At 71.2% G+C, this 57,450-nt stretch carries 52 protein-coding genes (2 of these 52 only partly in view); 28 read left to right on the forward strand and 24 right to left on the reverse strand.

Features of this window, described 5'->3' with window-relative positions:
* Together ACQXVK_RS05985 and ACQXVK_RS05990 are read left to right on the forward strand one after the other, a co-directional pair.
* Positions 1–573, forward strand: the 3' portion of a protein-coding gene (locus ACQXVK_RS05985) for a lysine N(6)-hydroxylase/L-ornithine N(5)-oxygenase family protein (RefSeq protein ID WP_430853013.1). 822 nt of this gene lie to the left of the window's left edge; only the last 573 of its 1,395 coding nucleotides appear in the window; its start codon lies off the left edge, out of view; it ends in the stop codon at positions 571–573.
* Positions 570–2,927 (forward strand): GNAT family N-acetyltransferase, encoded by a 2,358-nt coding sequence (locus ACQXVK_RS05990; protein ID WP_430853014.1) that lies wholly within the window; start codon positions 570–572, stop codon positions 2,925–2,927. The genes ACQXVK_RS05985 and ACQXVK_RS05990 overlap by 4 nt, the downstream gene beginning before the upstream one ends.
* A gap of 155 nt (positions 2,928–3,082) precedes the next feature.
* Here ACQXVK_RS05990 and ACQXVK_RS05995 read toward each other — a convergent pair whose 3' ends face one another.
* From ACQXVK_RS05995 to ACQXVK_RS06015, 5 genes are read right to left on the reverse strand one after another with little or no spacing between them, the layout of a single operon-like run.
* Entirely contained in the window at positions 3,083–3,718 is a 636-nt protein-coding gene (locus ACQXVK_RS05995) for a pyridoxine/pyridoxamine 5'-phosphate oxidase (RefSeq protein ID WP_430853015.1), read from the reverse strand.
* A gap of 18 nt (positions 3,719–3,736) precedes the next feature.
* Complete coding sequence (locus tag ACQXVK_RS06000) at positions 3,737–4,387, reverse strand: hypothetical protein (RefSeq protein WP_430853016.1); 651 nt, start codon at positions 4,385–4,387, stop codon at positions 3,737–3,739.
* Entirely contained in the window at positions 4,384–5,964 is a 1,581-nt protein-coding gene (locus tag ACQXVK_RS06005) for a nicotinate phosphoribosyltransferase (protein WP_430853017.1), read from the reverse strand. The genes ACQXVK_RS06000 and ACQXVK_RS06005 overlap by 4 nt, the downstream gene beginning before the upstream one ends.
* Positions 5,961–6,791, reverse strand: coding sequence for a ribose-phosphate pyrophosphokinase (locus tag ACQXVK_RS06010; protein ID WP_430853018.1), 831 nt, complete (start codon positions 6,789–6,791; stop codon positions 5,961–5,963). The genes ACQXVK_RS06005 and ACQXVK_RS06010 overlap by 4 nt, the downstream gene beginning before the upstream one ends.
* Positions 6,792–6,841: 50 nt before the next feature.
* On the reverse strand, positions 6,842–11,212 hold the full coding sequence (locus ACQXVK_RS06015; protein ID WP_430853019.1) for an FtsK/SpoIIIE domain-containing protein: 4,371 nt from the start codon (positions 11,210–11,212) through the stop codon (positions 6,842–6,844).
* Between the two features lie 234 nt (positions 11,213–11,446).
* On the opposite strand from ACQXVK_RS06015, the gene ACQXVK_RS06020 reads away from it, so the two are divergent.
* Positions 11,447–12,070: a hypothetical protein gene (locus ACQXVK_RS06020; RefSeq protein ID WP_430853020.1), complete on the forward strand. Its 624-nt coding sequence runs from the start codon at positions 11,447–11,449 to the stop codon at positions 12,068–12,070.
* Positions 12,071–12,112: 42 nt separating this feature from the next.
* On the opposite strand, the gene ACQXVK_RS06025 is transcribed toward ACQXVK_RS06020, so the two are convergent.
* From ACQXVK_RS06025 to ACQXVK_RS06065, 9 genes are all read right to left on the reverse strand, one after another.
* Positions 12,113–12,358 (reverse strand): hypothetical protein, encoded by a 246-nt coding sequence (locus tag ACQXVK_RS06025; RefSeq protein WP_022908348.1) that lies wholly within the window; start codon positions 12,356–12,358, stop codon positions 12,113–12,115.
* A 33-nt stretch (positions 12,359–12,391) separates the two neighbouring features.
* Entirely contained in the window at positions 12,392–13,042 is a 651-nt protein-coding gene (locus ACQXVK_RS06030) for a hypothetical protein (RefSeq protein ID WP_430853021.1), read from the reverse strand.
* Positions 13,033–13,608, reverse strand: coding sequence for a hypothetical protein (locus ACQXVK_RS06035; RefSeq protein WP_022908346.1), 576 nt, complete (start codon positions 13,606–13,608; stop codon positions 13,033–13,035). Before ACQXVK_RS06035 ends, ACQXVK_RS06030 begins: the two co-directional genes overlap by 10 nt.
* A 579-nt stretch (positions 13,609–14,187) precedes the next feature.
* Positions 14,188–14,730: a hypothetical protein gene (locus tag ACQXVK_RS06040; protein WP_430853022.1), complete on the reverse strand. Its 543-nt coding sequence runs from the start codon at positions 14,728–14,730 to the stop codon at positions 14,188–14,190.
* Positions 14,731–14,739: 9 nt separating this feature from the next.
* Entirely contained in the window at positions 14,740–15,333 is a 594-nt protein-coding gene (locus ACQXVK_RS06045) for a hypothetical protein (RefSeq protein ID WP_430853024.1), read from the reverse strand.
* Positions 15,327–15,977, reverse strand: a complete 651-nt coding sequence (locus tag ACQXVK_RS06050) for a hypothetical protein (protein ID WP_148287051.1) — start codon at positions 15,975–15,977, stop codon at positions 15,327–15,329. Before ACQXVK_RS06050 ends, ACQXVK_RS06045 begins: the two co-directional genes overlap by 7 nt.
* Positions 15,974–17,182: a putative T7SS-secreted protein gene (locus ACQXVK_RS06055; RefSeq protein WP_022908341.1), complete on the reverse strand. Its 1,209-nt coding sequence runs from the start codon at positions 17,180–17,182 to the stop codon at positions 15,974–15,976. Before ACQXVK_RS06055 ends, ACQXVK_RS06050 begins: the two co-directional genes overlap by 4 nt.
* Positions 17,179–17,472: a hypothetical protein gene (locus tag ACQXVK_RS06060; RefSeq protein ID WP_148287050.1), complete on the reverse strand. Its 294-nt coding sequence runs from the start codon at positions 17,470–17,472 to the stop codon at positions 17,179–17,181. The genes ACQXVK_RS06055 and ACQXVK_RS06060 overlap by 4 nt, the downstream gene beginning before the upstream one ends.
* A gap of 109 nt (positions 17,473–17,581) precedes the next feature.
* Positions 17,582–17,875: a WXG100 family type VII secretion target gene (locus tag ACQXVK_RS06065; RefSeq protein ID WP_022908339.1), complete on the reverse strand. Its 294-nt coding sequence runs from the start codon at positions 17,873–17,875 to the stop codon at positions 17,582–17,584.
* Between the two features lie 70 nt (positions 17,876–17,945).
* On the opposite strand from ACQXVK_RS06065, the gene ACQXVK_RS06070 reads away from it, so the two are divergent.
* Entirely contained in the window at positions 17,946–18,503 is a 558-nt protein-coding gene (locus tag ACQXVK_RS06070) for an FHA domain-containing protein (RefSeq protein ID WP_187290551.1), read from the forward strand.
* Here ACQXVK_RS06070 and ACQXVK_RS06075 read toward each other — a convergent pair.
* The 5 genes from ACQXVK_RS06075 to ACQXVK_RS06095 all read right to left on the reverse strand — a co-directional run bounded on the left by ACQXVK_RS06075 (position 18,476) and on the right by ACQXVK_RS06095 (position 22,376).
* Positions 18,476–19,267 (reverse strand): oxygenase MpaB family protein, encoded by a 792-nt coding sequence (locus ACQXVK_RS06075; RefSeq protein WP_402266886.1) that lies wholly within the window; start codon positions 19,265–19,267, stop codon positions 18,476–18,478. The two genes, ACQXVK_RS06070 and ACQXVK_RS06075, sit on opposite strands and share 28 nt — an antisense overlap.
* Positions 19,268–19,323: 56 nt before the next feature.
* The gene (locus ACQXVK_RS06080; protein WP_022908336.1) at positions 19,324–19,731 is read right to left on the reverse strand and encodes a hypothetical protein; all 408 of its coding nucleotides are present in this window, start codon (positions 19,729–19,731) and stop codon (positions 19,324–19,326) included.
* Between the two features lie 40 nt (positions 19,732–19,771).
* Positions 19,772–20,065: a hypothetical protein gene (locus ACQXVK_RS06085; protein WP_022908335.1), complete on the reverse strand. Its 294-nt coding sequence runs from the start codon at positions 20,063–20,065 to the stop codon at positions 19,772–19,774.
* A 30-nt stretch (positions 20,066–20,095) separates the two neighbouring features.
* Entirely contained in the window at positions 20,096–20,518 is a 423-nt protein-coding gene (locus tag ACQXVK_RS06090) for an ester cyclase (protein WP_022908334.1), read from the reverse strand.
* A 229-nt stretch (positions 20,519–20,747) separates the two neighbouring features.
* Positions 20,748–22,376 (reverse strand): RecQ family ATP-dependent DNA helicase, encoded by a 1,629-nt coding sequence (locus ACQXVK_RS06095; protein ID WP_430853025.1) that lies wholly within the window; start codon positions 22,374–22,376, stop codon positions 20,748–20,750.
* Positions 22,377–22,557: 181 nt separating this feature from the next.
* Between ACQXVK_RS06095 and sucC the strand changes: the two genes are divergently transcribed.
* The 10 genes from sucC to ACQXVK_RS06145 all read left to right on the forward strand — a co-directional run bounded on the left by sucC (position 22,558) and on the right by ACQXVK_RS06145 (position 35,449).
* Positions 22,558–23,727: an ADP-forming succinate--CoA ligase subunit beta gene (gene sucC / locus ACQXVK_RS06100; RefSeq protein WP_430853026.1), complete on the forward strand. Its 1,170-nt coding sequence runs from the start codon at positions 22,558–22,560 to the stop codon at positions 23,725–23,727.
* Positions 23,728–23,738: 11 nt separating this feature from the next.
* Positions 23,739–24,626 (forward strand): succinate--CoA ligase subunit alpha, encoded by an 888-nt coding sequence (gene sucD, locus ACQXVK_RS06105; RefSeq protein ID WP_416394415.1) that lies wholly within the window; start codon positions 23,739–23,741, stop codon positions 24,624–24,626.
* A 139-nt stretch (positions 24,627–24,765) separates the two neighbouring features.
* Positions 24,766–26,877, forward strand: a complete 2,112-nt coding sequence (locus ACQXVK_RS06110; RefSeq protein WP_430853027.1) for a cell division protein PerM — start codon at positions 24,766–24,768, stop codon at positions 26,875–26,877.
* Between the two features lie 23 nt (positions 26,878–26,900).
* A complete protein-coding gene (gene purN, locus ACQXVK_RS06115; RefSeq protein WP_022908329.1) occupies positions 26,901–27,494 on the forward strand; it encodes a phosphoribosylglycinamide formyltransferase in 594 nt (197 codons plus the stop codon).
* Positions 27,491–29,125 carry a bifunctional phosphoribosylaminoimidazolecarboxamide formyltransferase/IMP cyclohydrolase gene (gene purH / locus ACQXVK_RS06120; protein ID WP_430853028.1) on the forward strand — a complete coding sequence of 545 codons (1,635 nt, stop codon included), beginning with the start codon at positions 27,491–27,493 and terminating at the stop codon, positions 29,123–29,125. The genes purN and purH overlap by 4 nt, the downstream gene beginning before the upstream one ends.
* 142 nt (positions 29,126–29,267) lie before the next feature.
* Entirely contained in the window at positions 29,268–29,474 is a 207-nt protein-coding gene (locus ACQXVK_RS06125) for a hypothetical protein (RefSeq protein ID WP_148287049.1), read from the forward strand.
* A 357-nt stretch (positions 29,475–29,831) separates the two neighbouring features.
* Positions 29,832–31,655, forward strand: a complete 1,824-nt coding sequence (locus ACQXVK_RS06130; RefSeq protein WP_430853029.1) for an ABC transporter ATP-binding protein — start codon at positions 29,832–29,834, stop codon at positions 31,653–31,655.
* Positions 31,656–31,747: 92 nt separating this feature from the next.
* Positions 31,748–33,556: an ABC transporter ATP-binding protein gene (locus tag ACQXVK_RS06135; RefSeq protein ID WP_430853113.1), complete on the forward strand. Its 1,809-nt coding sequence runs from the start codon at positions 31,748–31,750 to the stop codon at positions 33,554–33,556.
* Between the two features lie 107 nt (positions 33,557–33,663).
* Positions 33,664–34,089, forward strand: a complete 426-nt coding sequence (locus ACQXVK_RS06140) for a DUF805 domain-containing protein (RefSeq protein ID WP_070417755.1) — start codon at positions 33,664–33,666, stop codon at positions 34,087–34,089.
* A 355-nt stretch (positions 34,090–34,444) separates the two neighbouring features.
* Positions 34,445–35,449, forward strand: coding sequence for a DUF3800 domain-containing protein (locus tag ACQXVK_RS06145; protein WP_430853030.1), 1,005 nt, complete (start codon positions 34,445–34,447; stop codon positions 35,447–35,449).
* Between the two features lie 32 nt (positions 35,450–35,481).
* Here ACQXVK_RS06145 and ACQXVK_RS06150 read toward each other — a convergent pair whose 3' ends face one another.
* Together ACQXVK_RS06150 and ACQXVK_RS06155 are read right to left on the reverse strand one after the other, a co-directional pair.
* A complete protein-coding gene (locus ACQXVK_RS06150) occupies positions 35,482–35,817 on the reverse strand; it encodes an MGMT family protein (RefSeq protein WP_430853031.1) in 336 nt (111 codons plus the stop codon).
* Positions 35,814–36,272, reverse strand: a complete 459-nt coding sequence (locus ACQXVK_RS06155; protein WP_070417757.1) for a GNAT family N-acetyltransferase — start codon at positions 36,270–36,272, stop codon at positions 35,814–35,816. Before ACQXVK_RS06155 ends, ACQXVK_RS06150 begins: the two co-directional genes overlap by 4 nt.
* A 108-nt stretch (positions 36,273–36,380) precedes the next feature.
* Between ACQXVK_RS06155 and ACQXVK_RS06160 the strand changes: the two genes are divergently transcribed.
* The 9 genes from ACQXVK_RS06160 to ACQXVK_RS06200 all read left to right on the forward strand — a co-directional run bounded on the left by ACQXVK_RS06160 (position 36,381) and on the right by ACQXVK_RS06200 (position 50,107).
* Complete coding sequence (locus tag ACQXVK_RS06160) at positions 36,381–37,625, forward strand: ROK family protein (protein WP_430853032.1); 1,245 nt, start codon at positions 36,381–36,383, stop codon at positions 37,623–37,625.
* Between the two features lie 189 nt (positions 37,626–37,814).
* Positions 37,815–40,352 carry a lamin tail domain-containing protein gene (locus ACQXVK_RS06165; protein ID WP_430853033.1) on the forward strand — a complete coding sequence of 846 codons (2,538 nt, stop codon included), beginning with the start codon at positions 37,815–37,817 and terminating at the stop codon, positions 40,350–40,352.
* 243 nt (positions 40,353–40,595) lie between these two features.
* On the forward strand, positions 40,596–41,117 hold the full coding sequence (locus ACQXVK_RS06170; RefSeq protein WP_430853034.1) for a DUF805 domain-containing protein: 522 nt from the start codon (positions 40,596–40,598) through the stop codon (positions 41,115–41,117).
* Between the two features lie 220 nt (positions 41,118–41,337).
* Complete coding sequence (locus ACQXVK_RS06175; protein ID WP_430853035.1) at positions 41,338–42,180, forward strand: PhzF family phenazine biosynthesis protein; 843 nt, start codon at positions 41,338–41,340, stop codon at positions 42,178–42,180.
* A 121-nt stretch (positions 42,181–42,301) separates the two neighbouring features.
* Positions 42,302–43,663 (forward strand): extracellular solute-binding protein, encoded by a 1,362-nt coding sequence (locus tag ACQXVK_RS06180; RefSeq protein WP_022908317.1) that lies wholly within the window; start codon positions 42,302–42,304, stop codon positions 43,661–43,663.
* A 110-nt stretch (positions 43,664–43,773) separates the two neighbouring features.
* Positions 43,774–44,724: a carbohydrate ABC transporter permease gene (locus ACQXVK_RS06185; protein WP_430853036.1), complete on the forward strand. Its 951-nt coding sequence runs from the start codon at positions 43,774–43,776 to the stop codon at positions 44,722–44,724.
* A 2-nt stretch (positions 44,725–44,726) separates the two neighbouring features.
* Positions 44,727–45,626, forward strand: a complete 900-nt coding sequence (locus tag ACQXVK_RS06190) for a carbohydrate ABC transporter permease (protein ID WP_022908315.1) — start codon at positions 44,727–44,729, stop codon at positions 45,624–45,626.
* A gap of 78 nt (positions 45,627–45,704) precedes the next feature.
* Positions 45,705–48,815 (forward strand): alpha-mannosidase, encoded by a 3,111-nt coding sequence (locus ACQXVK_RS06195; RefSeq protein WP_430853037.1) that lies wholly within the window; start codon positions 45,705–45,707, stop codon positions 48,813–48,815.
* Positions 48,816–49,135: 320 nt separating this feature from the next.
* Positions 49,136–50,107 carry a hypothetical protein gene (locus ACQXVK_RS06200; RefSeq protein ID WP_430853038.1) on the forward strand — a complete coding sequence of 324 codons (972 nt, stop codon included), beginning with the start codon at positions 49,136–49,138 and terminating at the stop codon, positions 50,105–50,107.
* 184 nt (positions 50,108–50,291) lie between these two features.
* On the opposite strand, the gene ACQXVK_RS06205 is transcribed toward ACQXVK_RS06200, so the two are convergent.
* The gene (locus tag ACQXVK_RS06205) at positions 50,292–50,729 is read right to left on the reverse strand and encodes a DUF1905 domain-containing protein (RefSeq protein ID WP_430853039.1); all 438 of its coding nucleotides are present in this window, start codon (positions 50,727–50,729) and stop codon (positions 50,292–50,294) included.
* Between the two features lie 180 nt (positions 50,730–50,909).
* Here ACQXVK_RS06205 and ACQXVK_RS06210 point away from each other — a divergent pair, with 180 nt between their 5' ends.
* The 4 genes from ACQXVK_RS06210 to ACQXVK_RS06225 are packed head-to-tail and all read left to right on the forward strand — an operon-like array spanning position 50,910 to position 55,007.
* Positions 50,910–52,052 carry an ABC transporter substrate-binding protein gene (locus ACQXVK_RS06210; protein ID WP_402266941.1) on the forward strand — a complete coding sequence of 381 codons (1,143 nt, stop codon included), beginning with the start codon at positions 50,910–50,912 and terminating at the stop codon, positions 52,050–52,052.
* Positions 52,053–52,057: 5 nt separating this feature from the next.
* Entirely contained in the window at positions 52,058–53,074 is a 1,017-nt protein-coding gene (locus tag ACQXVK_RS06215) for an ABC transporter permease (RefSeq protein WP_416394344.1), read from the forward strand.
* On the forward strand, positions 53,071–53,940 hold the full coding sequence (locus ACQXVK_RS06220) for an ABC transporter permease (RefSeq protein ID WP_022908310.1): 870 nt from the start codon (positions 53,071–53,073) through the stop codon (positions 53,938–53,940). Before ACQXVK_RS06215 ends, ACQXVK_RS06220 begins: the two co-directional genes overlap by 4 nt.
* Entirely contained in the window at positions 53,937–55,007 is a 1,071-nt protein-coding gene (locus ACQXVK_RS06225; protein ID WP_402266950.1) for an ABC transporter ATP-binding protein, read from the forward strand. Before ACQXVK_RS06220 ends, ACQXVK_RS06225 begins: the two co-directional genes overlap by 4 nt.
* Positions 55,008–55,188: 181 nt before the next feature.
* Here ACQXVK_RS06225 and ACQXVK_RS06230 read toward each other — a convergent pair whose 3' ends face one another.
* Positions 55,189–55,668: an NUDIX hydrolase gene (locus tag ACQXVK_RS06230; protein WP_430853040.1), complete on the reverse strand. Its 480-nt coding sequence runs from the start codon at positions 55,666–55,668 to the stop codon at positions 55,189–55,191.
* A gap of 61 nt (positions 55,669–55,729) precedes the next feature.
* On the opposite strand from ACQXVK_RS06230, the gene nagB reads away from it, so the two are divergent.
* Positions 55,730–56,515 (forward strand): glucosamine-6-phosphate deaminase, encoded by a 786-nt coding sequence (nagB, locus tag ACQXVK_RS06235; protein ID WP_416394348.1) that lies wholly within the window; start codon positions 55,730–55,732, stop codon positions 56,513–56,515.
* A gap of 9 nt (positions 56,516–56,524) precedes the next feature.
* Here nagB and ACQXVK_RS06240 read toward each other — a convergent pair whose 3' ends face one another.
* Positions 56,525–57,450 carry the 3' portion of a MalY/PatB family protein gene (locus tag ACQXVK_RS06240; protein WP_430853041.1) on the reverse strand. It continues 262 nt past the right edge of the window, so the window shows 926 of its 1,188 coding nt (coding positions 263–1,188); the start codon falls outside the window, past its right edge; the stop codon is at positions 56,525–56,527.

Consider the following 57,450-nt stretch of genomic DNA (forward strand, 5'->3'; position numbering starts at 1 on the left):
TACAAGGGCATCAGCGCGGACCTCGTCGACGCGCTGTACGACCAGCTGTACCGACTCAGCGCGCGGGGCCCGGTCCCGACGTCGCTCCGCACCGAGACGAGCGTCGTCGACGCCGAGTGGCTCGCCGACCGGGGCACGTACCGGCTGACGCTCCGCCACGAGCAGCTCGGCGAGACGTACACGCACGAGGTCGACCGCCTGGTCCTCGCGACCGGGTACCGCCCCCGGGCCACGGACTTCCTCGACCCGGTGGAGCACCTCGTCGCGCGGGACGCGCGGGGTCGCCTGGCGGTCGCACGCGACCACCACGTCGACACCCTGGGCGGCCGCATCTGGGTGCAGAACGCCGAGGAGCACACGCACGGGCTCACCGCGCCCGACCTCGGCATGGGCGCGTGGCGGAACGCGTCGATCCTCCGGTCCGTCACCGGACGCACCGTCTACGGCCTGGAGGCGCGGATCGCCTTCCAGGAGTTCGGCCTGCCCGCCTCGGCCCGCTGCACGGCACCGGGCCGTGCCCCGGACGGCGCGCCGCCCCGGCGCGTGCGCGAGCACGCGGAGGCGTCCGCATGACCGTCGACGCGACCACGCTGCCCGACGTGACGCCCGATGCCGGGGCCGAGCCGCGCCTCCTGGCCGTCGAACCCGTGGACCCGGACCGTGACGCCGCGCTCGTCCGGTCGTGGCTCGCCCACCCCGCGTCCACGTGGTGGGGCATGGGGGACCTCGACGTCGACGCGGTGCGCACGTACCTCGCGGGGGTCCAGGCCGACCCCGCGCAGGCGGCGTGGCTCGGCCGCCGAGACGGCGTCCCGGTCTTCCTCGCCGAGACGTACGACCCGGCGCGGGTCCTGCTGACCGACGTGTTCGCCGCCCGACCGGGCGACGTGGGCATGCACCTGCTCCTCGCCCCACCGCCGACCGAGGGCCGCGTGCACGGCCTGACGAGCGCCGTCATGCGGACGGTCGTGGAACACTGCCGCGACGTCCTCGGAGCGCGCCGCGTCGTCGTCGAGCCCGACGTCCGGAACACCGCGGTGCACGCGAAGAACGCCGAGGTCGGGTTCCGGGTGCTCCGCGAGGTCGACGTCGACGGCAAGCGCGCCCTGCTGTCCGTGCTCGACACCGACCGGATCGGGGTGCCGGACGACGACGGCCCCGCGGCGCACCTCCGACCGGAGCACCTCGCGCCCGCCGAACGGCACCTCGTGGCGAAGGCGATCGCCGAGTTCACGCACGAGCGCCTGGTCGCCCCGCAGGCCGACGGCGCCGGGTGGCGGCTCGACGCGGGGGAGTCGACCTACCGGTTCCGGGCACGGCGGCACCTGCTCGAGCACTGGTCGATCGACGAGGCGTCGCTGACCCGCACCCGCTCCGGTGCCGCGGCACCGCTCAGCGCGCAGGACCTCGTGCTCGAACTCCGGGACGTCCTCGGGATCCCCGATGCGCTGTTCGGCACCTACCAGGACGAGATCGCCTCGACCCTCGCCAGCGCTGCCGCGAAGCGCCGGCGTGGCGGTCCGTCCGCCGCCCAGCTCGCCCGCGGCCGCACGACCGGTCCGGACGCCGTCGTCGCGTCGTTCCAGGACGTCGAGTCGGCGATGACCGAGGGGCACCCCGCGTTCGTGGCGGCGAACGGGCGGATCGGGTTCGGGCTCGACGAGTACCGCGCCTACGCGCCCGAGGCCGGCGGTCGGTTCCGCTACCGCTGGCTCGCGGCACGCCGGGCCTGCACGCACCTCGCGCTCGCCGCGGACCGCACCGAGCGCGACCACTGGGCGGCCGAGCTCGACCCGGCGACCACCGCGGGGTTCCGGGCCGTCCTGGTGTCCCGGGGACTCGATCCGGACGACTACGTCTGGATCCCCGTGCACCCCTGGCAGTGGCAGCACCGGATCGCGGTGACGTTCGCGCCGGACCTCGGGCGGCAGGACCTGGTCGACCTCGGCGAGGGGCCGGACGAGTACCAGCCGCAGCAGTCGATCCGGACGGCGTTCGACCGCTCCCACCCGGGGCGCTCGTACGTCAAGACGGCGCTCGCGGTGCAGAACATGGGGTTCCTGCGGGGGATGTCGCCCGCGTACATGCGGAACACCCCGGCGGTGAACGACTGGGTCGCGACGCTCGTGTCCGCGGACGAGACACTGGCCGGCGCCGGGTTCTCGGTCCTCCGGGAACACGCGGCGATCGGCTACACCGGGGACGCCCACCACCGGGTCGACGTGCCCGCACCGCAGCGGAAGATGCTCGCGGCGCTGTGGCGGGAGAGCCCGCTGCCGCGGGTGGCCGAGGGCGAGCGGCTGATGACCATGGCCGCGCTGCTGCACCGGGACGCCTCGGGTGACGCCGTCGTGTCGGCGCTGATCGAGGCGTCGGGCCTGCCGGCCGACGAGTGGGTGCGGCGCTGGCTCGACGCGTACCTGCTGCCCGTCGTGCACTGCCTGACCGTGCACGACCTGGTGTTCATGCCGCACGGCGAGAACCTCGTGCTCGTCGTCCGCGACGGGGTCGTCGTGCGCGCGCTGATGAAGGACATCGGCGAGGAGGTCGCGGTGCTCGGGCGGCACGACGACCGCCCGGTGCCCGCCGACATCGAGCGCATCGTGCACCCGGTCGACGACGACGAGGCGGCGCTCGCGGTGTTCACCGACGTGTTCGACGGGGTGCTGCGCTTCGTCGCGGCGATCCTCGACGACGACGGGGTGCTGCCGGAGTCTCGGTTCTGGCAGGTGGTGGCGGAGTGCGTCGATGCGCACGCCGCCGCACACCCGGAGCGCCGTCGGCCGCTGGACCTGCGGGTGCCGGCCTTCGAGCACTCGTGCCTGAACCGGTTGCAGCTGCGGAACACGCTGTCCATGGTCGACCTGGCGGACCAGTCGTCGTCACTCATCCGGGCGGGGGCGATGCCGAACCCGATCGCCCGGTAGGCGCGGGCGCGGCCGGGCTCGGGCTCGGCGCGGCTCGGCGCGGCGCGGCTCGGCGCGGCGCGGCGAACCAGGAATCCGACATCGAACCAGCGCGAGCGGCTGGTTCGATGTCGGTTCCGTGGTTCGACGTCGGGCGTAGCGGGCCGCTACGCGCGCTACGGCTGCAGCCGCGTCGCCGACCAGGCGCCGTCGGCGAGCACGTACTGCAGCCGTCGGTGCATCCGGTCGCGGCTGCCGTGCCAGAACTCCACGATGTCCGGCTCGAGCCGCCACGCCACCCAGCCCTCGGGCCGCGGGACGTCGTCGTCGGTCTCGTCGAGCAGGACGTTCGCGTCGTCGATCAGGTCCGCGAGCGTCCGCGGCTCGAGGACGGCGGACTGGTCGGCGATCGCGGTGGCGGCACGGGACTTCGGCGACCGGTCGGCGAACAGCGCGTCCGACTCGGCGTCGGACAGCTGCACGGCACGCCCCTCGAAGCGGAGCTGCTGCATGGTCTCGCGCCAGTACACCTGGAGCGCCGCGTGCGGGTTCTCGGCGAGCTGGCGACCCTTGGGGCTGAGCGTCGAGGTCCCGAAGACGAGCCCGCGGTCGTCGAGCCGCTTCACGTCGACCGTGCGGGCGGACACGCGGCCGTCCGCCCCGGCAGTGGCGAGAGTCATCGACTTCGGCTCGGAGACGTCGCGGTCGTCGGCGGCGTCCAGCCACTGCCGGGCGAGGTCGAGCGGCGAGGCCGGGGGTGCGTCGAACTCGGGCAGGTGCAGGGAGTCGTCACCGGACAGGGAGGAGGACATGCCTCCACCCAACCGCGCTCAGTCCAGCCACGCCCAGGCTGCCGGGGGACGTCCGCCGCGGGGCCCGGCGCTCGCAGGGGCGTCGACCCGTGTGAGCGCGGGGTTCGACCGGAGCATCCGGTTGAGGTTGCCGGGGTCCGGGGCCGTGCCGGTGACCGCTGCCCGGAGCCGACTCGCGTCCGCGGTGGTGAAGCGCTCGCCGAGCAGCGCGCGGGTGAGCGGCAGGTCCGACCAGAGCCGGAGCCGGAGGTGCTCGAGCGCGGAGCCGACGATCCGGTCGTGGTCGAAGGGCAGGCCGAGCGGGAGCGCGTCCACGCCGTGCCAGGTCGCATCCGGACCCGCGAGCGCGTCGACGACGGCGAGGAACGCGATGCTGATCGCGGCGCTCCGCGGATCGCGGTCGGGTCCGTCGAACGCACCGACCTGCGCGATGTGGCGCACCGCCGTCGGGCCGGTCCCGGCCTTGGTGCGCAGGGCGCGCAGTGCACCGTCGGCGAGGATCTCGGGACCGTCCAGGAGCACGCCGGGCAGCGCCTCCTGGCCCGCATACGGCGCGTACTGCCGACGCGCGGTGGCGACCCGCAACCCGTCGCCCGTCGTGAACGACACCGGGACGACGTCGATCGCGATGAGCGGCTGGTCGCGGGCCGCCGAGGGGGCGTCGGTCACGCCGACGCCCGACGGGTCGCGCGCTCGGCGCGTGCGCGGCTGAGGGTCGCTCGCACGTCGGCGAAGGACTGGAGGCGCGTGAAGCGTCCGTCGACCCACACCGGCTGGAGCAGGCTGGTCGCCTCGTCGTCGGCGGTGGCCTGGTCGGTCTGCCGGATCTCGCCCGTCTCGTCGCGGTGCAGGGCGATCCGCCCCTTCGCACTCTTCTTGCCGCTGCCGGTCTTCGGGTCCTTCTGGATGTCGACGGGCTCGCCGTCCACCAGTGCCCATGTCGCCTTCACGGCGCTGCCGAGGTTGTCGCGGGTCATGTACTGGTACGTGTACGACCCGATGCCGAGCACGATGTTGTCGCTCGCGTACCCCTTGGCGGCGAGGCGCTCGTAGATGCGGCGGGCACGGTCGAGGGTGATGCTGTCGCCGTAGATCACGCCGATGTGCTGGTCGAGGATCTTGAAGCCCTGGTCGTTCACGGTGTGGCCGAAGATCTCGTCGAGGAGCTCGACGACGCCCTTCTCCTCGTGGCTGCGGGCCGGGTCGCTCAGCGCAGCGGTGTCGACCCCGTGCACGGTGCCCGTGACGATGTCGACCGGGTCGCCGGAGTCCGGCCGGATGACGAGCTTGCCGTCGCGGCCGGTGATGCGGTCCTTGAGCGCCGGGAGCGTCTCGGTGACCACCTTGAAGAGGTCGAAGCCGTCGCTGACCGCCGACACGATGCCCGTCGGGTAGACGTCGAGGATCTGCTCGAACGTCGCCAGCTCGCCGTCGGCGCCGCGCACGCACATCACGCTGTGCTCGGTGGCCGGGACGCTCGCGGCCACCCAGCCGTTGTCGCCCGGGTAGTAGCGGGCGATGAAGTCGAGCGACGGCATCGAGTCGGTGCCGAGGAACGAGAGCAGGTGCCCGGCACCACCGGCCGCAGCCGACTCGATGCTCGACTGGCCCCGGAAGGAGAAGTCGTGCGCGGCGAAGTCGATGCTGGCCGGGTCGGCACCGGTGCGGGCGGCCCAGTCCTCCATGAGGTCGCGGTACTCGAGCGCCGTCGTGGCGACGGTCGACGGGTGCCAGATCGAGGCCGAGAGCGCGGTCTCGATGTAGTTCGGCAGCCAGAAGAACTCGTCGACGGTGTTCTCGACGGTCAGGGTGGCGACACCGATCGGCGCGAGCGTGCCCTCGGGCAGCGCCCGGATCTCGAGCGGCAGGTACCCGAGGCGGTGCAGCGCCCGGACGTGGTCGGTGCCGATGTGGTTCGGCCCGAAGTACCCCTGGAGCGCCTGCTCGAACAGGTCGGCGACCTCGTCCTCGTCGGCCGCGAAGAACGGTGCCCACGCCTCGACGAGCGAGCGCTGGATGAACGCCTGCAGGCCGAACACGACCGCGTGGGTCGACTCGGGCATGTGCGCGTTCGAGCGGTTCGTCCAGTTGATGAGGATCCGCGTGGTGCCGGCGGGGTAGACCTGCCGGTGCGAGTGCTTGTAGCCGTCGACCGCCAGCAGTGGTGCGATCGGACTCGCCGTCGTGATGCGCGGTTCGAGGCCGGTCGTCGTCGTGTCGGTGGTGGTCGGTTCGGTCGCGGTCATCGGATCTGCTCCGTCAGGGTGGGGGTGAGTTCGATCGTGCGCAGGCCCTCGATGGCGTTCTGCGCGGGGTAGGAGTCCGTCGTGACGATCTCCCCGAAGTGCTCGGCGAGCTGCGGGGCCCGACCGGAGAAGACGCCGTGCGAGACCCAGAGGCCGAGGCGCTCCTTCGGCAGGCCGGTGGCGCCGGCAAGGCCCATGAACGTCCCGCCGCCGTCGCAGATGTCGTCGACCACGAGCAGTCGTCCGGTCTCGGGAAGCGGCTCGCAGGTGAACCCGTCGAGCTTGCCGGTGTCCGGGTTGCGGTGCTTCTCGGCACGGAACACCGGCAACCCGCAGGCCTCGGCGACGGCGGTCGCGCGTGCGACGGCGCCCTTGTCGGGGGCGATGATCCCGCTGTAGTCCGACCCGGCGACGACGTGGTCGCGGACGACCGTCTCGCTCGTGACCACGGTGAGCCGCTCCAGCAGGTCCACGATCACCGGCGAGTGCGGGTCGAACGCGATGACCTGGTCGATCCCGAAGCCGTTGACCACGTCGGCGTAGACCTTCGCCCCGAACGGGAGCCCGCGGTCCTGCCGGGCGCCGGGCAGGTAGGGGATGAGTGCGACGGACCGGGATCCGCGCTGCCGGACGGCGTCCGCCCACATGCCGAGCATGAGGAGGTCGTCACCGTTCGTGCCGCGCAGGGTCGCGATCTCGATGAGGTCCCCCGCGTCGGCGTCGTGTGCGACCTTGACGTGTGCTTCACCGGCGGGGAACCGCATGGTGGAGAACGTCGGTGTCGCCTGGGTGCCCCGGGTGGTCCGGGTGCTGAGTTCGACTGCCATGACCCGACCGTACCACGGTATTTGTCAGTGTGACAAGAACTGCCGCGAGATCAGGGAACCGGCACCTGGACCGACACCAGCTCGCCGTCGCCGAGGTGCACGAGGGCAGAACCGACCTGCACGCGTTCGACGATGCTGCTGCGCGGCAGGCGCATGCCGAGCAGGTCGCCCTCGGTGATCGTCTGCGGGCTGAGGAGTGCCCCGGACCGACGCCGCTTCATGTCGACCTGCCAGCCCGTGAAGCCCACGCCGAACTCGGCCGTCAGCCCCGCCGCGACGATGGCCTGCCCGTTGTCCGCCGCGCTCTTCACGAAGCCCTGCAGCCAGCTCTTCGCGGGTGCGTCCTTGACGAGCTCGGCGTCGTCGATGACGAGGACCCGGCGGCCGGGTTGTCCGTCGAACAGCGGCGCGAGGTCGTCCTCGGTGACGTCGGCACCCTCGTGCGCGCCGAGGACGCCGGGCTCGGACGCGAGGGCGCGCAGGGGTGACTGCCGCGGGGTGACGAGCACGATCTCGCCCCCCTCGCGCAGCACCGACCGTGCGATCGAGAGCAGGACGGAGCTCCGACCGGACTTCGCGGGACCGCCCACGACGAACGAGCCCGCGGCCGCGAGGTCCGGCCCGATGGCGGTGAGGTCGTCGCCGCCGATGCCGACGAGGCCGAACAGCTCCGCGTCGTCGTCGCGCATCTCCCACGCCCGGTCGAACGGCACCGGTCCGGACAGCTGGTCGACGCGGAACGGCCGACGCGCACGCTCGACCGCGCGGTCGCGCTCGGTCGCGAAGGTCGCGAGGGCGGTGATCGCCGCAGCCTGCGACTGGCCCGTGCCGGCGGCGGCGAGCAGGGCGATCTGCGTCTCGGTGGCGGACTCCGACGCGAACGCCCGTCCGTCCGGGACCTGCTCCGGCAGCTTGCGCGGGTTGAGCGACGCGAGGCCGTAGTCGCCGCGGTCGGAGAGCCGGAGGACGAGCTTGTCCTCGACCAGGGTCGCCATCCGGCTCGACAGGAGCTGACGGTCCCCGGTGACCACCAGGTGGATGCCGACGCTCGCCCCTTCGCGCAGGAGGGTCATCACCTGGTCGGTCGGTGCACCGTGGTCGAGTTCGCCCAGCGAGCCGACGAACCCTTCCCACCGGTCGAGCATGAACACGATGTGGGGCAGCCGGTCGGAAGGGACGACCGCGGCGGCACGCTGCTCGACGATGCTCGCGAACCCGCCGTCGGCGAGGACCTGCTGCCGGCGGGCGAGCTCCTGGGTGAGCTTCGTGAGGAGCCGCTGCGCGCGCTCGGTCTGCACGCGCTGCACCACGGCGCCGGCGTGCGGGAGGGCCTGGATCGGCAGCAGCGCACCGTTGCCGCAGTCGAGCGCGTACACGTGGACGTCGGCAGCCGAGGTGTTCCGGGCGACCGCGGCGGCGATCGTGCGGAGTACCTGCGACCGACCGCTCCGCGGAGCACCGACCACGTAGAGGTGCCCGTCCGAGTCGAGGTCGAGGCTCCGGACCCGCTGCGCCTGCTCGGCCGGGAAGTCCTGCAGCGCGAAGGGCAGTGGGCCGACCCGGGCGTCGGTCGTGCTGCTGTCGTCGAGCTCCCACGCCCGGTCGTTCAGGTCGGTGAAGAGCAGCGTCTCCGGCAGGGCGTCGAGCCACGGACGGTAGGGAGCCGGTCCACCGAGCTCGGTCGCCGCCTCGGCCACCGCACCGACCAGCTCCTGCAGGTCGGTGCGTTCCTCGGCCTGCAGTTCCTTCGACTTCGGTGGTGCCGGCGGAGTGGTGCCGAGCGACGACCACGTCACGGTTCCGGCCCAGACCTGCTTGCGTCCGGTCGACAGCCCCGGACGCCGTCCGCCGACCCGACCGGCCTGGAACGGCAGCAGCGCACCGGCGCCGAGCCGGATGTACCCGCGGCCGGGTGTGCTCTTCTGGATCTGCGCCGCGTCGCCGGCGTCGATGACGTCGGTGCTCTCGCTCGAGTCCGTGACCCGGAGCGCGATGCGGAGGTTGGTGTTCGCGCGGATGTCGTTCGACACCACACCCGTCGGACGCTGCGTGGCGAGGATCAGGTGGATGCCGAGTGACCGGCCCCGCTGCGCGATGTTCACCAGGCCGGTGACGAAGTCCGGGAGCTCGCGCACGAGGCTCGCGAACTCGTCGATCACGATGAGCAGGCGCGGCATCGGTGGCAGGGGCTCACCGCGGACGAGCCGGTCGACGTAGTCCTCGATGTCCTTCGCGGCGGCGTCGGCCAGCAGGTGCTCGCGGCGGCGGAGTTCGGCGCCGAGCGACTCGAGGGCGCGCTCGACCAGGTGCGTGTCGAGGTCCGTGACCATGCCGACCGTGTGCGGCAGCGGCGCGAAGTCGCGGAACGCCGCACCGCCCTTGTAGTCGATGAGGACGAAGTTCATGCCCTCCGGGGTGTTCGTCGCCGCCAGGGACGCGACGATCGTCTGCAGGAGCTCGGACTTGCCCGACCCGGTCGTGCCGGCGACCAGGCCGTGCGGGCCGTCCTTGCGGAGGTCGAACGCGAACGGGCCGTCGAGGCTCTCGCCCACGACCACCTCGGTGGTGCGCGCACGCACGTTCCACCCACCGGTGATCGCCCGCGCAGTCGGCGGCTCGAGCAGCATCACGTCGAGCAGTCGCGACGAGGACGGGAGCCCACCGGCATCGCTCTCGTCGTCGGCGTCGACCATCGGCGCCACCGCCCGGGCGACGGTCTCGAACCAGCCGTCCGGGATGCGGTCCGGTCGGACGTCGGTCACCGTCGCCTGACGCTGGGCGGCGACGCGGATGCGCTCCGGACCCACCGTGACGACGACCGAGCACTCCTCGGGCAGCAGACGGGCCTCTTCCTCGATGCAGATCGCCCGGACACCGACCGCGGGGCCCTCCTTGAGGATGCGGATCAGGCCCGGCAGTGCGCGCAGCCGTCGAGCGCCGTCGAGCACCACGACCACGTCGGGACCGGGGATCCCCCGGACGTTCGACTCGCGCATCGCCCGCTGCCGTGCGTCGATGAGCTGCCCGATCTCGGCCACCCGAGCGCCGAGCGTCTCGGCGTCGTTGCCGATCGCGATGACGGCGTCCTGCCCGAACCCCGGTCGGGCCTGCGGCACCCAGCGCAGCCAGGCCCACTCGTCGGCGGACTGCGCGTCGGTGAGCACCACGAACTGGGTGTCCCGCGGGCTCTGCAGCACCGCGAGCTGCGCCACGAGCCACGACGTGAGGTGCCTCGTGTGCTCGTCGCGGCCGGCGACACCGACCACGCCGTGCTCGCCGAGGTCGACCACGACCGGCACGTCCTCGGCCAGCTTGTCCACCGCACGCCGGTGCTCCAGCGCTGCCGGGTCCTCGAGCACGACGCCCGACGGTACGTCCGCCGTGCCGACGCGCAGCGTCAGGTAGTCCGGGTCGGTCCGCCGACGCTCCCACAGCCGGGCGCGACGGCGCAGGGCGATGTCGAGCACCGTCGCAGGATCGGGCGCGCTGGTGCGTGACTCGCGCTGGTACCGGACCACCGCCTCCAGGGCGTCCGCCTCGACCGCCTTCTTCGTTTCCTCGTACTCGGCGACACGCTGCCGGTGCGTCTTCTTGCCGTTGCGGCGGTCCCACCAGGCGTTGCCGAACATGATGATCGGGGACATCAGGCCGAAGGCAAGGTAGGCGACGTTGTGGAAGATCGAGATCATCACCGCCGCCATGCCGAGCGGTGCGAGCGCCGCGATGATCGGGATGGAGCGGCGCGACTGCTGCCCCGGCGTCGCCGGCAGCTTGAAGACCGTCGGGGTCTCCTCCGGCAGCAGGCGCGGCGGCCGGGTGTAGTCGAGCGTCCCGCCACCTGGCGTCAGCGTGATCGCCGCCCGGTCGGCGTCCGGGACCGCGACCGACAGCAGCGTGTCGCCGATCGTGACGACGCTGCCGGGCTCGACGGGCGTCTCCTCGTCGAGCTCTGTGCCGTCGAGGAGGACGCGAGAATCGCGCGTCGGGATGATCGAGAACCGCCGGTTGAGGTCGAGGCGCAGGATCGCCGCGTACTCGGGCGCGGTCCGGTCCGGCAGGTGCACCGTGGCGTCGGGAGCGGAACCGACGTGTGCGATGCCGGCGTCCAGCACCACGACCGTGCCGGCACCGGGTCCACCCACGATGCGGACGCTCGGCAGGTCGGACGGCAGCGGCAGGACCGGTGCGGGGGCACCGAAGGTCAGGCGGGACCCCTCGAGCAGGACACCGTCACCGAGCCGGGCGTGCGGGGTCGTCGGGACGGCGTCGACCGCGACCTCGACGATGGACTCGGCGCTCAGGCCGAAGCGGCGGGCGACGATCTCGACGACCTCGCCGAGGACGGTGTCCTCGTCGCACTCGACCACGAAGTCCGCGGTGGCGTCGGTCGGCAGGTGGGTCGCGGTGAACGTCAGGCGCACGCGGCACCTGCCACGTCGTGGGTCCTGGTCGTCGCGGAGCACCCCGTCGAGGCCCCCCGCAGCGTCGTGCTGCCGCTCATGGGTCGATTCTCGCAGGTTCCTGCGACGTGCAGGCCGGGTTGCGCCCGGCTTGTGGATGAGCGGTCGGGCTGGAGGCGCGGTGCGGGGGAGCGGGGCAGCTCACCCATGCGCGCGGTTGCAGGCTCAGCGCGGCGGGTCGCTATCCTTCGTGCTGTGCACGACGCCCCACCGGAGATCCTGGAGTTCAGTCCGGTGCAGCTCTCCAAGTGGCGGATCATCTTCGGCGGTCTGGGGCCGACAGCGCTCTGTGCACTGATCGGCGGCATCGTCGTGCTCTTCCCTGCTGGCAGGAGCGCCGCGATCGGCCTGGCGTTCTACGGTGCGCTCTACGCGGTCATGGTGTGGCCGGCGATCGGCCTCGCCGTGTGGCACCGCAGGGTCGCGACGATCCGGATCACCGACGATGCGGTCGAGTTCCGAGGGATCGTCCGGCGCCGACTCCTCCCGCGGGACGCGGACCTTCGCTGCCTTCGGTCGGCGTTCGACAACTGGCCCGTCAACGAGATCCTCTTCATCGTCCACGGCGGTCGCCGCAGGCGTCGGATCAGGATCGACTCCTGGAACTGGACCACGCCGAGGATCCGCGAGATCAGCGGGGTGCTGCGTGCTCGGACGCGTTTGCCGAGCAAGGCGAAGAAGATCGAGCAGTTGGTACCGGGTGCCACCCGCTACTGGGAGCGGTCGCTCGTGAAGCTCTTCGCGTTCATCTTTGCGGGGTGCTTGTTGGCGATCATCGCGGTCGTCATCGTGTTCGGGGTCATCTTCCCGATGGGGTGACACCGACCTGCGCAGCGTCTGGACATCGGTCCGGACGGGTCGTCATCGTCCGCCACGCGCTCGACGGGATGACCGCAGGTGGCGGCTCCCGATGCTGACGCCGACGACCAGCGCGAACGCCCACACGATGTACCGGATGAGCCACGCGGTCGGTCCGTCCCAGGGGCCCGTGTCGTACTTGCCTCCTGGGAGGAGTGAGACGCCGACACCGATCGCGAGCACGATCACCGTGTCGCGGGTGAATGCGGCCCAGCGGCGTCCGGGCGTGAGGGGGCGTCGTCGTGTCATGGCTTCCTTGGTGGTGCGGTTGTCGTCATTGCGTCACTGGGAGTCCGGGTTGAGCACCAGCCCGAGCGCGAACTGGTCGACCAGTGGAGCAGCGAACGACTCGTCGGCACGTTTCGGGATGAAGGTTGTCAGCACCGCGGTCAGCGGGTCGGGCAGCTGCGGGATCGGCTGCACCCAGCGGATCGTCGTGGCCGGGACCGCACGGCGCAGGAGTGAGCGTCCTGGTGTCTTCGCCCGGTCGAGGATGCGCGTGGCCGGGCCGAGCGCCGTCACGCAGGTCGACACATCGGGATCGCCGGTTCGTCCGGCGAGCGGGAGCAGTGCGTCGTCGACCGCCTGGGCAGCAGGATCCAACCCAGGGAAGTACTGGATGACCGTGTACGCGAGTACCTCGACCGTCGGAGCGTCCGTCGTCAGGACGAAGAAGTCGTGGGCATCGACCTCGTCCCGCAATTGCGCCAGTTTGGTCATGGTCGATTCGAGCGACGATTCCAGGCGCTTCGGGACCGGCCACTGGAGGTGACTGATCACGTTCGCTGTCGCGGCGCGCCCGGTGGTGGTCGGGTCGCCCTCGATGAACTTCGTCCAGGCGTTGACGTAGTCGAATTCGAGTCCCATCAGATGCTCTCCGTTCTCGGTTGCCCGGTCACTTCGGCAGTCGTCAGCGACGACGCTCACGCCCAATCGACACGCACATCGCGCAGAAGCTCGTCGAGCATGGGCCGAGCGAGGGCGCTGTCGTTCTCGTCCGGGACGAAGAAGGACACGACCACCGTGAGCGCGTTCAGGCCGTCGACGATCGGGATGATCGCACGAACGACCTGCATCACCGGCCGCCCCCGGCCGCCGGTGCTGCGTTCCCGCATCTCCACGAGCGTTGCTCTGCCGAGGGGCAGATCCAGTGTGCCGACACTGGCGTCGCCGATGCCGGACGCCCGCGGTGCACGAGCGTCGTCGATGAAGGTGTCCGCGCGGTCGACGCCGGCGACGGTGTGCACGACCGCGTACGCGATCGCTCGGACCGTCGGCGCCGTGGTCGAGAGCACGAAGCAGGTCTCCGCCTTCGCCGCGGTCTGGAAAGCGGCGATGTCGCGCACGACCGTTCGGAGCACCGTGCGTTCTCGACGCTTCGGCCGCTGCTTCGCCTGCGCGAGAGCGTGCTCCACCGCTGCGTCGGTGACGTCGTCGATCTGACCCTCGTCATCGAGCAGCGTCCAGGCTCGGTTGTAGTTCCAGAGCAGGCGGATCATCCCTGTCCCTCCACTGCACCGCGTCCGACCTCTCGGTGGTTCCCGGTCAGCGTCGTTGCCCGAGCAATGCCGCTGCGAGCAGTCTGACTCATCGCACGGAGATGTCCTGCGCGAGCCGGAATGACGACTGCACGACCGCCAAGTCGTGGCCATCGTGATCGATCCGGATCATCTCTCGCGCAACCGACTGCGAAGTGGATCTGCGGCCTTATCTGACCATCGACGTGGTCGAGTCCCGTCACGTGCGCTCCGTTCTCGGTTGCCCGGTCGATTCCGCAATCGTCGAGGAAGACATGAGTCGGTCGAGGGAAGAACGGATCCGCCGTTCGATCGCGTTGAACTTGCCCCTCCCTCAGCGCATCCGCCGACCGGGCTGCCGAGACCGCCGTCTGAGATGACGGCTGCCGACGAGGATCGCGATGCACAACGTCACCGCCCACTCGACGTACCGGACTGTCCAAGCGGTTGCGCCGGCCCACGGGCCGAGATCGTACTTGCCGGGGAGCAACGAGACACCGACCCCGATCACCGCGATGATCAACGCGTCTCGGAAGAACGCCTTCCATTGCCCTGCTCGGGTCATGCTGCGCGAAGCGCCTGGGCCAGGTTCTCGATGTCGGGCTGCAAGTCTTCGAGGTACTCGGGCGGGACGTCGACTCGGAGCTGCACCGCGAGGTCTCCCACGGGGAAGGACGCGACCCACCCTGCCGAGCTGCCGCGCCGTTCGAGTGGCGCTCGGAGACCTTCGACCCCAGGTGCGATGGTCGATGGCTCCGGGGCCCCGACCGTCACATCCTGGCTGTCTCCTGGGCCGACGAACTCCTCGAGTCGTTCGTCGAGGCTTGAACCTGCCTCGGCCCATCGCACTCGGACCATGAGGACTTCATCCGGGAGCTCGGCGAGATGCACGAAGTACTGCTCGACGGGCGACGAGATCTGAGCGACAGATCCGAGCAGCGTCTGCAAGAACATCTGCTTCGGGTGTGGGCTGAAGAGGCGTCCTGGAAGGAGGTCACGAACCGTCGGCTGCGCCCACTTCATGATCTTCTTCGTCGACAGACCGCCCAGATCATTGGGGATCGGCAGCCATGCTTCCGCCGTTCCCGGGACTGAAATGCGCATCAGGCTCCTTCATTTCGGTACGACGGCCGCTGGACCACCGTATTGCAGCCTGAGGGCGGACACGAAACGGTCGACCGGATCGGCGAGTTCGGTGAGTCGGGTCAGATCGGTGTCCGCGTACGACACTCGGACCACGATCCCGGCGACGTCGAAGGCGTACGTCACGACCCCGGTGAGTGTCCGGTCGTCCGCTGCGACGAGGAACCGGACCGAACGGACGCCTGGACCGAACGCCGCGGTCTCGAAACCCTCGAGGACTGGTGGTTCGACGGCGGCCGGGTCGGTTGCGCCCACGACTTCGGCAAGATCAACGGGGGCGCTGTCCCGTTCGACAGCCAGGACCCGGACGATGGCGAGATCGGCTGTCAGGGATGGGAGGTACAGGGCGCGAAGCTCCGAGTCCGGTGTCGACGCTGCGATGGCTGCGAGGGACATGGCCAGCCACTCCGCTGCCTGTGGTCGCTCCGCGGTACGCTCTCGCGCTGTCGAGGCAGCCCACTCGTGCAGCTCGTGGGCGGTGCCGAACGATTCTTTACCAGGAGGAATGATCCATTCGCTGCCGACGTCCCCGATCACCACGCCGCTGGCGACCTGGCTCACCATGCTTCGTGTGCCTCCGCGGGAGGGACAACGGCTCCGGTGTGATCGACCCATCGGAACGTGCCGAGCATCGCGTCGAACAGATCCGACAAAGCGTGGACGACGTTGCGCTCGGACTCGGCTCCCGGACGATCGCCACCGGTGTCGGTCACGACGTTGAAGACGAGGGCGAGCACGAATGCATCCTGCCCCGGCACCTGCAGAAGTGCTGTCTCCCGCGCTAGCACCTCGGCGCTGTCCTCGACAGTTCGTTCCGAGTCCCCGAGCGTCGTGCTCACGACGCCGACAGAGCCGCCGATCGACCGAACTCGGGCTCCGTCCATCGTGAGTCGCGCGAGGAGCAGTTCCTCCACGCCGTGGTCATCGGACGGCACGACCTCGACGCGGGCGACCGTGATGCTGGCAGCGATCGCAGTCCCCGGCAACGGGCCCTGTGTCATGTACGTGTCAAGTAAGCGGCCGTTCGGATCACTCGCGAGGGCGGTGTCGAAGAGGGAGCCGACCGACGCTCTCCAGGAGTTGTCGGCACTGTCCTCGACGACCGAACCGATGACGTCGAGCATGCTTGCCCGGTCGCCGATCGGGATGTGGACCCACCCCGCAGGTACTGCCATCGCGTACGACGAGATGTCCTGTGCGGCGGTCACCACGAGGCGCCGATCGGCAAGGTCGTCCTCCGCACCAGCGAGTTCCACGCCGGCACGTAGTCCTTGAGCCAGCCGGCGCCGTCGAGACCCATGCCGGTCCATCCGAGACCCGTGCCCGTGCGGATCCAGAACTGCAACCGCTCGACTGCTTCGGCACTCTGTCCCGCTGCACCGACGCGGGAGCGGGCGATCCACTGCGCCATCTGGGCGATGTCCTCGTCTCCCGCCGCTGCGAAGCGGTACCAGGGGCGGATCCCCTCGGTTGCGATCCGGTTGAAACTGCGGTTCACCCGGACAACTGCGTTCGCGACGTCATCACCGCCGCGGACCAGACCACCCACGCGCGACATGCCGACCTCCGCCGTCGCAGCTCGTGCAGTTGACACGGCGAGCTTCCCGGCACCGAACGTTGCGAGTCCGATGAAGTCCAGACCGACGTCCGCCCAGGAACCGGTCCCGGCAGCAGCCTTCGCGGAGTCACCGACGGTCGCTGCCGCCATGAGGATGAGTGCAGCTGCGCCGAGCCACGATGTGAGCGGGAAGAGGAGCGCGGCGATCGCAAGGACCGTCCCGGCGAACTGGACGACCTTGAGGACCACCGAGATCCACTCGTCGTTGTCCTTCATCCACTGCTTGAAGTTGTCCCATGCGCCGTCGTCGAGACCGTCGTCCACACTGTCGTCGATCTTGGCAATCGCGCGTTGCGCCGCGGTCTCGAGTCCCTCGAGCGCGGACTGCATCATGCCCGCTGCGCGCGCCGCCTCCGCGTGAGCACTCTCGGCCCTGCTTCGCTGCGTGTCCGAAAGAGTCTGGAACTCCTGCTGCTGGTCTGGGTCGGTCGAGGAGTTGGCGAGGTCTTGGTACTGGTCCTGCGACCGGGTAGAGGACTGAGCCTCTGTCTGGCTCTGGTCGTGCAGGCGGCTGGCAGACGATGCTTCGTCGATCGCGGTCGACAGTGCTCCGGCGTACTCGTTCAGCGCGTCGCCCGTGCCCGAGTAACGACCTTCGGCACGGCCGAGCTTGTCGGCGAGATCCCCGGCCTTCTTGAGGAAGGCCGTGACCGCCTTGCTCTCCGAGTCGGATCCATCGAGTCGTCGCAACGTGCTCGCGGCACCGCTGATAGCTGAGGCCACCTGGTGGTACTGGCGCGCCATTGCCTGGACCGCGCTCGGGTCACCGGACGGACCCGCCACGAGCGCACTCACTGCTCACCCGCGATGGACTTCACGAGCTCGGTCTCCGAGTCGTCGAACGCGTTGTCGATGTTGAGCGCCATCTTCGCGAGCTTCTCGATCGATTCGCTGAGTTCGCGGCGGTGGCTGTCCCACCCCGAGGAGAAGGACCGGATCCGCCTGGCGAGCTCGGGATGGCCGACAGCATCGGCTGCGTCTCCAGAGTGCTGATCTGCGTTGTCGAACTCGTGCTTCACCGCACTGAGGTCGCTCCAGAGCGACTCCATCTTCGCGCCTTGGTAGCGCAGGGTCCCGCCTGACACTGTCTTCCTCTTCCCCCGGGTTCATGCCTCGCTGTGAGAGCTCGCCGCCCCTGCGGCGAGAGCGGTGGCCGGCACCCCCGGGCGCCGGCCACCGTCGTGCTGGTCCTGACTAGCCGATGCTCGAAGCGAGCTGCTCGTCCGTCGACTCGAGCGTGTTCGCCGCGCTCTCGAGGAACCCGGCCATGCCGTCGATCGCCTGGATCGTCTGCGTCGCGCCGGAGTTGAACTCCGAGTACGTCGCGTCGAAGGCCTTCGACGACTTGTCGGTGACGTAGCCCGACGACACGAGGTTGTCGATCTGGCTCTTGAGCTGGGTCAGCTGGTCCTCGATGGACTTCTGGCCGTTGCGCAGCTGCGAAGCCTGGTTGCGGAGATCGTCGTAGGTGACGTTGACGTTTGCCATGTGCATACCCTCCCGATGCGGTATTTGATGTACCGGGAGCCCCCCGGCGGTTCGACGATACTTGATTCCGTTGCATCTCGCACCAGGTGGGGACAAGAACCAGAACGAGGGGTACACCGTGGCACGACGTCGCAGGGACGAGGGGGCGCCGGAGCGTCCGGTCGTGACGAGCGCCGAGGTCGAGCGCGATCGACAGGCCGGGCACCTGTCGCGAGCGTGGGTGCTGCCGAGCGCTCCGGTGTCCGACCGTGAGCCCGATGCCGTTGTGCACACCGACCAGCCGCTGCCGACGATCGGCGTGGTCCCCCGCCTCGTCCTCGAGGTCGCACCGGGCAACGTGGTGCCGCTCGACCAGCCGGTGGTCCTCGGGCGCAGGGTCGCGACGGCGCCGGGGCGGCGAGCGGTGCTGCTCGACGACCCGGGTCGTTCGGTGTCGCGCGAGCACGCGGCGATCCGGCCGACGGGCGACGGCGGGCTCGTGGTCGAGGACCTCGGCTCCGCGAACGGCACGGTCGTGGTCCGGGCGTCCGGCGCGCAGGAACCGAGCGTGGGCGGCGCGCAGGTCGTCGCCCGCCCCGGGGACGTGGTGATGGTCGGCGACTACGCGATCCGGGTCCTGGCCGGCTGAGCCCCGGCCGCGTGGCGCCGCATCGCCCGCAGGAGCAGCGGCCCCGGCAGCCGCAGCAGCCACCCCGGGACGACCGCCCGGACGACCCGGACCAGACGAACGGTCCGCCGGAAGCGCCGCTGTTCGCGCGGCCCCCACGCGAACCCGTACTGCGACCGGAGGGCATCCGGGAGCATCCCGACCGTCACGACCCGCACGAGCGGCATGGCGGCCCGCACCCACAGCGGCGCGAACCGCGGGTGCAGCAGGTCGCGCACGACACCACGGGCGTCGTCGGTGACGCGGAGCCCGGCGAGCGTGCGCGTCCAGTACCGCTCGAAGTCCGCCACCGTCGCGGGCCACCGGTCCGCTGGTACCCGCAGTGCCGTGCCGATCGGGGCGTAGGCGGCGAGCACGCGCTCGGCGACCTCCGGTCCGGCGGGTGTGCCGAACAGCTCGTGGGCGTGCATCGCGGAGTCGTACAGGGTCGCGGCCACCCACAGCTGCCGGTCCACGTCGTCGGCGCCGGCGACCGGTCGGTGCGCGCGCGTCACGAACGAGGCGGCGACGGCTGCGTCGGCCTCGGTGCCGACGACCACCGCGTACACGAACATGAGGGTGTGGGCGAGCCGCTGCTGCGGTCGTCGCGCGAAGTCCGAGTGCCGCCGCACCCCCGCTGCGACCACGGGGTCCGCGATCTGGAGCAGGATGGCGCGGCCGCCGGCGGCCACCGGCGTGCTGTCGGCGAGGAACCGACGCAGGTCGCGTTCCGGGACCCCGCCCACGGGCGGACTGGAGGGACGGTGCGGGCCCGGCCCCGCGCCTCCCGTCCGGTGCCCGCTCACGGTCGTGGTCCGCGCCGTCCGGCGCGGAGGCGGGGGAGTGCGTCGACCACGATCGCCGCGGCGAGCGCGAGTGTCCCGCCCACCAGGGCGGCGACGAGGAACGCGGGGCTCCCGACCTGCCCCGTCGCGGCGGCGATCAGGGCGGCGACCAGCCAGATCGACGGGAGCGGCCAGAGATGACTCGGCGACCCGGCGACCACCGCGAGCAGCACCCCGGCCACCACCAGCGGGACCCAGAGCACGTTCGTGCCGCACGGTGGTCCGTACGTGCCGGGGCCGCAGTCGGTCACACCGGACCGGACACCGGTGTGCGCTGCGGCCGCGACGAGCAGGAGCGAGGCGAGGGCCAGCAGCCGAGCCACGGCGGGCATGCGGCGGACACTGGCCTGGACGCGTCGGAGCACGGCCCGATCGTACTGGGCCGTGCTCCGCGGGTGGCGCTGGTCAGAGCGGCTTCGTGCCGAGGTCGTTCCCGAGGTCGGGACGGTCCTCGTCACCGTCGTGCTCCCACAGGTCCGGAGCACCCTCGCGCGGGGAACCGCCGGTCGGTCCGTCGTCGGTGCCGTCACCGGGCTGCGGCTCGACGGTCTCGCCGGCGACCGCGTCGTTCGTGACGGTCTCGAGGGACTCTTCGGACTCGTCCACCTCGTACGGGCCGACGTGCTCGCGGTCGACGTCGTCGTCGCGACGCTGCTGGGCGTCGAAGTCGTCGACGGGGCTGATGCCGGGGTCGCTCATGGTGGTTCCTCTCGTCGTTTCCGGTCCTGTCTACTCGCCCTGCTGGCCGCCGAGGCCCAGCTGCTGGGCGAGGCCCTGCTCGTCCGTCGCACCCCAGCGCTCGACGATCTTGCCGTCGCGGAAGCGGGACACCTGGATGCCGCGCACCTCGAACGACCGGCCGGTGGGCTCGTGCCCCTGGAACGGACCGGTGTGCGTGCCACGGATCGTGAACACCGCGGTGACGTGGTCGTCGGTGACGATCACCGGGTCCGGGACGAGCTCGAGGTCGGGGAACGCGGTGGTGAACGCACGCCAGAAGTCGACGATGCCGGTCAGGCCGGGTGCCTGGTCGGGAGCCGGGTCGTGGTCGACCACGTCCTCGGCCCAGACCTCGCCGAACCGGTCGAAGGCCCGGTCGGAGATGATGCCGCCGAGGCGTTCCTGCGCGGCCTGGTTGACGTCCTTGCTCATGGTGTCCTCTCGTCGCCGGGCCGGTCTCCCCGGCCCGGCGTCCTGCGTACCCGGTGCCCGGTCCGAGGCGGCGCACAGGCCGGGGTACGGCTGTCCGACAGACGCACACGGGGTTCGTCGTTCACCTGCTGGTCACCCGGGAGCCACCCCGGCCGTGCACACTCACCGTGCTCGGGGGAGTGGAGCGCGGTCGCCGACGGGTGGTCGAGCGACCGCGCCTTCCCCCGCATCAGACGCGTTCGAGCAGCCCGCGCTCCGCGACGTCCACGAGGGCGAGCGTCCGGTACCCCACGGAGTCGAAGAACACGGTGAGCCGGTCGTCCTCGGTGCTCATCACGGTGCCGCGACCCCACTCGGGGTGCTCGACCTCGGCGTCCGGCGGCCACTCGGCGTCGTGCGAGCCGTCCGCGGCGTGTGCTCGGCGGGCGGACCCCGACGAACAGGTGTCGCAGTTCCCGCACGGTTCCGGGAGCTCGTCGCCGAAGTAGCCGAGCAGGAACTGCCGACGGCACTCGTCGGTCTCGGCGAACCGGCGCACCATCTGGATCCGGGACTCCTCGATCCGCTCCCGCTCGTGGGCGTGCTCCTTCGCACGGTCGGCCGCTGCCGCGGCGGTCCTCGGGCCACCGTCGACCCGGTGGAGCCCGTCTCCGCCGTCGGCGAGGACCCCGGCCTCGACCAGGGTGTTGGCGGCTCGGCCCGCGGTCCGGGCCGCGAGACCCGATCGCTCGGTGAGCTCCGACCGCGCGACGGCCCCGCCGTCCGCCGGCACGGCGTCGTACACCGCGCGGAGCGAGGCCGGCCGCGGGCTCCCGGAGGCGAAGAACCGCCGGATTCCGAGGTCCTCGGCGCGGTAGTGCATCGTCGCGAGTGCCGGCTCGCGGTCGCGCCCGGCCCGTCCGACCTCCTGGTAGTACGCGTCGACGGACTCCGGCACGTCGGCGTGCACCACGAACCGGACGTCGGGCTTGTCGATCCCCATGCCGAACGCGCTCGTGGCGACCACCACGTCGACCTCGCCGTCGAGGAAGGCGTGGTGCACCGCCTCGCGGTCCCGTGCCCGGAGTCCCGCGTGGTACGGCTTCGCGCGACGGCCGCTCTCGACCAGTTCGTCGGCGAGCACCAGGGTCTCGGCGCGGGTGGCGACGTACACGATGCCGGCGCCCTCGAGCCCGACGACCTGCCGCACGAGTGCGGTGCGCTTGCCCTCGTCGTCCTCGTGGCGGACCACCTCGAGCCGCAGCTCGGGCCGGTCGAACCCGGTGGCGACGACGAGCGGGTCGCGCATGCCGAGCCGCTCGACGACCTCGGTCCGGACCGGCATGGACCCGGTGGCCGTCATCGCGAGCACCGGTGGACGGCCGAGCCGCTCGACCACCTCGCCGAGCACGAGGTAGTCGGGCCGGAAGTCGTGCCCCCACGAGGACACGCAGTGCGCCTCGTCGACCGTGACGAGCGACACCCCGACGTGGCGCAGTCGCTCGACGACCTCGTCCTTCGCGAGCTGCTCCGGGGCGAGGAACACGTACCGCACCGATCCGTCGCCGACGGCGGCCCAGGCGGCGTCGAGGTCTCGGCGGGAGTGCGTGGCGTTGACGGTCACGGCGCGCGGGGCCTCCGGGTGGTCCTCGAGTCCGACGACCTGGTCCTCCTGCAGCGCCACGAGCGGGGACACCACGACGACGAGCCCGTCGAGTGCGAGTCCGGCGACCTGGTAGATCGCCGACTTCCCGGAGCCGGTCGGCATCACGGCGAGTGCGTCGCGGCCGTCGAGGACGGCGTCGACGAGGCGTTCCTGCTCGGGGCGGAGGGTCCAGCCGAAGACGTCGGCGGCACGGGTACGGAGTGCGGTGTCCATCGAGTCCACCGTGCCGAGCGCTCCCTGGGGGACCGGACGACGAGTGCGCGCACCGGACGTCCACGCAGCGGCGCTAGGCTGACCGTCGGCCGTTGTCTCGACATCGAGCGACCCTCGATGTCGAGTGTGGCGACCGGGTAACCGATGCCGATCGCACGAACCGTGCGGGAAGAAGAACAGCGTGGATCTTTTCGAGTACCAGGCCAGGGACCTCTTCGAGTCCTACGGCGTCCCCGTGTTGCAGGGGATCATCGCCGACACCCCGGACGAGGCGAGGGCGGCGGCCGAGGAGATCGGTGGCGTCGTGGTCGTCAAGGCCCAGGTGAAGGTCGGCGGTCGCGGCAAGGCCGGTGGCGTCAAGGTCGCCAAGACCCCGGACGAGGCCCACGAGCACGCCCAGGCGATCCTCGGCCTCGACATCAAGGGCCACACGGTCGAGCGGGTCATGATCGCCCAGGGTGCGGACATCGCCGAGGAGTTCTACTTCTCCGTGCTGCTGGACCGGGCGAACCGCTCCTACCTCTCGCTCACGAGCGTCGAGGGCGGCATGGAGATCGAGCAGCTCGCAGTCGAGAAGCCCGAGGCCCTCGCCCGCGTCGAGGTGGACCCGCTCACCGGGATCGACAAGGCCGCCGCGCTCGAGATCGCCGCGCAGGCGAACTTCCCCGAGGCGCTCCGCGACCAGGTCGCCGACGTCTTCGTGAAGCTCTACGACGTGTACAAGGGCGAGGACGCCACCCTCGTCGAGGTGAACCCCCTCGTCCGCACGGGCGACGGCCAGATCCTCGCGCTCGACGGCAAGGTCTCGCTCGACGAGAACGCCGACTTCCGGCACGAGGGCCACAAGGCGCTCGAGGACACCGCGAGCGAGGACCCGCTCGAGGCCAAGGCGAAGGCGCACGGCCTCAACTACGTCAAGCTCGACGGCCAGGTCGGCGTGATCGGCAACGGTGCGGGGCTCGTCATGTCGACGCTCGACGTCGTCGCCTACGCCGGTGAGCGCCACGGCGGCGTGAAGCCCGCGAACTTCCTCGACATCGGCGGCGGCGCCTCGGCCGAGGTCATGGCCAACGGCCTCGACGTCATCCTCGGGGACCCGCAGGTGAAGAGCGTCTTCGTGAACGTCTTCGGCGGCATCACCGCCTGCGACGCCGTCGCGAACGGCATCGTCGCCGCGCTCGGCATCCTCGGCGACGCGGCCACCAAGCCGCTCGTCGTGCGCCTCGACGGCAACAACGTGGAAGAGGGTCGCCGGATCCTGGCGGAGGCAGCGCACCCGCTGGTCACCGTCGCCGCGACCATGGACGACGCGGCCGAGCAGGCCGCCGAACTCGCCGCCGCAGCGGCCTGAAGGGACTGACCATGTCGATCTTCCTCAACAAGGACTCCAAGGTCATCGTCCAGGGCATCACCGGCGGCGAGGGCACCAAGCACACCGCGCTCATGCTCAAGGCCGGCACGCAGGTCGTCGGCGGCGTGAACGCCCGCAAGGCCGGCACCACCGTCACGCACGGCGACGTCGAGCTCCCCGTCTTCGGCACCGTCCGCGAAGCCATCGACACCACCGGCGCCGACGTCTCGATCGTCTTCGTGCCGCCGGCGTTCGCGAAGGACGCCGTGCTCGAGGCCATCGACGCCGAGATCCCCCTCGTCGTCGTCATCACCGAGGGCATCCCGGTGCAGGACTCCGCCGAGTTCTGGGCGCACGCGAAGGCCAAGGGCGGCACCACCCGCATCATCGGCCCGAACTGCCCCGGCATCATCACGCCCGGTGAGTCGCTCGTCGGCATCACCCCGGCGACGATCACCGGCAAGGGCCCGATCGGCCTCGTCTCGAAGTCGGGCACGCTGACCTACCAGATGATGTACGAGCTCCGTGACCTGGGCTTCTCGACCGCCATCGGCATCGGCGGCGACCCCGTCATCGGGACGACGCACATCGACGCGCTCGCCGCGTTCGAGGCCGACCCCGAGACCGAGGCGATCGTGATGATCGGTGAGATCGGCGGCGACGCCGAGGAGCGCGCGGCCGACTACATCAAGGCGCACGTCACGAAGCCCGTCGTCGGGTACGTCGCGGGCTTCACCGCTCCCGAGGGCAAGACGATGGGCCACGCCGGCGCGATCGTGTCCGGCTCCGCCGGTACCGCCGAGGCGAAGAAGCAGGCGCTCGAGGCCGCCGGCGTCAAGGTCGGCAAGACGCCGTCCGAGACGGCGGCGCTGCTCCGCGAGGTCGTCGCGAGCAAGTAGCGGTCACGACCCGTCACGGGTCGGACGGGAGGCGCGGTGCCGGCTGGCACCGCGCCTCCCGTCGTGACGCGGGGGGACGTTCGCCCCGCCGCCGCGCGGCTCCCCGGCGAAGCGGACATCGGCACGTATCCTCGCTGCGATGAACCGCCTGGGAACCGCACTGCTCGCCGCGATCGAGGCGGTCGTGACGGTCGGCGTCGGCCTCGGGATCGCGCTCGTCCCGCTGACCCTCCTGTGGGGCTTCGAGTACGGGCTGCAGGTCGACTGGGACGTGTTCTGGAAGGCCACGGGGAGCGTCTGGCTCGTCGGGCACGGCGTCGACGTGTCGTTCCTCCTCGGTTCGGCCCTCGCGAAGTCGTCCGGGGTGACCGGCGCCGCCGACCCGATCCACGTGACCCTGACCGCGCTCGGCTTCGCCCTCGTCACCGCGTGGCTCGCCGGACGAGCGGGGCGCCGGTTCGCCGAGACCGACCACCGCACGACGGGCCTGCTCGTCGGCACCGGTGTCGTCGCCGTCCTCGGGCTCCTCGTCGCCCTGTCGTCACGCTCGGGCGCGACCGTGCCGACGCTGTGGCAGGCGATCGTCCTGCCCGCCCTCTGGTTCGGGATCCCCGCGCTCGTGACGAGCGAGGTGTGCCGACGGCGACGGGGCCTGCCGGCCGATCCGCTCACGCAGCGCGTGCTCGACGGGCTCGAACGCGTGCCGGCCACCTGGCGTGCCGTCGGGGCGTTCGGCCTGCGCGCGGGCACCGCTGCGACCGCCGTGGTCGTCGCGGTCGCCGGGGTGGTCGTCGCCGTCCTGCTCTTCGCGTCCTTCGCCGAGGTCATCTCGCTCTACGAGCGGTCCCACGCCGGCATCGTCGGCGGCGTCGCCCTGACGGTCGGACAGCTCGCCTTCCTGCCGGACTTCGTGGGCTGGGCGACCGCGTGGCTCGTCGGGCCGGGGTTCGCGATCGGGACCGGTTCCAGCGTGTCGCCGATCGGCACGACGCTCGGCCCGATCCCCGGCCTGCCGGTGTTCGGGGCGCTGCCGGCGTCCGGGCACACCTTCGGGCTCGTCTGGGTGCTCGTGCCCGTCGTCGCCGGGTTCGCCGCCGGCGGGCTCCTGCGCCCGCGGCTCGTCCGGACGCTCGGCAGCGCCGACTCGGCGCTCCACCGTGCACTCGGCGGAGTGGCGGCCGGCGTCGTCGCCGGGGTGCTGACCGGGTTCGTCGCCTGGCTGTCGTCGGGGTCGTTCGGCCCCGGTCGCCTGGCCGACGTCGGTCCGCACGCGCTCGTCGTCGGGGCCTTCGCCGCCCTCGAGGTCGGCGTCCCGGCGGTGGTCGCGCTCGCAGCGGGCAGCGACCTCGTCCGGGTGCCGGAACGGATCCGGGCACGCGAGCAGTGGCACGAGGTCGAGGACGATCGTGCCGACGCGGACGCCGACACCGCCGAGGGCTCGCTCCTCGCCGCACTCGACCGTGCCGGAGCCGGTCGGACCACCGACGTGCACCGCTTCGTCGTCGAGGAGGCGCACGGCGACGCCGCGACCGGCGCCGACCAGACCCGTGCTCCGGCCCGCCGGGACCCGGGCGAGCGGGCGCGTGCCGCCGCCACGCGGACCGACCCCGACGAACGGGTCCCGGTCCGCGCTGCCGCCGCCGACGCTGCCCCCGACGAGCGGGACCGGACGACGGACCCGACCCCCGCTCGGACGACGGGCGCCGCGACGATCGCCCCCGGGACGACCCCCGGGACGACCGCTGGCGACGTGGCGGCGTCGAGCCGCGCCTCCCGGACCGCACCCGACCCCGCGCCGGACCGCGACCCGGACGCCGACGTCGAGCTGCCGGAGTGGGCCCGCACCGACGTGGTCGCCGCCGACCGGGTGCCCGCCGACCGCGCTGCCGACCGCTCCCGGGGCACCGGCCGCGGTGGCGTCGGCGCGATCCGCGACCGCCTGCGCGGAGCGGCCGACGGCGTCCGGGAACGCGTCGGCGACCTGCGCGACCGGGCGACCGGCGCCGACCGCGAGCCGGAGCAGCCCGCAGCACCCGTGCCGCACGCGCCCGGGACCGAGCCGCAGCCCGCGTTCCCGTGGAGCACCGAGGAGTTCGTCGCCGGCCGCGACGACGCCGACGACGACCACGGCGGCGTCACGACGAGTGCAGCACCGTCCGCGCCGGCGGCCCCGCAGCAGCGGTGGGACGCCACGGACCAGATCCCCGAGGACGAGCTGCCGTGGTGGCGCCGCCCCAAGGACGACCGGTGACCGCGGCCCGGTAGGGTTGTCCCGTGCTCGAACTGGTCGTCCTGATCTCCGGTGCCGGCTCGAACCTGCGGGCCCTGCTCGAGGCGACCCTCGACGCGGAGTACCCCGCGCGGGTCGTCGCCATCGGTGCCGACCGCGACGCCGAGGGACTCGGCCTCGGCGAAGAGTTCCAGATCCCCACCTTCACGGTGCCGTTCTCGCGCTACGAGACGCGCGCCGCGTGGGGGGAAGCCCTCGCCGAGCAGATCCGCCCGTGGACGCCCGACCTGCTCGTGCTGTCCGGGCTCATGCGGCTGCTCCCGCCCGCGGTGGTGTCCGAGTTCGCGCCCGCCGTCATCAACACGCACCCGGCCTACCTGCCCGAGTTCCCCGGAGCCCACGGCGTGCGGGACGCCCTCGCCGCCGGTGTGGAGCAGACCGGTGCGAGCGTGATCCAGGTCGACGACGGCGTCGACAGCGGCCCGATCCTCGCCCAGGAGCGCGTCCCCGTGCTCCCCGGCGACTCCGAGTCGACGCTGCACGACCGCATCAAGCCGGTCGAGCGACGCCTGCTCATCCAGACCATCCTCGACATCGCCAACGGCACCACCGACCTGAAGGGCACCCCGAGCGCATGAGCGTGCACGCAGCCGACCCCAGCCTGTACCGCGACCGGGACCTCGTCCCCGTGCGGCGGGCGCTCATCTCGGTGAGCGACAAGTCCGGCCTGCTCGAGCTCGCCGGGGCCCTCGCCGACGCCGGCGTCGAGATCGTCTCGACCGGTTCCACGGCCGGAGCGATCCGCGACGCCGGGTACGCCGTCACGGACGTCTCGAGCGTCACGGGCTTCCCGGAGTCGCTCGACGGCCGCGTCAAGACCCTGCACCCGTCGGTGCACGCGGGCCTCCTCGCCGACCTCCGCCTCGAGTCGCACGAGCAGCAGCTCGCCGAGCTCGGCATCGAGCCGTTCCAGCTCGTGGTCGTCAACCTGTACCCGTTCGTCGAGACGGTGGCCTCCGGCGCCGACACCGCGACCGTCGTCGAGAACGTCGACATCGGTGGCCCGGCGATGGTCCGGGCCTCGGCGAAGAACCACCCGAACGTCGCGATCGTCGTGTCGCCGTCGTGCTACGCCGAGGTGGTCGAGGCCGTCCGTGCGGGCGGGACCACGCTCGAGCTCCGGAAGCGCCTCGCCGCCCAGGCCTTCGCGCACACCGCCGCCTACGACACCGCCGTCGCCGGGTACTTCGCGAGCGACGTCGTGGCAGCGGCCGCGGCACCGACCACCAGCGGGGACACCGAGACGCCCGGCAGCTTCGACGAGCACCTCACGGTGGACGCCGACCTCGCCGCGACGCTCCGGTACGGCGAGAACGCGCACCAGGCCGCGGCGCTGTACACGAGCGCCGGTGGGACCGGGATCGCCCAGGCGGCGCAGCTGCACGGCAAGGAGATGTCGTACAACAACTACGTCGACGCCGATGCCGCCGTCCGCGCGGCCTACGACTTCGCCGAGCCCGCCGTCGCGATCATCAAGCACGCCAACCCGTGCGGCATCGCGATCGCACCGGCTGACGCCGCCGACCCGATCGCCGCCGCGCACGCCGCCGCCCACGCCTGCGACCCGCTCTCGGCGTTCGGTGGGGTCATCGCCGCGAACCGTCCGGTGACGAAGCAGATGGCCGAGACGGTCGCGGACATCTTCACCGAGGTCGTCGTGGCCCCGGCCTTCGACCCCGAGGCGATCGAGATCCTCTCGCGGAAGAAGAACATCCGGCTCCTCACGCTCCCGACCGACTTCGCCCTCGCCCCGCGCGAGGTCAAGCAGATCTCCGGCGGGTTCCTCGTGCAGGACGCCGACCGCTTCACCACGTTCGACCAGTCCACGTGGACCCTCGTCGCCGGCGCACCGGCGGACGAGCAGACGCTCACCGACCTCGCGTTCGCGTGGAAGGCGAGCCGTGCCGTGAAGTCGAACGGGATCCTCCTGGCGAACCAGGGGGCGAGCGTCGGCGTCGGCATGGGCCAGGTGAACCGGGTCGACTCGTGCCACCTCGCGGTGAGCCGTGCGGGGGAGCGGGCCGCGGGCGGCGTCGCGGCATCGGACGCCTTCTTCCCGTTCGCGGACGGCCTGCAGGTCCTCCTCGACGCGGGTGTCCGCGCGGTGGCGCAGCCCGGCGGCAGCGTCCGCGACGACGAGGTCATCGCCGCGGCGACGGCGGCGGGCGTGACGATGTACTTCACGGGCGAGCGCCACTTCTTCCACTGAGTCGAACAACCGGCAACTCCGGAAAACGCTTGCGCACCACGTTCGACTGTGAATAGTCTGTAAGGCTCCGCGACAGGCACGCCGACGGCCCCAGTGTCCACCACAGACACCGGCCGGCGGCACCGCGGACACAACGGTGACGATGACGACGACTGGAGTGACGATGAACACGACGACCGGAACCGTGGCGACGGCTGCCCGTGCGGGTCTCGTGCTCCTCGTGGGGACCGCTCCCGACGCACGACCGTTCGGCGGGACCCGTGGCATGCGCCCGCGTCCCGCGTCCGCGGCCGTCGCGCCGTACCCCCACCGGGGTGCGCCCGCCGCCACGGCACCGCTGTCCGCGTAGGGCTGCCTCCCACAGCCAGCGACGAGTCGACGGGACCGCCCGACGACGACGAGCACGCGACGAGCCGCCGCGACACCAGCGACGACGACGAGCACGGGCCCGCGCGAGCCCACGCCTGAACCCGGGGGACGACACGCTCCCGGTGCACTCCGACCGAACCGACGCCGCGTCCGACGCGGCGGCGGGCGACCGCGACGCGGACCGAGCACGCCTCACCAGGGCGTGCACGGCCCGAGGACGCGACCGACCCGCTCGGCCGACGACCACCACGCAACGGACACCGAGCCTCCAGACCGGCGGCTGCGACAGCAGCGACCGATCCAGAGGGTCTCGGCACGACGCACGAGGACGCAATCCATGTCCAAGACGCCAGACCAGGCGCGCCCGTCCACCGACCGCCCCTCGACCTTCCGCGCCATCGCGCGGATCTACCCCTACGTGAAGCCGCACCAGCGGCGCCTCATCGGCGGCATGTTCGCCGCCATGGGCGCCTCCCTGGTCGCGCTCGCGATCCCCTACGTCCTGCAGTGGCTCGTCGACGGGCCGCTGTCCTCCAAGGACTCCGCACAGATCTGGCCGGCCGGCCTCGGCGTGCTCGCGCTCGGCGTGCTCGAGGCGTTCTTCATCGCCTCGCGCCGCCGACTCGTGATGCGCCCGTCGACGCGCATCGAGACGAGCATGCGGAACGCGCTCTACGCGAAGCTGCAGGACCTGCCGGTCGCGTTCCACGACCGCTGGGAGTCCGGACAGCTGCTGTCCCGCTCCGTCTCCGACCTGTCGTTGATCCGACGGTGGCTGGCGTTCGGCGTCGTGCTGCTCGTGGTCAACATCGTGACCATCGTGGTGGGCTTCGTCGTGCTGTTCACCTTCGGGTGGCTGCTCGGCCTGGTGTTCCTCGTCGCGTCCATCCCGCTGTGGATCAACGGGCTGCTGTTCGAACGTCGGTACTCCGTCGTCGCACGCCGCAGCCAGGACCAGGTCGGCGACCTCGCCACGAGCGTCGAGCAGTCGGTGCACGGCATCCGCGTGCTCAAGGCGTTCGGTCGCGGGCGCTACAAGCTCGACGAGTTCAGCGAGCAGGCCGAGGCCCTGCGCGGGACCGAGATCGAGAAGGCGAAGGCGATCGCGAGCATCTGGCTGTGGCTGCTGCTCGTGCCGGACGTCGCGTTCGCGCTCTGCCTGCTCGCCGGCATCTGGCTCGCCTCGCAGGGGGAGCTCTCCGTCGGGCAGCTGTTCGCGTTCTTCGCGACCGCGACGGTGCTGCGGTTCCCGATCGAGTCGATCGGCTTCCTGCTCTCGATGACGTTCGACACCCGCACCGCGGTCGACCGCTTCTTCGAGGTCATGGACTCCGAGAACACGATCACCGACCCCGAGTCGCCGAAGACCATCGTCGAGCCGCACGGAGCGCTGTCCTTCAACGGGGTGCACTTCCGCTACCAGGACTCCGCCCCGCAGTACCCGGACCTCATCAACGGCGTCGAGCTGCAGCTGCAGCCGGGCGAGACCATGGCGCTCGTGGGGCTGACCGGCTGCGGCAAGACCACGCTGCTGTCGCTCGTGCCGCGGCTCTACGACGTCACCGGAGGCTCGGTGACGATCGACGGGGTCGACATCCGCGACCTCACCCGCGAGGAGCTGCGGCGGCACGTCGGCGTCGCGTTCGAGGACGCCACGCTGTTCTCGACGACCGTGCGCGAGAACGTGCTGCTCGGTCGCCCCGACCTGTCCGGCGCCGAGGCCGAGGCGGTCATGCGCGAGGCCCTCGACATCGCGCAGGCGTCCTTCGTGGACGATCTGCCGGACGGGGTCGACACCCGTGTCGGCGAGGAGGGCCTGTCCCTCTCCGGCGGGCAGCGGCAGCGCCTGGCGCTCGCCCGTGCGATCGCGGCGCGGCCGTCGGTGCTCGTCCTGGACGACCCGCTGTCCGCGCTCGACGTCGACACCGAGGCTCGGGTCGAGGCCGGCCTCCGCCGCGTCCTCGCCGAGACCACGTCGCTCATCGTGGCGCACCGCCCGTCGACCGTGACGCTCGCCGACCGGGTGGCGCTCATGGAGAACGGCATCGTCACCGCCGTCGGCACCCACTCGGAGCTGATGGCCACCAACGACCACTACCGCTACGTCATCTCGTCGCTCGACGAGGACGACGCCACCGCACGAGAGGGGGCGATGGCATGAGCCAGCAGGAACAGCAACTGCCAGCCCAGACGTCGGCGCAGTCGACCGACGCACCGGACGTCGACGACGCGCAGCAGCCCGTCACCGCGTCGATCACCACGCTCGGTGTGCGTGGCGAGGAACGTGACGACTTCACCAAGGCGGAGAGCAAGCGCCTGCGGCGTCGCTCCCTCGCCCTGCTCGGGTCCCTCGCCGCGCCCCTCAAGGCCCGGCTCGTCCTGCTCGGCGTCGTGGTCGTGGTCTCCACTGCGGGCACCGTCGCGGGTCCGGCGCTCATCGCGTGGGGCATCGACAACGCCCTGCCGGCCGTCCTCGACCGGAACGACTGGGTGCCGGCGTTCGGCGTCGTCGCGACGTACATCGTCGTGGCCGTCCTCGGCGCCGTCCTGACCGCGTGGTACACGGTGCTCGCGGCCCGGATCAGCCAGGCGATCCTGTTCGACCTGCGGAAGCGGGTGTTCCTGCACACGCAGCGGCTCTCGCTCGAGTTCCACGAGACCTACACGTCCGGCCGGATCATCTCGCGCCAGACGAGTGACCTCGACTCGATCCGCGAGCTGCTCGACTCCGGGCTGAACCAGCTCATCCAGGGCGTGCTCTACATGGTGTTCACGGCGATCGCCCTCGTGGCGCTCGACCCGACGTCCGGGCTGGTGCTCGCGGTGTCGCTCGTGCCGCTGTGGTTCCTGATCCGCTGGTTCCAGTCGAACTCGCAGACGCTGTTCCGCGCCACCCGTGTCGCCTCGGCACGTGTGATCGTGCACTTCGTCGAGACCATGACGGGCATCCGCGCGGTGCAGGCCTTCCGCAAGGAGTCCCGCAACCGCGACGAGTACGGCGGCTTCGTCGAGGACTACCGGGTGGCGAACACGAAGGTGTTCAACCTGTTCGGGACCTTCGACCCCGTGCTCGTGCTCATCGGGAACGCCACGCTCGCAGCGGTCGTGATCGTGGGCGGCTTCCGGATCGTCGGCGGCTCGCTCGAGGTCGGCGCGCTGCTCGCGGTCGCGCTGTACGCCAAGCGCTTCTTCGACCCGGCCCAGGAACTCGCGATGTTCTACAACGGGTACCAGTCGGCCTCGGCCGCGATGGAGAAGATCTCCGGCGTGCTCGAGGAACGGCCGAGCGTGCCGGACCCCGCGAAGCCGACGCGGCTGGCGGACGCCACCGGCAAGATGGACTTCGACGACGTCGTGTTCGCCTACAACAAGGGCAAGGTCGTCCTGCCGGAGTTCGACCTGCACATCCCGGCGGGCCAGACGATCGCGCTCGTCGGGTCGACCGGTGCCGGCAAGTCGACGCTCGCCAAGCTCATGGCGCGCTTCTACGACCCGTCCGAGGGCTCGGTGCGGCTCGACGGCGTCGACCTGCGGGACCTCGACACGAAGGACATGCGTCGCGCGATCGTCATGGTCACGCAGGAGGCGTACCTGTTCTCCGGCACGGTCGCGGACAACATCGCGCTCGGCAAGCCGGGGGCGTCACGGGACGAGATCGAGTCGGCGGCGAAGGCGGTCGGCGCGCACGAGTTCATCATGGCGCTGCCCGACGGGTACGACACCGACGTGAACAAGCGCGGCGGCCGGGTGTCGGCCGGGCAGCGGCAGCTCCTGTCGTTCGCCCGGGCGTTCATCGCGGACCCGAAGGTGCTCATCCTCGACGAGGCCACGGCGTCGCTCGACATCCCGTCGGAGCGGCTCGTGCAGGAGGGGCTCGAGACGCTGCTCGCCGACCGGACCGCGGTCATCATCGCGCACCGTCTGTCGACCGTCGCGATCGCGCACCGCGTGCTCGTGATGGAGTACGGCCGGATCGTCGAGGACGGCACCCCGGCCGACCTCATCGCCGGGACCGGACGGTTCGCCCAGCTGCACGCGGCCTGGCGGGACTCGCTCGTGTAGCGGCACCGTCGATCGGCCCTGTCGGACGAACCACGGATCCGACGTGGAACCACGCACTCGCGCTGGTTCCACGTCGGATCCGTGGTTCCACGTGGTTGGGTGGACCCATGAGCGACGACAGCGTGCAGCCCGGCGGCGTGGCCCTGCGCGACCCCTTCTACGGGGCACCCTTCACCGAGGCCGTCCGGCGGTTCTGGCGGAAGTACACCGTGTTCACCGGGCGGGCCTCCCGTTCCGAGTTCTGGTGGTGGTGGATCACGTCGCTCGCGATCGGACTGGTGCTGCAGCTCGTGCCGCAGGTCTTCACGCCGGACACCCCGGTGCTCGAGAACCCGGTCGGCTCCTACCTGTTCGTGCTCTGGGGGTTGGCGACGCTGATCGGGTCCCTCGCCCTCGGCGCCCGACGGCTGCACGACGCGAACCTCTCCGGCTTCTGGCAGTTCCTGCACGTGGTGGTCGGCATCGGCTCGCTCGTGCTCTTCGTCATGTGCCTGCTGCCGTCGAACCCGAAGGGCGCACGCTTCGACGCGTGAGGCGACGCCAGATGCACGGATGCAGCGTGCCGCCGCGAGTCAACTAGTGGTGGACGCCCATCGACGACGGGTCGTGTGGTTAGCGTTACCCCCAACGGACGTCGCCTGGCCACGTCGGCCAAGGTCCGGCAGACTGCCACACTTTCGTATTCGGGTCCACAGCGGGACGAGACCTCAACATCCGAGACGTCGTCTCCCGGAACACCGAACGAATCGATCGAGGTAATCCCCTGGACATCTGCCTGCAGGCCGACACCGAGAGGCGACCCCGCCATGATCGCGCTCGACCCGTGAGACCGATCGCTCGTCGTGTTGTGAAGGTCGGGCCGAGCGCAGAGACCCATAGGGTGTTGCCATGGTTCTACAAGTAGTGGGAGACGAGTCAGGCTCGGATGGGGAAAACCTCAGTCGACCAACGCACCGTTTTTTCAGTTACGGCACTACCGACCTCGACGAGTCCGAGGCGCACGACTTGGTAGTTGCTACGCGCAAAGCAATTGGTTCGACCGAGAATGAGGCTAGTTCGAGTGCTGAGCTGAAGTTGCCGAAGCTCATCAGTAAGCACCGGCCCGTCGTAGAACGTTTGTTTGAAGCTGGCGGCCCTCTCGACGGCAAGGCGAGTATCTACTTGGCGGACAAAGAGAAGTTTCTTGCAGGCAAGATGGTATCTCTTCTCATAGAGGAGGATTCGTACACTTCTGGACGTCCCGTTGGGTTTGAGTACGAGGCGTTTTACGCGAACGAGATCGCGGACTATGTGCTTCCTGTGCTTGGCGACGCCATACGAGCGAAGCTTCTAGAAAGTTTCAATCGTCTCTGCCGATCGTATAAGGAGGCGCATGCGCCAAAGAATCGTGCGCTTGAATTCGTCAACGCGCTCCGAATGGCGATTCTTAGTGCTTCGCATGATAGTCGCGCTTCCAGAATGCTCGAACTCTTATGGAAGGCGCGATCCGAAGCGTACTTGATAGAGAAGGACTTTTCGAAGACACTCGATCTTGAGCCAATGTTACCGACGCTACTCGTCGTGACGACCACTTGGCACGAGCGACTCCGCGGGTCAGAATTTGAATTGTTGATGGATGAATACCGGCAGATGACCGATCAGATGCTCGAAATCGTTCAGCTGAATGCGGAGCACCTTTGGGGTGCGCGACTGAAGCGAATAGTGCAGGTGCAGTCGAAGGATGACCCACGGGTACAGGTTGCGGATTGGATCGCAGGAACGGGGCGCGTGGTCGCGGGCGAAGTGCTTGCTGGGAGGCGTTCACGTCTGAGCGCGCTGACTCTCCCCTTTATCGACGACAACAGCATGCGCTCACCTGAGTCCGCTCTAGACCGTTGGATCGCCGGAATCTGAGTCGAGAGATCCGACCGCTTAACCGTGTGCGCTCAGAACGGGTCGTCCGCGTCCGTGGCGGGTGACCAGCGCGCCCGACGCATGTCGATCCTCCAGGTCGTCGCCCCCTGCACGAGCGGGGTGCCCTCGGCGCGGTAGTGCTCGTGCGCCCGGGCCTCGTGGTGCACCGGGGGCAGACCGCCGGACCGCACCACGCGCCACCACGGCAGGTCGGAGCCCTCGTGCGCCATGACCTTGCCGACGGCACGCGACGCCCGGGAGCCGAGCGCCGCGGCCACGTCGCCGTAGGTCATGACGTGACCCGCCGGGATGAGCCGGACGACCTCGGCCACGGCTGCGCCGAAGTCGTCGGGGGGAGCCTCGGTCACACCAACTGCAGGACCGCGAAGTGGTCGCCGTACTGGGTCTCGCGCACGACCTCGAACCCGACGGCGCGGAAGAACGCCTCGGGGCTGTCGTCGCCACCGGGTTCGTACACGACGGTGAGGCGCTCGAGCCCACGGTTGCGGGCCTCGTCGGCGAGGCCGTGCACCGCGAAGCGACCGACGCCGCGACCCTGGGCCGTCGCCGAGACGTTGACCCGCCAGATCGCGCTGCGCAGTTCTTCCTCGGCGTTGTCCTCGTCGAAGGTGCCGATGATCATGCCGACGACCTCGTCGCCGTCGAGGACCACACGCGTCCACGCCGAACTCGGCTTCACGTCCGACTCCGCGACGCCGTAGGTGGTCGGCTGCACGAACTGCTCCTGCCCGGGCTTGAGCGTCAGGGAGTTCGCCGCCGCAGCGGTCGACGCGGAGAGTTCTTCGAGGCGGAGGTCCGTCATGCCGCTCAGGGTAGCCGTGCGACCCGTGTGGGGGCCAGCGGGCCGCGCGACCGATACCGCACCGTTGTGCCACCGGTGCCGGGCCGACCGGCGCGGTATGGTCGCGGCATGGCAGAGCATCGGCGTGGGGCGAACCTCCCGTCGATCGGTGGGTTCAACCGGACGGTCGTGCTCGACGCGGTGCGTCGCTCGCCGGACGGGCTGAGCCGGGTCGAGCTGGCGTCCCGCACCGGCCTGAGCGCGCAGACCGTGTCGAACGTCACGCGGTTCCTCATCGAGGCGGGGATGATCGCGGAGTCCGGCACGGTCGTGTCCGGTCGCGGCAAGCCCCGCACCATCCTGCGGCTCGAGGCCGGCAGTCGGTATGCCGTCGGGGTGCACGTCGACCCGGCGGTCGTCACCTACGTGCTGCTGGACCTCGCCGGGACCGTCGTCGCGTCGAGCACCACGTCGACCCCGACCGCCGACGACCCGTCCGAGGTGGTCCGGACCATCGCGACCGCGGTCGACGACCTCGTGGCGGGTGCCCGGGTCGACGTGGACGCCGTGCTCGGGGTGGGCATCGCGAGCCCCGGTCCGATCGACGTCGACGCCGGTGTCGTGCTCGACCCGCCGTTCCTGCCGCGGTGGCGGGACGTCCCGCTGCGCGATGCGCTCGCCGAGGCGACCGGGTACCCGGTGCTCCTCGAGAAGGACGTCACGGCGGCGGTGATCGGTGAGATGTTCCTCGCCGGGGAGTCCTCGGCGCGGAACTTCGCCTTCGTCTACTTCGGTACGGGCTTCGGTGTGGGGCTCGTCGTCGACCACGAGCCCGTCCGCGGCGTCGGGTCGAACGCCGGTGACGCCGGGCACATCATGGTCGACCAGGGGTCGCTCGCCGGGACGCCGGACGGCGAGGGCACCCGCGGCGAGGTCGGTGCGGCGGTCGCCCCGGACCGTCTGGTGCACGTCGCGCAGGCGCGCGGCCTGGCACTCGGCGGCGCCCCGGCGGGCGTCGCGGCCGTCGACCGGGCCTGGGACGCACTCGGAGCGGCGATCGAGGCCGGGAACCCGGTGGCCCGTGGGCTCGCGGCCGAGGCCGGGACGGTGATGGGGAACGCGGTCGTCCTCATCGTGAACCTGCTCGACATCGACCGGGTGGTCTTCGGCGGGCCCTTCTGGTCGCGGATCGCGAGCGCCGCTCTGCCGGCCGCGCGCGAGGCGATCGTCGGGTCGCCGCTGCTCGTCCCGAAGCACCCGGTCGTCGTGACCGAGAGCGACCGCGGCGCCGACGTGGCCGCGGTCGGCGCGGCCTGCCTCGTCCTCGACGCGGCGCTGTCGCCGCGGGCGAGCACCCTGCTCATCCGTCGCTGACGGAGGTCCGTCGCGCGCACCACCGGCCAGGAGGCGCGGTGCGGGGCCGACCCGCGCCTCCCGTCCGGCACACGGTGCCGTCCCGTGCGGTGCGGGCGACACCCGTCGTTCACCTCGACGCCACCGGCCGGATGCCCGGATGCTGAACAGTCGTGCAGGTCCCCCCTGAACACCCGAGAAGGACCCTGCATGCATCCCCGTGCTCTGCGCCTCGGCGCGTCCGTCGTCGCTGCCCTCGTCGTCGTCGGCGGCGCCCTGACGACGTCCCCCGCCTCCGCTGCCGTCGGTGACGACGACCCCACCGTGGGGGCGTCCGCCGCGAACGGACTGGTCGTCAACGAGGTCGAGTCGAACGGCGACGACACCGACTGGGTCGAGCTCGCGAACACGTCGTCGGCGGCGATCGACCTGTCCGGGTACGCGTTCCTCGACGACGACAGCTCCCACGAGGCGTACGTCCTGCCGACCGGCTCGATCATCGCCGCGGGCGGGTACTTCGTCCTCGACCAGCTGTCCGCGACCGCTCCCGGCTTCGACTTCGGGCTCGGCGGCGCCGACACCGTCAGGGTCTACGACCCGGCGGGCGACCTGGTGCTCCGGTACGCGTGGACCGCGCACGCGGCGGTCACGTACGGGCGCTGCCCGGACGGCACCGGTGCCCTCGTGGACACGACCGCGTCGACGAAGGGCGCGGCGAACGACTGCTCCTCGCCGGTGCGCATCAACGAGGTGGAGTCCGACGGCGGCACCCCGGGCGACTGGGTGGAGCTGACGAACACCGGGACGACGACCGTCGACCTCGGCGGGTACGTGTTCTCGGACAGTGACGACGCGCACGCGTACGCGATCCCGTCCGGCACGACCGTCGCTCCCGGTGGCTTCACGGTGCTCGACGAGCAGGACTTCGGGTTCGGGCTCGGCAAGGCGGACTCGGCACGGCTCCTCGACGCACGGGGGACCCTCGTCGACTCGTACTCGTGGACGGCGCACGCCGCGACGACGTACGGCCGGAACCCCGACGGCACCGGGGCGTTCGCCGAGACCGCCGCACCGACCAAGGGTGCCGCCAACCGGTTCGTCGGCGTGGTCACCGCCGAGGCGTGGCCCGGCGGTCCGGACGAGCGGGTGCTCGACGACGAGGACACCTTCACCGGTGACCTGAGCGGCATCGACTGGACGCCGTCGGCATCGGCGTCGACCCCGGCGTCGGCCGCGGGGCAGCTCTGGGCGGTGCAGAACGGCGACGGGCTGCTCTACCACCTCACGTCGGACGGGGCGGGCGGCTGGGCGCCGACGAACGCGGCCGGGACCGAGCTCCACTACGCCGACGGCTCCGGGACGCCGGACGCCGAGGGCGTGACCGTCACCTCCGACGACCCCGGTGCCGTGTACGTCTCGACCGAGCGGAACAACGACGTGTCCGGGACCAGCCGTCCCGCGGTGCTGCGCTTCGCGACCACCGACGGCTCCCAGACGACGCTGAACGCGACCGACGAGTGGAACCTCGCGGCGGACTTCCCCGGGCTCGGGGCGAACGCGGGCCTCGAGGGCGTCACCTGGATCCCGGACTCGTGGCTCACCGCACACGGCTTCGCGGACGAGCACACCGGCGCCGCGTACTCGCCGGCGACCTACGCCGGACACGGCGACGGGCTGTTCTTCGTCGGCGTCGAGGGCACCGCGAGCGTGTACGCGTACGCCCTGATGTCCGACGGCGGGTCCCAGCGGGTGGCGACGATCGCGACGCCGTTCTCCGTCGTCGCCGACGTGCAGTTCGACCCGACGCTCGACGCGCTCTGGGTGGTGTGCGACGACGCCTGCTCCGGCCGGACGGCACTGTACGAGGTGACCGACGGGGCCTTCGCCGCCACGACGGTGTACGAGGCGCCGACGAACGCGGACCGGACGCTGGCGAACGAGGGCTTCGCGATCTCGGGCGTCTGCACCGAGGGTGCGCGGGCGACGTTCTACGCGGACGACAACGACACGGACGGGTTCTCGCTCCGGACCGGCACCTACCCGTGCGACTCGTCGACCCCGGGTGACGGTGGGACTCCGGGTGACGGCGGGACGACGCCGCCGCCGACGCCGACGCCCACGCCGGGCGACGGTGGGACGCCGGGCGACGGTGGGACGCCGGGCGACGGCGGGACGCCGGGCGACGGCGGGACTCCGGGTGACGGCGGGACTCCGGGTGACGGCGGGACGACGCCGACCCCGGGTGGCGGGTCGACGCCCGCGCCGGGTGACACCGCGCCGGGTGGGTCGGCCCCCGGGTCGGGCACGTCGCCCTCGGGATCACCCATCGCGCCGTCCGAGGCGTCTCTGACCCAGGTGAACCGCGGCTCGCTCATCGCCCCGGCCACCGCGCGCCCCGGCGACACCATCACGGTCGGCGTCGGCACCCGGTACGCCGGGCAGCAGGTGCACGTCTGGATGTTCTCCACGCCGACGCTCCTCGGCACCGCCACGGTCGCAGCGGACGGCACGGTCACGGCGACCATCCCCGCCGACGCCCCCGCGGGGCAACACCGCATCGTGGTGACCGCCGAGGACGGCACGGTGCTCGGCTGGACGACGATCACGATCGACCCGGTCACCGGTGCGCTCGCGTTCACCGGTGCCGAGGGTCTCGGAGTCGCCGCGCTCGCCGCGTTCCTGCTGCTCGTCGCCGGTGCGGGCGTGCTCGTGCTCCGTCGACGCCGGGGGACCCCCGCCTCGGAGTGATCCGGTGAGCAGGAATGGTCGGGTTCGTGGCGCGGACCCGACCGTTCCTGCTCACGAACGCACGCCAGCGTCGCCTGACACCGGGGGCGACCTGCGCGGGCGACCTGCGTGGGGGCCTGTGGTGAGGCGTTGCGACATCGTGGTCGTCGTACGACAGCGACGATGTCGCCCGGGGTCCGCACACGCCGCACCGGGGGACGCCCGACGCGAGCAGCGCTCAGGATTCCTCGGTAGGCGGGACGTGTGCAGACCGAACCACGAGCAACCCAACCCCCGGTCGGCGTGCCGTGGCACGGTGCGACCTTCGTGTCGGCGTTCCCACGGTTCTTCCGCGGCTACACCGTGTTCCGGGGGCGCGCCGCACGACCGGAGTTCTGGTGGTGGGCGCTGTGGTCGTTCCTCATCGTCCAGGCCCTGCAGATCCCCTGGGCCATCGGCATCGTGACGTGGCGACCGGGCCCGGTGAGCGCAGCCGACTCGGCGATGCTCGACGACGCGATGCGCTCGTTCAACCCGTTCCCGGTGTGGGGGTACCTGCTGGGTTCCCTCCCACCGATCGCGCAGATCGGCATCGGGCTCTACGGCGTCGTCCTGCTCGTCATCGCGCTGCCCTGGATCGCGATCGCGGTTCGGCGCCTGCACGACTCGGGCCGTTCGGGATGGTGGGTGCTGCTCTACCTGGTGCGGATCGGCAACATCGTGCTGCTGGTGCTCCTGGCGCAGCCGTCCGACGAACGCGGGGCGCGGTTCGACCGACCGGCCTGACCGGGCCCGCGGGCCGCACGACGCCGGGGGACCCCCGCCTCGGAGTGATCCGGTGAGCAGGAATGGTCGGGTTCGTGGCGCGGATCCGACCGTTCCTGCTCACGAACGCACGCCAGCGGCCCGCGCGCCAGCGGCCCGCGCGCCCGCGGCCCGCACGCCAGTGGCCCGCACGCCCGCGGCCCACGCGCCAGCGAGGCCAAGCGCCCGGCGGTACCGTCGGATGGTGCGCACCGAGATCCTCCGCTACACCGCCTTCGCCGCCGAGCCCGGGGGCGGCAACCCCGCCGGCATCGTCCTGGACGCGTCCGGCCTGTCCGACGACGACATGCTCGCGATCGCGCAGGAGGTCGGCTACCCCGAGACCGCCTTCGTCACCGGGCGCACCGAGGCGGGCGCCCACGTGCGGTACTTCTCGCCGGCGGCCGAGGTCCCGTTCTGCGGTCACGCGACAATCGCCACCGCGGTCGTGCTCGCCGAGCGCGAGGGTCTCGGACGCCGGGTCTTCACGACCGCCGCGGGCGAGATCGCCCTCGACGCCACGGCCGCTGCGGACGGCAGCGTCCAGGTCGCGATGACGAGTGTTCCTCCCGAGTCCCGTCCGCTCGATCCCGACCTGCGCGATCGGCTGTTCGCCCTGCTCGGCCTGACGATCGACGACGTCGCGCCGGACTTCCCGGTGCTCGAGTCGTTCGCGGGGAACTGGCACCCGGTGATCGTCCTCGCCGACGTCGAGCTGTTCCACCAGTTCCGCTTCGCCCCGGAGCCCCTCGCTGCCCTGAAGCGCGAGGCGGGCTGGGCGGGGACGGTCACGGTGCTGCACCGGACGGGCGCGCTGGAGTACGAGGCGCGGAACCTCTTCCCGGCCGGTCGGATCACCGAGGATCCGGCGACGGGATCGGCGGCGGCGTCGACCGGCGCGTACCTCCGCGAGGTCGGCGCGGTCCAGCCCGACGACCGCGTGGTGATCCGACAGGGACGGCACGTCGGGCGGCCGAGCGTGCTGCTCGTCGACGTCCCGGCGACCGGCGGCATCACCGTGACCGGAGGCGCCACCCCGGTCTGAGCCGTCCGGGAGCGTGACCGAATCGACACGAACAGGCTCTTGACACGGATAAGTAAATACGGTGGAGTAATCCTGCGCGCGGGTGACGGAGCCCGCGAACATCCCGTGCAAAGGAGCACCGATGAAACGCCGCACCCGAATCATCGCCGGTCTCGCAGCCGTGGCAGTCGCCGCGGTCGGACTGGCGGGTTGTTCCAGCTCAGGGTCTGCCTCGAGCGACACCATCAAGATCGCCTACCAGAAGTTCGGCGCCTTCCAGCAGCTCGACGCCCAGATGAAGGTCGTCAAGAAGGAGTACGAGAAGGAGTACCCGGGCAAGAAGGTCACCCTCGTGCCGATCCAGGCGCAGGGCAACGACTACTACACGAAGCTCGCGCTCATGAACAAGGCGCCGGCCACCGCACCGGACGTTATGTACGAGGACACCTTCCTCATCAAGGCCGACGCCCAGGCCGGGTACCTCCTGCCGCTCGATGAGTACGTGGCCAAGTGGAAGGACTGGGACCAGTTCTACGACAACGCCAAGCAGGCCGGCGAGGGTGTCGACGGCAAGACCTACGGCGTCTCGATGGGCACTGACACCCGGGCCCTCTGGTACAACAAGGACATCTTCAAGAAGGTCGGCCTGCCGGTCCCGTGGCAGCCGAAGACCTGGGATGACGTCCTCGCCGCGGCGAAGACCATCAAGGAGAAGGACTCCGGCGTCATCCCGTTCAACATCTACTCGGGCAAGGCGCAGGGCGAGGCCTCGACCATGCAGGGCTTCGAGATGCTCCTGTACGGGGCGGACGGTTCCGGCAACACGCTCTATAAGGACAAGAAGTGGGTCACGGGCTCGAAGCAGTTCCAGGACTCGCTGCAGTTCGTGAAGGACGTCTACCAGGGCGGCCTCGGCCCGACACCGCAGCAGGCGCTCGACACGAACGTCGGCACGACCATCGCGCAGACGTGGCTGCCCCAGGGCAAGCTCGCGATCGACCTCGACGGCTCGTGGCAGTCCGGCACGTGGCTGAAGACCGGCACCGCGCCGTGGGCTGAGTGGAACGACGTGATGGGCCAGGCAGCGTTCCCGACGCAGAACGGTCAGGAGCCCGGCTACAACTCCATGTCGGGTGGTTGGACGCTCGCGATCGGCAAGAACTCGAAGGCCCCGCAGGCCGCGTTCGACTTCATCACGAAGTTCCTCGACAAGGACGGCTCGCTGAAGTACGACACCGAGAACAGCCAGATCGCCGTGCGCAAGGACGTCGCCGAGGACAGCGCCTACACCGACGCGAACCCCACGTTCAAGTTCTTCTCCGGGCTGGTGGAACACACCAACTTCCGCCCGGCGACGAGCGACTACTCGCAGGTCTCGAACGCGATCCAGGTCGCGATGGAGTCGGTCATGACCGGGCAGCAGACACCGAAGCAGGCGGCTGCCGCGTACGACACGGCCGTCGAACAGGTCGTCGGCAAGGACAACACCGTCTCCGCCGGTTGACGCTCGTCACCACCTGACGGACTGGAGGCGCGGCTCGCGTCGTGCGCCGCGCCTCCCGTCCGTCGCCACCCACCTTCGGAACCCTCTCCGCACCCGGAAGGCAACCAACCGTGTCCAGCACCCCCCTCGTGCCGACCCTGTCGGCGCCCGGTGCGCCGAAGCGCACCGATCCGCCGGTCCCGCGCAAGCGGAAGCCGCTGCGGAACGTCGGACGGGCCGTCCCCCTCCTGCCCGCCGTCGTCCTCCTCGTCATCTTCCTGCTCGGCCCCGTCATCTCGTCGTTCTACGGGTCGTTCACCAACTCCGCCCTCACCGGCGTCGGTGCCTCCGACCAGCAGTTCGTCGGGCTGAAGAACTACGTCGAGCTCTTCCAGGACCCGGACTTCCCGAAGTCCGTCATCCTCACCATCGTCTTCCTGCTCGCCTCCGCCGTCGTCGGCCAGAACGTGCTCGGTCTCGGGCTGGCCCTCCTCATGCGGAGCGCCAACAAGGTCATCCGGTCCATCGTCGGTACGTTCGTCGTCGCCGCGTGGGTGCTCCCCGAGATCGTCGCGTCGTTCGCCGCGTACGCGTTCTTCAACGACGAGGGCACGCTCAACGAGTTCCTGAAGACCATCGGGATCACCGGGCCGAACTGGCTGTACACGTACCCGATGCTCGCGGTCATCCTCGCGAACATCTGGCGCGGGACGGCGTTCTCGATGCTCGTCTACTCCGCCGCCGTGCAGGAGGTCCCCGAGGAGATCACCGAGTCCGCCGAGGTCGACGGTGCCGCCGGCTGGCAGCGCCTCGTGTACATCACGCTCCCGGTCATCCGGCGGTCGATCTCGACGAACCTCATGCTGACGACGCTGCAGACGCTGTCGGTGTTCACGCTCATCTTCGTGATGACCGGCGGCGGCCCCGGCACGAACTCGTCGACGCTGCCGATCCTGGCCTACCAGGAGGCGTTCAAGTTCTCGCAGCTCGGCTTCGGGACGGCGATCGCCACGATCCTGCTCATCGTGGGCGCGGTCTTCTCGATCATCTACATCAAGGCACTGAAGCCGGAGGTGGACTGACCATGGCCCTCACCGCTGACCGTCCGGTCTCGAACGCCACCCGCGCGGTGACAGCCCCCGGTGCGCTGCACATGACCTCGCCGCGCGGCCGCACGATGCGCTGGGTGTCGAACGTCGTGCTGCTCGTCATCGCCGTGTGCTTCGCCGTGCCGCTGCTGTGGCTCGTGCTCGCCTCGCTCGACACGCAGGCGTCGCTGTCCGTGAAGATGCCGACGCAGTTCACGCTCGACAACTTCGCGAAGGTGCTCACACCGGACCTGTCGTTCATCCCGCTCGGGAACAGCCTGCTGCTCTCCGGCGGCACGGCGGTCGTCACGGTCGTCGTCGCGATCCTCGCCGCCTACCCGCTGTCCCGGTACAAGATGCGGGTGAACAAGCCGTTCCTCTACAGCATCCTGTTCGGCACCGGCCTGCCGATCACCGCGATGATGGTCCCCGTCTACGCGCTGTTCGTGTCGCTGAACCTCATCGACAACGTGTGGGGCTGCATCTTCTTCCTCGCCGCGACCAGCCTGCCGATGGCCATCTGGATGGCGAAGAACTTCATGGACTCGGTGCCGATCTCGCTCGAGGAGGCGGCGTGGACCGACGGCGCCTCGATGCTCACCACGCTGTGGCGGATCGTCATCCCGCTCATGCGCCCGGGCATCGCCGTGGTGTTCATCTTCGTGTTCATCCAGGCCTGGGGGAACTTCTTCGTCCCCTTCGTGCTGCTCCTCTCGCCCGACAAGGTGCCCGCCGCGGTGAGCATCTTCAACTTCTTCGGGCAGAACGGCGCCGTCGCCTACGGGCAGCTCGCCGCGTTCTCGATCGTGTACTCCGTACCGGTCATCGCCCTCTACGTCCTCGTGTCCCGAGGCCTCGGCGGCGGCAACGCCCTCGCCGGTGGCATCAAGGGCTGACACACCCGTCCGCGGGCCGCGCCGTCGGCCCCTCGCCGGGCCGCGCCGCCGGCCCACCTGCTGGGAAGGAATCCCGCCATGCACTCCGACGAACCGCTCGTCCACGCCCGGATCGCCCGACTGGTCCGCGACCGCATCGACCCCGCCGTGCACCGCCGCTCGGCCCCGGTCACGATCGACGCCTGGCAGGTGCCGGACGAACCGGTGCCGTTCGCCACCGCCGTCGCCGCCGACTACACGCCGTTCGACGGCGGCGCCTGGGGCGGGAAGCCCTGGGGCACGACGTGGTTCCGGATCCGCGGCACCGTCCCGGCCGACTTCGGCACCGCGCCCGGCACCACCGCCGAGCTCCTCGTCGACCTCGGCTTCACCAAGCGCAACCCCGGCTTCCAGGCCGAGGGGCTCGCATGGCGTCCGGACGGCACGACGATCAAGGGCATCGAGCCGCACAACGACACCGTGCCGCTCGAGGTCGGGCCCGGCGAGTCCTTCGAGCTCTACGTCGAGGCCGCCGCCAACCCCGACATCGGCGGCGACTCGTTCCAGGGCGCGACACCGCTCGGTTCGAAGTCCACCGCCGGATCGGACCCGATCTACCGGGTCCGCCGCATCGAACTCGTCGAGCGCGACGACACCGTGTGGGAACTCCAGCAGGACTTCTGGGTGCTCCGTGGCCTGATGGGGGAGCTCCCCACGGACGGCACGCGTGGCGCCGACCTGCTGCGCGGCCTCGAGCGTGCCGCCGACGCCCTCGACCCCGACGACGTCGCCGGCACCGCGGCCGACGCCCGGGCCGTGCTCGCGCCGCTGTTGGCCGTCGGAGCGTCCGGGTCCGCCGGTCGCGCCGTCGCGGTGGGCCACGCGCACATCGACTCGGCCTGGCTGTGGCCGGTGCGCGAGACGATCCGCAAGTGCGCCCGCACCTTCTCGAACGTGCTCGACCTGATGGACCGCGACCCGGACTTCACGTTCGCGTGCTCGTCCGCCCAGCAGTACGCCTGGATCCGTGACGGCTACCCGTCGATCTGGGCCCGCATCAAGCAGCGCGTCGCCGAGGGCCGGTGGATCCCGGTCGGCGGCATGTGGGTCGAGTCGGACACGAACCTCCCCGGCGGCGAGGCCCTCGCCCGGCAGTTCGTCGCCGGCAAGCGGTTCTTCCTCGAGGAGTTCGGCATCGACACCCCCGAGGCCTGGCTCCCGGACTCGTTCGGCTACTCGGGCGCGCTGCCCCAGATCGTCCGCGCCGCGGGCTCGAAGTGGTTCGTCACGCAGAAGCCCTCGTGGAACGAGACGAACGTCATCCCGCACACCTCCTTCCACTGGGAGGGCATCGACGGGTCCCGCGTCCTCACCCACCTGCCCCCGGCGGACACCTACAACTCGGACGTCTCGCCCGCCGACCTGCACCGCGGCGAGCGGCAGAACAAGGAGCGCGGCGTCGCCAACACGTCGATGCTCCTGTACGGCTTCGGCGACGGCGGTGGCGGCCCCACCCGCGAGATGGTCGCAGCGGCACGGCGCCAGCACGACCTCGACGGATCGCCCCGGGTCGACCTCGGCACCCCGGCGCAGGTCTTCGAGGAGATCGAGGCCACCCTGCCGACGCCGTCGGTGTGGTCCGGCGAGATGTACCTCGAGTTCCACCGCGGCACGTACACGTCGCAGATCCGGACGAAGCAGGGCAACCGGCGCTCCGAGCACCTGCTCCGCGAGGCCGAGCTCTGGGCGTCCACCGCGGCCGTCCGCCTCGGGCTCGACTACCCGTACGAGGAGCTCGAGGAGGCCTGGCACACGGTGCTGCTGCAGCAGTTCCACGACATCCTGCCGGGGTCCTCGATCGCATGGGTCTACGAGAATGCCGAGGCGAACTACGCCGAGGTCGCCCGCGTCCTCGAGGGGCTGATCGGCAACGCCACGACGGCGCTCGCGAACGGCGGGGCCGCGGCGCTCGCCGGGGTCGGGGCGTCGTCGTCGACGGTGGCCGGCGGCGGCAGTGCGCTGCTCGACGCTCCGTCCGGCGCCGACGCCGTCGGCGGGAGCGGCTCGTCCGGGAACGTCGTGCGCTTCAACGCCTCGCCCGTCACCGCGGGGGACGCAACCGCCCTGGGTGGTTCGCTCGGCGACGAACCGCGAGCCGTGCCTCCCGTCCGGAACGGTGACCACTTCGTCTTCGACACCGGCGTCGTCACGGCGACCGTCGACGCGGCCGGTCACGTCGTGTCGCTCGTCGACCACGCGACCGGACGCGATGCCGTCGCACCCGGTGCGGCAGCCGCCGAGTACACCGTGTTCCGCGACACCCCGAACCAGTGGGAGGCGTGGGACATCGACCGCGCCTACCAGCGCAACGGCACGGTGCTCACGGCGTCCTCGGTCGAGGTCGACGGTTCGTCGCTCGTCGTGCAGCGGACCTTCGGGTCGTCGTCGATCACCACCCGGTACTCGGCGGTCGACGGCGAGGCCGAGCTGACCATCGAGACCGAGGTGGACTGGCACGAGCGGCAGAAGCTGCTCAAGCTCGCGTTCCCCCTCGACGTCCGTGCGTCGTCGGCCTCGAGCGAGATCCAGTTCGGGCACATCGACCGCCCGACGCACCAGAACACCTCGTGGGACATGGCCCGCTTCGAGACGAGCGCCCACCGCTGGGTGCACGTCGCCGAGCCGGGGTTCGGTGTCGCCGTCGCGAACGACTCCACCTACGGGCACGACATCACCCGGACCACCCGGGCCGACGGCGGGACCACGACGCTCGTCCGCGAGTCGCTGCTGCGCGCCCCGACGTTCCCGGACCCGCACGCCGACCAGGGGCACCACGTGTTCCGCACCGTGCTGCGGGTGGGTGCGTCGGTCCTCGACGCCGCCGACAGCGGCTACCGGCTCAACCTGCCGGTGCGCACGGTCGAGGGGACGACCACGGTCGACCCGCTCGTCACGGTGTCGTCGCCGCAGGTGTTCGTGGAGGCGGTGAAGCTCGCCGAGGACCGCTCCGGTGACGTCGTCGTGCGGCTCTACGAGGCGTCCGGTGGGCGGGCTGCCGACGTCGGCGTGGACTTCGGGTTCGACGTCGCCACGGTGACGGCGGTGGACCTGCTGGAACGTGGGCTGGGGGACTCGTGGGAGTCGGGGGAGCCGGTCGTGCTCACGCTCCGACCCTTCGAGATCGTCACCCTGCGGGTACGCCGGGCCTGAGGCAGCGGGGCCGGCGGGGGAGACCGCGGCGCCGGACGGGACTCGGGTGCGTTCCGTCCGGCGCCGTGCTGCGCTGGCGGGTGGGTGCTGGTGCTGGTGCTGGTACTGGTGGTGGTGGTACCCGGTCGTTCCGGGCGTAGCTGGTCGAATCGGGCGTACCTGATCGAAAGTTCCGACCAGGTACGCCCGATTCCGTCAGGGATCGCGCCCGTCATGGGAAGGAACGTTCACTCCTCCACACCAGGGCGGGCCTGGAGGCGCGTCCACAGTTCACGACGCCGGCCTGCTGAGCGCGTGGCTGGTCGGGCATCGTCGCGTGCATGGACGAACCGCTGCCCATCCTCCGGGCCTCCACCACCCGCGAAGCCGGCCTCGACGCCAGCACCCTGCGCCGACGGACACGGCTGCGCGGCGCCGGTCGGCTCGTTCGTGCGGGGCCGAACGCCTTCGTCGACGGCGCAGCCTGGGACGCCGCCGGGCCCCGGCAGCGGTACGTCACTCGTGTGTACGCGCGGCTCGGTCGGCTCGGCGCGCGGGCGACCATCTCCCACGCGTCCGCCGCCGCGGTGCACGGGCTGCCCTCGCTCGGCGGGTGGAGCATGCCCGTCCACGCGACCGTGCCGGAGTCGATGTACCGCGCCCGGACGTCGGAACTGGTCCTGCACACCCGTCCGGTGTCCGCCGCCGAGCGGATCCGAGCGGGCGACCTCGCGATCACCACGGTCCCGCGGACCGTCATCGACATCGCGATGACGGACGACCTGCGGACCGGTGTCGTCGTGGCCGACGCGGCGCTCCGCAGCGGCATCGGGCGAGACGACCTCTGGCGAGCCGTGCACCCGAGCGGCCGGGGACGGGCACGCGCCGCACAGGTCGTCGACCTCGCCGACGCACGATCGGGTTCGCCGGCGGAGTCCCTCGCGCGCGTGGTCTTCCGCGAGCTCGGGCTGCCCGTGCCCGTGCTGCAGCAGGAGTTCGTGGTCGGAGGTCGTCGGTTCGCCGTCGACTTCTGGTTCCCGGACGAGGGGGTCGTCATCGAGATCGACGGACGCGCCAAGTACACGCAGGAGCGGTACCTCGGCGGACGCGACCAGACCGAGGTGTTCCTGGACGAGAAACGTCGTCATGCCCGCCTGCTCACCGTGCCGGGCGTTCGAACGGTCCTCCGCGTCGAGTGGCGCGAGCTGTTCGACCTCGACGCACTGGCGGCCCGCTTCCGTGCCGCGGGTCTCCCTTGTGCGATCCGACCGGTGCGGAGCGCTCGACGCCCCGCGCCCACACCGAACCGGTGAGCCCGCTCGGTGTCCAACGCTGCTCGTTCTTTCCCAGAGCGTCCGCGATGCAAGGTGTTTCCGGGCGTACCTGCCCGAAACTTCGGACCAGGTACGCCCGAAACGAGCAAGTACGCCCGAAGCGATCAGGTACCGCCGAAGCTGGCGCGCCCGCGTCGCGGCGCGGCGCGGCGCGCCCCGCGGGTCAGGCGCGCAACGCCTCGACGGCCTTCTCGATCCGGCGCTGCCGGGTCTCCGGGGCCTTCGCCTGCTCGACCGGGTCGACGAGGGCCCGCTGCCGAGAGTTCGAGAGCGTGTCGAACGCGCCCCGGACTCCGGCCTCGTGCAGGGCCGTCGCCAGGTCCTCCGGCACCTCGATCACCCGCGGCTGCGCGTCGACCTCGATGGTGACCTCGACCGTGTCGCCGGCCGCGACTCCCGCAGCGGCGCGGTGCTCCGCCGACAGCGGGACGAGGGACTGATCGGCCATCACGCCGATCGACGAACGGTACGTGTAGGCGCCGTTCACGGTGACCACCACCGGTGGTCGGCGCCCCGCGCCCAGCGCCTCGACGACGTCGGACGGGACCGGCAGACCGGTCGCCGTCTTCCGCGCCTGCAGGACGGTCGTCGTGAACTGCATGCGTGCCTCCTGGACTGTGCCGGACCGGGCCGGCACCCTTGCCGACAGTCGAGACCGTACAGCCGCACCCGCTGTTCCGCCACCGTTCACCACGGCAGCACTGGTCGGAAACCGGCCGCGTCCACGATCGTCCAGGACCCGGATCCCGGGTCCGTCCCGATCACCCGAAAGGCACACCCCGTGCAGCACAAGCGCACCCTCGCCGGCATCGCCCTGGCCGCCGCCGCCATCGTCACCCTCGCCGGCTGCTCGGCCACGAGCTCGGCCAGCACCACCAAGGACGACACCGACTGGAAGACCGCCACGAGCGCCGAGTCCGCCGGGGGCATGGACGCCCTCGTGAAGGCCGCCAAGGCCGAGGGGCAGCTCAACGTCATCGCGCTGCCGCCGTCGTGGGCCAACTACGGCAAGATCATCGACGGTTTCACCAAGAAGTACGGCATCAAGATCACCTCCGCGAACCCGAACGGCTCGAGCGCCGACGAGGTCGCCGCCGTGAAGTCGCAGAAGGGCCAGTCGACCGCGCCCGACGTGCTCGACCTCGGCAACGCCGTGCTGCAGCAGAACCTCGACCTGCTCACCGACTACAAGGTCGCGAACTGGAGCGACATCCCCTCGAACCTCAAGGACGCGGACGGCGCCTGGACCCGCGACTACACCGGTCTGATGTCGATCGGCTACGACTCGTCGAAGATCACGGACGCCCCGAAGGACCTCGACGACCTGCTCGGCTCCGAGTACAAGGGCAAGGTCGCGATCTCGGGTGACCCGACGCAGGCGAACCAGGCCGCTTCGGCGGTGTACCTCGCGGCGCTCGAGAACGGCGGCTCGGCCGACGACATCACCAAGGGCGTGGAGTACTTCGGCAAGCTGAAGCAGGCCGGCAACTTCCAGAACGTGCTGCCGACGCAGGCGACGGTCGCCTCGGGTGAGACCCCCGTCGTCATCCAGTGGTCGTACAACAACCTCGCATGGGGCCCGGCCGCCGGTGCCTCCGGGAACAAGAACTGGAAGACCGTCGTCCCCGAGGGACAGGCCCTCGCCTCGTACTACTCGCAGGCGATCAACAAGGACGCCCCGCACCCGGCCGCCGCGCGCCTCTGGCAGGAGTACATCGCGAGCCCGGACGTGCAGAACCTGTACCTCCAGGCCGGAGCCTTCCCGTCCACCCTGGCCGCGCTCGAGAAGTCGGGCAAGGTCGACCAGGACGCCCTCGACGCCGCAGGTGGCGCGCCGAAGGACTCCGTCGAGCTGACCGACGAGCAGGCCACCGCCGCGGCCAAGGTGCTGTCGGCCAAGTGGGCCTCGACGATGGGCTCCTGAGCAGCATGACCACCGCATCGGCACCGGGCGCCGGCGGGAACCCGCTCGTCGGGGCACCCGGCCGTGGGACCGCTCCGGCACCCGTCCCTGCCGGACCCGCCGCGACGACCGCGGCCACCCCTCCGGCGACGACCGCCGATGCCACCGCCCGCCGCGCCGCCGGACCCCGTGTCCGGCGCCGCGGCGGCGTCGCGTGGCTCGGCCTCACCCCGTTCGCCGTCTACGTCCTGCTGTTCCTCGCCGTCCCCGCGGTGATCGCGGTCGGCAGTGGCTTCTTCACGAGCAGCGGCGCGTTCACCTTCGCGAACCTCGCCGCGTTCGCCGACCCGTCGGTGCTCCGCGCCTTCGGGGGCTCGTTCGGTCTGTCCGCCGTGTCCGCCGTGATCGGCGCCGTGATCGGCGCCGTCGTGTGCTGGGCGCTCGCCGCGCTCCGACCGGACGGTCTCGTCCGGTCGATGATCGACGCGGCCGCGAGCGTCCTCGCCCAGTTCGGCGGTGTCATGCTCGCGTTCGCGTTCATCGCCACGATCGGGGCGCAGGGACTCGTCACCACCTGGTTGGTCTCCGCCCTGCACATCGACCTCAATGCCGACGGCACCTTCCTGTACACGGTGCCCGGGCTCGTCATCCCCTACGTCTACTTCCAGGTGCCGCTGATGGTCCTCACGTTCATGCCGGCCCTCGAGGGCGTCAAGGCCCAGTGGGGCGAGGCAGCCGCCACCCTCGGGGCGTCGCGCGCGACCTACTGGCGACGGATCGCGCTGCCCGTGCTCGCGCCGGCGTTCTGGGGATCGCTGCTGCTCCTCTTCGCGAACGGGTTCTCGTCGTTCGCCACGGCTGCGGCGCTCATCTCCCAGGGCGGGATCGTGCCGTTGACGATCCGGACCCAGCTCACCAGCGAGACGATCATCGGGCTGCAGAACGTCGCCGGCGTGCTCGCCTTCGGCATGGTCGTCGTGATGGCCCTGGTGATGGGCGCCTACTCGCTGCTCCAGCGCCGGGCAGCGCGGTGGCAGCGATGAGCGCGGCCACCGGCGGGCGCACGGTCCGGCCGCGACGGACGGGAGGCGCGACCCGCGTCGGCCGCTTCGGCGCGGCCCCGTCGCGGGTCACCGCCGCGATCGTGCTCGTCGTGATCGGCCTCGTGTTCGCCGTCCCGCTCGTCGCCCTCGCGCAGTTCACCTTCCGCCAGGGGACCGACGGCAGCCTGACGCTCGCGCACTACACGGCACTCGTCGACCCGGTGAACGCGGCGACCTACCAGCCGGTGTTCGACGGGCTCGGCGCCTCGCTGCTCATCGCGCTCATCACCGTGGCGATCGTGCTGCTCGTGCTGCTGCCGGCCCAGATCATCACGGCCCTGCGGTACCCGAGGCTCCGCCGCGTCCTCGAGTTCGTGTGCATCGTGCCGATCACCGTGCCCGTGGTCGTCCTCGTCGTCGGGTTCATCCCCGTGTACCAGGTCGTCGCGCAGGTCTTCGGCTCGGACGCGTGGACGCTGTCCTTCGCGATCGGCATCATCGCGCTGCCCTTCGCGTTCCGACCGATCGCCGCGGCCATCACCGCGATGGACATGTCGGTGCTCTCCGAGGCCGCCCGGTCGCTCGGCGCCTCGTGGTGGACCGTGACGTGGCGGGTGCTCCTGCCGAACCTCCGTCGCGGCATCACGGCCGCCTGCTTCCTGACGATCACGGTCGTCCTCGGCGAGTACACCCTCGCCTCGTTCCTCTCCCGCACGACGTTCCAGACCGCGCTCCTGCTCGTGCAGTCGACCGACCCCTACGTCGCCGCGATCTTCTCGCTCGCCGCACTCGTCTTCGGATTCGTGCTGCTCGTCCTCATCGGCCGGGTCGGCTCCCGCCGCCGTGCCCCGAAGGAGTCCGCATGACCGTCACCGCCCCCGCCGCCCCGGCATCGCTCGCGACCGACGGCGCGATCGTCGAGCTCGACGGCGTCGAGAAGCACTACGGCGCGCACCGTGCCCTCGCCGGGCTGTCGCTCCGGATCGAACCCGGTGAGTTCGTCTCGCTGCTCGGCCCGTCCGGGTGCGGCAAGACGACCGCGCTCCGGGCGCTCGCGGGCCTCGAGGGCATCGACGCCGGGTCGATCCGCATCGACGGTCAGGACGTCGCCGACACCCCGGTCAACAAGCGGGACATCGGCATGGTGTTCCAGCAGTACTCGCTGTTCCCGCACATGACGGTCCGGCAGAACGTGGCGTTCGGCCTCGAGATGCGCCGCGTGCCGGCTGCTGCCCGCCGCGAGCAGGTCATCGACGCGCTCGACATGGTGCACCTCGCCGAGTTCGCCGACCGGTACCCGCACCAGCTCTCCGGCGGACAGCAGCAGCGCGTCGCCCTCGCCCGGGCACTCGTCACCCGGCCCCGCGTGCTCCTGCTCGACGAGCCGCTGTCGGCGCTCGACGCCAAGGTGCGGGTGTCCCTGCGCGACGAGATCCGGCGCATCCAGAGCGACCTCGGCATCACGACCGTGTTCGTCACCCACGACCAAGAGGAAGCGCTCGCCGTCTCGGACCGCATCGCGGTGATGAACGCCGGCGGCATCGAGCAGATCGGCACGCCGGAGGAGCTCTACCGCTCCCCGTCGTCGGCGTTCACGGCGGACTTCGTCGGGCAGTCGAACCGCCTCCGCGGCGACCTGCGCGGTGGGGACGTGTTCGTGTACGGGTTCCGTGTGCCGGCACTCGACGCTGCGGCACCGGACGGTCCGGTCCTCGCCTACGTCCGCCCGGAGGACGTCGCCTTCGCGTCGGAGGGCGTCACCGGCACGGTCGTCGCGTCGAGTTTCCTGGGGTCGATCCGACGGACGACGGTCCGGCTCGACGACGACACGGTCGTGACGGTGCAGCACGAGGTCGGGGACCGCCGCTTTGCCGGCGACGCGGTCGCCGTGCGGCTGCTCGGCGCCCCCGTCGCGGTCGCCCCGCTCGCGTAGCACCGACGAGCCACTCCGCTCGCGGAGCGGCGACGGGCTGCCCCGGCGAGACCGAGTCTCGGCTCGGCGGACAGTTCCGCGACGCTCGGACCGCGAAACTGTCCGCCTGCGCGAGACTCGGCTGCGCGCTGGCGGACGGGAGGCGCGGTGCGGGCTGGCACCGCGCCTCCTGTCCGAGCAGTCAGCGCTGGAAGCGCGTGGCCGGGTCGTCGGACAGGGCCGCGTCGATGCGTGCCCGCATGGTCGCGGGCATCTCGGGCAGGGCATCGAGCCGTGCCCAGAAGGCCTCGGTGTTCTCGCCGTCGGCGGGGAACGGGTCGCCGGACACGTACCGGCAGGCGAACACGAGGTCGAGGTACTGCGCCCGGTCGCCGTTCGGGTACGTCATCTCCGGCAGCACCTGCACCCATGCGAGGCGCTCGGCGACGGCGACGACGTCGGCTTCCTCGAGGACCTCGCGTTCGGCGGCGACCGCGGGTTCCTCGCCGGGGTCGACGATGCCGGTCACCGGCGTGAACGCGAGGTTGTCGGCCCGACGCACGACGAGGAGCTCACGGTCCGGACCCTCGCCGCGCGTCACGACGGCGGTGACCCCGGTGAGCCAGAGCGGGTCGTTCCCGATCTTCGAGCGGAGGGACAGGACGAAGTCAGGCGTGGGCATGCCGCCACGCTACCGACACCGCACCCTGTCGCGGACTGGTCATGACCAGTAGGCTGTCACCGTGGAGATCATCATCCTGCCCACGCCGGCTGAGGTCGGTCGCGTCGCCGCGGCCAAGATCGCTTCCGTCGTCGCGAAGAAGCCGTCCGCCGTCATCGGAGTCGCCACCGGGTCCAGCCCACAGGGCATCTACGCCGACCTGCGACGTCGCGTCGAGGCGGGGGAGATCTCGTTCGCCGAGGCCCGCGCCTTCGCGCTCGACGAGTACGTCGGCATCCCGCTCGAGCACCCCGAGTCCTACGCCTCGGTGATCCAGCGCGACGTCATCGACCCGCTCGGCTTCGAACCCTCCCGCGTCCGGGTCCCGGACGGTCGCGCCGACGACCTCGAGTTCGCGGCGAAGGAGTACGACGCCGCCATCCGGGCCGCCGGCGGGGTGGACGTGCAGATCCTCGGGATCGGCGCGAACGGGCACATCGGGTTCAACGAACCGACGTCCTCGTTCGCGTCCCGCACGCGCATCAAGACGCTCGCCCCGTCCACGCGTGAGGCGAACGCCCGGTTCTTCGACAGCCTCGACCAGGTCCCGACGCACTGCATGACGCAGGGGCTCGGCACCATCCTCGATGCTCGCGAGCTCGTCCTCGTCGCCCAGGGTTCGTCGAAGGCCGACGCCGTTGCCGCCGCGGTCGAGGGTCCGCTGTCGTCGTTCGTCCCCGGGTCCGCGCTGCAGCTGCACGAGCACGCGACCGTCGTCGTCGACGAGGAAGCCGCCGCGGGGCTCACGCTCGCCGACTACTACCGGTACACGTACGCGAACAAGCCGGCCTGGCAGCTGTTCGAGTGAGTCCCCGGCTCAGCCGCCCGTGCGCCGCGACCACGCGGTGTGCAGGCGGCTGAGTCCTTCGTCGAGGGTCTCGGCCGAGCACCCGAAGTTCAGCCGGGCGAAGCCGGCTCCCTGCCGACCGAAGTCCGGGCCGCTGCTGAGCGCCACCTTCGCCTCGTCGACGAGGTGTGCGGCGGGGTCGTCGCCCCACGGCAGCGCGCGCAGGTCGAGCCACGCCAGGTAGGACGCCTGCGGCTGCCGGTAGCCGGCACCGGGCAGCACCGCACCGATGCGCTCGGCCAGGGTGCGGCGGTTCGCGGCGAGCTCGGTCAGGAGCGACGCGAGCCAGGGGCCGCCCTCGCTGAACGCCGCCACGCTCGCGGTGTACCCGAGGATCCCGGTGCGCTCCACCACCTCGGTCGGCATGCCGTCGAACCACGCTCGCGCCCGGTCCGAGGCACCGACCATGAGCGCGCACTTCGTCCCCGCGAGGTTCCAGGCCTTGCTCGCGCTGGTCAGGGCGACGCCGAGGTCGGCGGCCTCGGGGCACGAGTCGAGGAACGGCGTGAAGGTCGCATCCGCGTGCACGAGCGGTGCGTGGATCTCGTCGGAGACGACCACCGCGTCCCACTCGGCGGAGAGCCGGGCGAGGGAGGCCAGGTCGTCCCGGGTGTGCACCAGCCCGAGGGGATTGTGCGGGTTGCACAGCAGCACCGTCCGGGCGCCGTCCGCGAACGCTCGGCGGATGCCGTCGAGGTCCATCCGCCAGCCGGCCGTGGTGTCGAACGGGTCCGCGGTGCCCTCTGGCGCGAGCAGCGGGACCTCGGTCACGGAGCCGCCGGCCTCGGCGACGTACTCCCAGAACGGCGGGTAGACCGGCGGCATGATGACGACCTGGTCGCCGGGGTCGATCACCCGGCGGAGCGTCTCCACCGCGGCCACCGAGACGTCCGTGG

Origin of the sequence: Curtobacterium sp. AB451 (assembly GCF_050585845.1) — a bacterium.
Taxonomy (GTDB): domain Bacteria; phylum Actinomycetota; class Actinomycetes; order Actinomycetales; family Microbacteriaceae; genus Curtobacterium.

Bases quoted from the DNA above. Each gene is read 5' to 3' on its own strand.
- ACQXVK_RS06140 (WP_070417755.1), top strand. From the start codon at position 33,664: ATGAGCGACGACAGCGTGCAGCCCGGCGGCGTGGCCCTGCGCGACCCC.
- ACQXVK_RS06175 (WP_430853035.1), top strand. From the start codon at position 41,338: ATGGTGCGCACCGAGATCCTCCGCTACACCGCCTTCGCCGCCGAGCCC.
- ACQXVK_RS06190 (WP_022908315.1), top strand. From the start codon at position 44,727: ATGGCCCTCACCGCTGACCGTCCGGTCTCGAACGCCACCCGCGCGGTG.
- ACQXVK_RS06160 (WP_430853032.1), top strand. From the start codon at position 36,381: ATGGCAGAGCATCGGCGTGGGGCGAACCTCCCGTCGATCGGTGGGTTC.
- ACQXVK_RS06155 (WP_070417757.1), bottom strand. From the start codon at position 36,272: ATGACGGACCTCCGCCTCGAAGAACTCTCCGCGTCGACCGCTGCGGCG.
- ACQXVK_RS06095 (WP_430853025.1), bottom strand. From the start codon at position 22,376: ATGGACACCGCACTCCGTACCCGTGCCGCCGACGTCTTCGGCTGGACC.
- ACQXVK_RS06045 (WP_430853024.1), bottom strand. From the start codon at position 15,333: ATGGTGAGCCAGGTCGCCAGCGGCGTGGTGATCGGGGACGTCGGCAGC.
- ACQXVK_RS05990 (WP_430853014.1), top strand. From the start codon at position 570: ATGACCGTCGACGCGACCACGCTGCCCGACGTGACGCCCGATGCCGGG.
- ACQXVK_RS06040 (WP_430853022.1), bottom strand. From the start codon at position 14,730: ATGCGCATTTCAGTCCCGGGAACGGCGGAAGCATGGCTGCCGATCCCC.
- ACQXVK_RS06110 (WP_430853027.1), top strand. From the start codon at position 24,766: ATGAACCGCCTGGGAACCGCACTGCTCGCCGCGATCGAGGCGGTCGTG.
- purH (WP_430853028.1), top strand. From the start codon at position 27,491: ATGAGCGTGCACGCAGCCGACCCCAGCCTGTACCGCGACCGGGACCTC.
- ACQXVK_RS06225 (WP_402266950.1), top strand. From the start codon at position 53,937: ATGACCGTCACCGCCCCCGCCGCCCCGGCATCGCTCGCGACCGACGGC.
- ACQXVK_RS06025 (WP_022908348.1), bottom strand. From the start codon at position 12,358: ATGACACGACGACGCCCCCTCACGCCCGGACGCCGCTGGGCCGCATTC.
- ACQXVK_RS06230 (WP_430853040.1), bottom strand. From the start codon at position 55,668: ATGCCCACGCCTGACTTCGTCCTGTCCCTCCGCTCGAAGATCGGGAAC.
- sucD (WP_416394415.1), top strand. From the start codon at position 23,739: ATGTCGATCTTCCTCAACAAGGACTCCAAGGTCATCGTCCAGGGCATC.
- ACQXVK_RS06010 (WP_430853018.1), bottom strand. From the start codon at position 6,791: ATGGCAGTCGAACTCAGCACCCGGACCACCCGGGGCACCCAGGCGACA.
- ACQXVK_RS06085 (WP_022908335.1), bottom strand. From the start codon at position 20,065: ATGAGCGACCCCGGCATCAGCCCCGTCGACGACTTCGACGCCCAGCAG.
- ACQXVK_RS06005 (WP_430853017.1), bottom strand. From the start codon at position 5,964: ATGACCGCGACCGAACCGACCACCACCGACACGACGACGACCGGCCTC.
- ACQXVK_RS06130 (WP_430853029.1), top strand. From the start codon at position 29,832: ATGTCCAAGACGCCAGACCAGGCGCGCCCGTCCACCGACCGCCCCTCG.
- ACQXVK_RS06215 (WP_416394344.1), top strand. From the start codon at position 52,058: ATGACCACCGCATCGGCACCGGGCGCCGGCGGGAACCCGCTCGTCGGG.
- ACQXVK_RS06145 (WP_430853030.1), top strand. From the start codon at position 34,445: ATGGTTCTACAAGTAGTGGGAGACGAGTCAGGCTCGGATGGGGAAAAC.
- ACQXVK_RS06195 (WP_430853037.1), top strand. From the start codon at position 45,705: ATGCACTCCGACGAACCGCTCGTCCACGCCCGGATCGCCCGACTGGTC.
- ACQXVK_RS06165 (WP_430853033.1), top strand. From the start codon at position 37,815: ATGCATCCCCGTGCTCTGCGCCTCGGCGCGTCCGTCGTCGCTGCCCTC.
- ACQXVK_RS06180 (WP_022908317.1), top strand. From the start codon at position 42,302: ATGAAACGCCGCACCCGAATCATCGCCGGTCTCGCAGCCGTGGCAGTC.
- ACQXVK_RS06200 (WP_430853038.1), top strand. From the start codon at position 49,136: ATGGACGAACCGCTGCCCATCCTCCGGGCCTCCACCACCCGCGAAGCC.
- ACQXVK_RS06125 (WP_148287049.1), top strand. From the start codon at position 29,268: ATGACGACGACTGGAGTGACGATGAACACGACGACCGGAACCGTGGCG.
- ACQXVK_RS06090 (WP_022908334.1), bottom strand. From the start codon at position 20,518: ATGAGCAAGGACGTCAACCAGGCCGCGCAGGAACGCCTCGGCGGCATC.
- ACQXVK_RS05995 (WP_430853015.1), bottom strand. From the start codon at position 3,718: ATGTCCTCCTCCCTGTCCGGTGACGACTCCCTGCACCTGCCCGAGTTC.
- ACQXVK_RS06220 (WP_022908310.1), top strand. From the start codon at position 53,071: ATGAGCGCGGCCACCGGCGGGCGCACGGTCCGGCCGCGACGGACGGGA.
- ACQXVK_RS06035 (WP_022908346.1), bottom strand. From the start codon at position 13,608: ATGATCCGCCTGCTCTGGAACTACAACCGAGCCTGGACGCTGCTCGAT.
- ACQXVK_RS06205 (WP_430853039.1), bottom strand. From the start codon at position 50,729: ATGCAGTTCACGACGACCGTCCTGCAGGCGCGGAAGACGGCGACCGGT.
- ACQXVK_RS06065 (WP_022908339.1), bottom strand. From the start codon at position 17,875: ATGGCAAACGTCAACGTCACCTACGACGATCTCCGCAACCAGGCTTCG.